Origin of the sequence: Natronoglycomyces albus (genome assembly GCF_016925535.1) — a bacterium.
Taxonomy (GTDB): domain Bacteria; phylum Actinomycetota; class Actinomycetes; order Mycobacteriales; family Micromonosporaceae; genus Natronoglycomyces; species Natronoglycomyces albus.
The window spans coordinates 1-55,579 of sequence record NZ_CP070498.1 but is presented as its reverse complement, the minus strand read 5'-3'; the positions used below and the strand labels follow the sequence as shown (position 1 = coordinate 55,579).

Annotated in this window: 61 protein-coding genes (1 of these 61 cut by a window edge); 27 read left to right on the top strand and 34 right to left on the bottom strand. The window is 59.2% G+C overall.

Annotated features, from left to right (window positions below):
• On the top strand, positions 1-440 hold the 3' portion of the coding sequence (locus JQS30_RS17185) for a hypothetical protein (RefSeq protein ID WP_213173169.1). Its footprint begins 172 nt before the window's first position; the window shows 440 of its 612 coding nt (coding positions 173-612); its start codon lies off the left edge, out of view; the stop codon is at positions 438-440.
• Between the two features lie 213 nt (positions 441-653).
• Here the strand turns inward: JQS30_RS17185 and JQS30_RS17180 are convergent, their stop codons facing one another.
• From JQS30_RS17180 to JQS30_RS17160, 5 genes are all read right to left on the bottom strand, one after another.
• A complete protein-coding gene (locus tag JQS30_RS17180; protein WP_213173168.1) occupies positions 654-887 on the bottom strand; it encodes a hypothetical protein in 234 nt (77 codons plus the stop codon).
• On the bottom strand, positions 887-1,147 hold the full coding sequence (locus JQS30_RS17175) for a hypothetical protein (RefSeq protein ID WP_213173167.1): 261 nt from the start codon (positions 1,145-1,147) through the stop codon (positions 887-889). Before JQS30_RS17175 ends, JQS30_RS17180 begins: the two co-directional genes overlap by 1 nt.
• 17 nt (positions 1,148-1,164) lie before the next feature.
• Entirely contained in the window at positions 1,165-1,329 is a 165-nt protein-coding gene (locus JQS30_RS17170; RefSeq protein WP_213173166.1) for a hypothetical protein, read from the bottom strand.
• Between the two features lie 77 nt (positions 1,330-1,406).
• Complete coding sequence (locus JQS30_RS17165) at positions 1,407-1,622, bottom strand: DUF397 domain-containing protein (RefSeq protein ID WP_213173165.1); 216 nt, start codon at positions 1,620-1,622, stop codon at positions 1,407-1,409.
• Positions 1,615-2,409, bottom strand: coding sequence for a DUF5753 domain-containing protein (locus tag JQS30_RS17160; RefSeq protein ID WP_213173164.1), 795 nt, complete (start codon positions 2,407-2,409; stop codon positions 1,615-1,617). The genes JQS30_RS17165 and JQS30_RS17160 overlap by 8 nt, the downstream gene beginning before the upstream one ends.
• 212 nt (positions 2,410-2,621) lie before the next feature.
• On the opposite strand from JQS30_RS17160, the gene JQS30_RS17155 reads away from it, so the two are divergent.
• The 4 genes from JQS30_RS17155 (at position 2,622) to JQS30_RS17140 (ending at position 4,655) form a co-directional block, all read left to right on the top strand.
• Complete coding sequence (locus JQS30_RS17155) at positions 2,622-3,053, top strand: hypothetical protein (protein WP_213173163.1); 432 nt, start codon at positions 2,622-2,624, stop codon at positions 3,051-3,053.
• Positions 3,054-3,413: 360 nt separating this feature from the next.
• Entirely contained in the window at positions 3,414-3,566 is a 153-nt protein-coding gene (locus tag JQS30_RS17150) for a hypothetical protein (protein WP_213173162.1), read from the top strand.
• An 85-nt stretch (positions 3,567-3,651) separates the two neighbouring features.
• The gene (locus JQS30_RS17145; protein WP_213173161.1) at positions 3,652-3,894 is read left to right on the top strand and encodes a hypothetical protein; all 243 of its coding nucleotides are present in this window, start codon (positions 3,652-3,654) and stop codon (positions 3,892-3,894) included.
• A 428-nt stretch (positions 3,895-4,322) separates the two neighbouring features.
• The gene (locus JQS30_RS17140; RefSeq protein ID WP_213173160.1) at positions 4,323-4,655 is read left to right on the top strand and encodes a hypothetical protein; all 333 of its coding nucleotides are present in this window, start codon (positions 4,323-4,325) and stop codon (positions 4,653-4,655) included.
• Between the two features lie 12 nt (positions 4,656-4,667).
• On the opposite strand, the gene mobF is transcribed toward JQS30_RS17140, so the two are convergent.
• Positions 4,668-9,164 (bottom strand): MobF family relaxase, encoded by a 4,497-nt coding sequence (gene mobF, locus JQS30_RS17135; protein WP_213173159.1) that lies wholly within the window; start codon positions 9,162-9,164, stop codon positions 4,668-4,670.
• A gap of 945 nt (positions 9,165-10,109) precedes the next feature.
• Here mobF and JQS30_RS17130 point away from each other — a divergent pair.
• Positions 10,110-10,484: a hypothetical protein gene (locus JQS30_RS17130; RefSeq protein ID WP_213173158.1), complete on the top strand. Its 375-nt coding sequence runs from the start codon at positions 10,110-10,112 to the stop codon at positions 10,482-10,484.
• Positions 10,485-10,571: 87 nt separating this feature from the next.
• Here the strand turns inward: JQS30_RS17130 and JQS30_RS17125 are convergent, their stop codons facing one another.
• The 6 genes from JQS30_RS17125 to JQS30_RS17100 form a co-directional block, all read right to left on the bottom strand.
• Positions 10,572-10,874: a hypothetical protein gene (locus tag JQS30_RS17125; protein ID WP_213173157.1), complete on the bottom strand. Its 303-nt coding sequence runs from the start codon at positions 10,872-10,874 to the stop codon at positions 10,572-10,574.
• A 124-nt stretch (positions 10,875-10,998) separates the two neighbouring features.
• Positions 10,999-11,601 (bottom strand): hypothetical protein, encoded by a 603-nt coding sequence (locus JQS30_RS17120; protein WP_213173156.1) that lies wholly within the window; start codon positions 11,599-11,601, stop codon positions 10,999-11,001.
• Between the two features lie 209 nt (positions 11,602-11,810).
• A complete protein-coding gene (locus JQS30_RS17115; protein ID WP_213173155.1) occupies positions 11,811-12,971 on the bottom strand; it encodes a coiled-coil domain-containing protein in 1,161 nt (386 codons plus the stop codon).
• A 148-nt stretch (positions 12,972-13,119) separates the two neighbouring features.
• Complete coding sequence (locus tag JQS30_RS17110; protein ID WP_213173154.1) at positions 13,120-13,464, bottom strand: hypothetical protein; 345 nt, start codon at positions 13,462-13,464, stop codon at positions 13,120-13,122.
• 88 nt (positions 13,465-13,552) lie between these two features.
• A complete protein-coding gene (locus JQS30_RS17105; protein WP_213173153.1) occupies positions 13,553-14,098 on the bottom strand; it encodes a hypothetical protein in 546 nt (181 codons plus the stop codon).
• 204 nt (positions 14,099-14,302) lie between these two features.
• Positions 14,303-14,713: a DUF3307 domain-containing protein gene (locus tag JQS30_RS17100; RefSeq protein WP_213173152.1), complete on the bottom strand. Its 411-nt coding sequence runs from the start codon at positions 14,711-14,713 to the stop codon at positions 14,303-14,305.
• 216 nt (positions 14,714-14,929) lie between these two features.
• Here JQS30_RS17100 and JQS30_RS17095 point away from each other — a divergent pair, with 216 nt between their 5' ends.
• Complete coding sequence (locus tag JQS30_RS17095) at positions 14,930-15,688, top strand: HAD family hydrolase (RefSeq protein ID WP_213173151.1); 759 nt, start codon at positions 14,930-14,932, stop codon at positions 15,686-15,688.
• Here JQS30_RS17095 and JQS30_RS17090 read toward each other — a convergent pair.
• The 4 genes from JQS30_RS17090 to JQS30_RS17075 all read right to left on the bottom strand — a co-directional run bounded on the left by JQS30_RS17090 (position 15,682) and on the right by JQS30_RS17075 (position 19,464).
• The gene (locus JQS30_RS17090) at positions 15,682-16,041 is read right to left on the bottom strand and encodes a hypothetical protein (RefSeq protein ID WP_213173150.1); all 360 of its coding nucleotides are present in this window, start codon (positions 16,039-16,041) and stop codon (positions 15,682-15,684) included. The genes JQS30_RS17095 and JQS30_RS17090 overlap by 7 nt on opposite strands.
• 77 nt (positions 16,042-16,118) lie before the next feature.
• Positions 16,119-16,985 (bottom strand): hypothetical protein, encoded by an 867-nt coding sequence (locus JQS30_RS17085; RefSeq protein WP_213173149.1) that lies wholly within the window; start codon positions 16,983-16,985, stop codon positions 16,119-16,121.
• Between the two features lie 18 nt (positions 16,986-17,003).
• Positions 17,004-18,479 (bottom strand): hypothetical protein, encoded by a 1,476-nt coding sequence (locus JQS30_RS17080; protein WP_213173148.1) that lies wholly within the window; start codon positions 18,477-18,479, stop codon positions 17,004-17,006.
• A 313-nt stretch (positions 18,480-18,792) separates the two neighbouring features.
• On the bottom strand, positions 18,793-19,464 hold the full coding sequence (locus tag JQS30_RS17075) for a SprT-like domain-containing protein (protein ID WP_246498174.1): 672 nt from the start codon (positions 19,462-19,464) through the stop codon (positions 18,793-18,795).
• Between the two features lie 494 nt (positions 19,465-19,958).
• On the opposite strand from JQS30_RS17075, the gene JQS30_RS17455 reads away from it, so the two are divergent.
• Complete coding sequence (locus tag JQS30_RS17455) at positions 19,959-20,417, top strand: nuclease-related domain-containing protein (protein WP_246498173.1); 459 nt, start codon at positions 19,959-19,961, stop codon at positions 20,415-20,417.
• Between the two features lie 161 nt (positions 20,418-20,578).
• Here the strand turns inward: JQS30_RS17455 and JQS30_RS17065 are convergent, their stop codons facing one another.
• On the bottom strand, positions 20,579-21,517 hold the full coding sequence (locus tag JQS30_RS17065; RefSeq protein ID WP_213173146.1) for a hypothetical protein: 939 nt from the start codon (positions 21,515-21,517) through the stop codon (positions 20,579-20,581).
• Positions 21,518-21,655: 138 nt separating this feature from the next.
• On the opposite strand from JQS30_RS17065, the gene JQS30_RS17060 reads away from it, so the two are divergent.
• Complete coding sequence (locus JQS30_RS17060) at positions 21,656-22,231, top strand: hypothetical protein (protein WP_213173145.1); 576 nt, start codon at positions 21,656-21,658, stop codon at positions 22,229-22,231.
• A gap of 539 nt (positions 22,232-22,770) precedes the next feature.
• Here the strand turns inward: JQS30_RS17060 and JQS30_RS17055 are convergent.
• The 6 genes from JQS30_RS17055 to JQS30_RS17030 all read right to left on the bottom strand — a co-directional run bounded on the left by JQS30_RS17055 (position 22,771) and on the right by JQS30_RS17030 (position 25,655).
• Positions 22,771-23,058, bottom strand: coding sequence for a hypothetical protein (locus tag JQS30_RS17055; protein ID WP_213173144.1), 288 nt, complete (start codon positions 23,056-23,058; stop codon positions 22,771-22,773).
• A gap of 61 nt (positions 23,059-23,119) precedes the next feature.
• On the bottom strand, positions 23,120-23,599 hold the full coding sequence (locus JQS30_RS17050; protein ID WP_213173143.1) for a hypothetical protein: 480 nt from the start codon (positions 23,597-23,599) through the stop codon (positions 23,120-23,122).
• 2 nt (positions 23,600-23,601) lie between these two features.
• Positions 23,602-24,195, bottom strand: a complete 594-nt coding sequence (locus JQS30_RS17045) for a hypothetical protein (RefSeq protein WP_213173142.1) — start codon at positions 24,193-24,195, stop codon at positions 23,602-23,604.
• A 30-nt stretch (positions 24,196-24,225) separates the two neighbouring features.
• Positions 24,226-24,828, bottom strand: coding sequence for a hypothetical protein (locus JQS30_RS17040; protein ID WP_213173141.1), 603 nt, complete (start codon positions 24,826-24,828; stop codon positions 24,226-24,228).
• Positions 24,829-24,846: 18 nt separating this feature from the next.
• The gene (locus JQS30_RS17035; RefSeq protein ID WP_213173140.1) at positions 24,847-25,014 is read right to left on the bottom strand and encodes a hypothetical protein; all 168 of its coding nucleotides are present in this window, start codon (positions 25,012-25,014) and stop codon (positions 24,847-24,849) included.
• A gap of 164 nt (positions 25,015-25,178) precedes the next feature.
• The gene (locus tag JQS30_RS17030; RefSeq protein ID WP_213173139.1) at positions 25,179-25,655 is read right to left on the bottom strand and encodes a hypothetical protein; all 477 of its coding nucleotides are present in this window, start codon (positions 25,653-25,655) and stop codon (positions 25,179-25,181) included.
• 111 nt (positions 25,656-25,766) lie between these two features.
• Here JQS30_RS17030 and JQS30_RS17025 point away from each other — a divergent pair, with 111 nt between their 5' ends.
• Positions 25,767-26,963, top strand: a complete 1,197-nt coding sequence (locus tag JQS30_RS17025) for a hypothetical protein (protein WP_213173200.1) — start codon at positions 25,767-25,769, stop codon at positions 26,961-26,963.
• A gap of 121 nt (positions 26,964-27,084) precedes the next feature.
• Positions 27,085-27,819 carry a hypothetical protein gene (locus JQS30_RS17020; RefSeq protein WP_213173199.1) on the top strand — a complete coding sequence of 245 codons (735 nt, stop codon included), beginning with the start codon at positions 27,085-27,087 and terminating at the stop codon, positions 27,817-27,819.
• Here JQS30_RS17020 and JQS30_RS17015 read toward each other — a convergent pair.
• Positions 27,809-27,982 carry a DUF4158 domain-containing protein gene (locus JQS30_RS17015; protein ID WP_213173198.1) on the bottom strand — a complete coding sequence of 58 codons (174 nt, stop codon included), beginning with the start codon at positions 27,980-27,982 and terminating at the stop codon, positions 27,809-27,811. The genes JQS30_RS17020 and JQS30_RS17015 overlap by 11 nt on opposite strands.
• Before the next feature lie 65 nt (positions 27,983-28,047).
• Here JQS30_RS17015 and JQS30_RS17010 point away from each other — a divergent pair, with 65 nt between their 5' ends.
• Positions 28,048-29,949: a UvrD-helicase domain-containing protein gene (locus tag JQS30_RS17010; protein ID WP_246498175.1), complete on the top strand. Its 1,902-nt coding sequence runs from the start codon at positions 28,048-28,050 to the stop codon at positions 29,947-29,949.
• Between the two features lie 107 nt (positions 29,950-30,056).
• Here JQS30_RS17010 and JQS30_RS17005 read toward each other — a convergent pair whose 3' ends face one another.
• Entirely contained in the window at positions 30,057-31,310 is a 1,254-nt protein-coding gene (locus JQS30_RS17005; protein WP_213173196.1) for a helix-turn-helix domain-containing protein, read from the bottom strand.
• A gap of 162 nt (positions 31,311-31,472) precedes the next feature.
• On the opposite strand from JQS30_RS17005, the gene JQS30_RS17000 reads away from it, so the two are divergent.
• The 3 genes from JQS30_RS17000 (at position 31,473) to JQS30_RS16990 (ending at position 33,811) form a co-directional block, all read left to right on the top strand.
• Complete coding sequence (locus JQS30_RS17000; RefSeq protein ID WP_213173195.1) at positions 31,473-31,721, top strand: hypothetical protein; 249 nt, start codon at positions 31,473-31,475, stop codon at positions 31,719-31,721.
• Between the two features lie 72 nt (positions 31,722-31,793).
• Positions 31,794-32,750 (top strand): ATP-grasp ribosomal peptide maturase, encoded by a 957-nt coding sequence (gene tgmB / locus JQS30_RS16995; RefSeq protein ID WP_213173194.1) that lies wholly within the window; start codon positions 31,794-31,796, stop codon positions 32,748-32,750.
• Positions 32,747-33,811 (top strand): methyltransferase domain-containing protein, encoded by a 1,065-nt coding sequence (locus JQS30_RS16990; RefSeq protein ID WP_213173193.1) that lies wholly within the window; start codon positions 32,747-32,749, stop codon positions 33,809-33,811. The genes tgmB and JQS30_RS16990 overlap by 4 nt, the downstream gene beginning before the upstream one ends.
• A 40-nt stretch (positions 33,812-33,851) precedes the next feature.
• On the opposite strand, the gene JQS30_RS16985 is transcribed toward JQS30_RS16990, so the two are convergent.
• From JQS30_RS16985 to JQS30_RS16955, 7 genes are all read right to left on the bottom strand, one after another.
• Positions 33,852-34,394 (bottom strand): hypothetical protein, encoded by a 543-nt coding sequence (locus tag JQS30_RS16985; RefSeq protein WP_213173192.1) that lies wholly within the window; start codon positions 34,392-34,394, stop codon positions 33,852-33,854.
• 115 nt (positions 34,395-34,509) lie between these two features.
• Positions 34,510-35,151: a recombinase family protein gene (locus tag JQS30_RS16980; protein WP_213173191.1), complete on the bottom strand. Its 642-nt coding sequence runs from the start codon at positions 35,149-35,151 to the stop codon at positions 34,510-34,512.
• A 112-nt stretch (positions 35,152-35,263) separates the two neighbouring features.
• Positions 35,264-35,566 (bottom strand): hypothetical protein, encoded by a 303-nt coding sequence (locus JQS30_RS16975; RefSeq protein WP_213173190.1) that lies wholly within the window; start codon positions 35,564-35,566, stop codon positions 35,264-35,266.
• The gene (locus tag JQS30_RS16970; RefSeq protein ID WP_213173189.1) at positions 35,526-36,002 is read right to left on the bottom strand and encodes a hypothetical protein; all 477 of its coding nucleotides are present in this window, start codon (positions 36,000-36,002) and stop codon (positions 35,526-35,528) included. Before JQS30_RS16970 ends, JQS30_RS16975 begins: the two co-directional genes overlap by 41 nt.
• Positions 36,002-36,433: a hypothetical protein gene (locus tag JQS30_RS16965; protein WP_213173188.1), complete on the bottom strand. Its 432-nt coding sequence runs from the start codon at positions 36,431-36,433 to the stop codon at positions 36,002-36,004. The genes JQS30_RS16970 and JQS30_RS16965 overlap by 1 nt, the downstream gene beginning before the upstream one ends.
• A gap of 61 nt (positions 36,434-36,494) precedes the next feature.
• On the bottom strand, positions 36,495-37,061 hold the full coding sequence (locus tag JQS30_RS16960) for a ribbon-helix-helix domain-containing protein (protein WP_213173187.1): 567 nt from the start codon (positions 37,059-37,061) through the stop codon (positions 36,495-36,497).
• 120 nt (positions 37,062-37,181) lie between these two features.
• Positions 37,182-37,415, bottom strand: a complete 234-nt coding sequence (locus JQS30_RS16955; protein ID WP_213173186.1) for a hypothetical protein — start codon at positions 37,413-37,415, stop codon at positions 37,182-37,184.
• A 139-nt stretch (positions 37,416-37,554) separates the two neighbouring features.
• Here JQS30_RS16955 and JQS30_RS16950 point away from each other — a divergent pair, with 139 nt between their 5' ends.
• The 12 genes from JQS30_RS16950 to JQS30_RS16895 all read left to right on the top strand — a co-directional run bounded on the left by JQS30_RS16950 (position 37,555) and on the right by JQS30_RS16895 (position 53,721).
• Complete coding sequence (locus tag JQS30_RS16950; protein WP_213173185.1) at positions 37,555-38,070, top strand: hypothetical protein; 516 nt, start codon at positions 37,555-37,557, stop codon at positions 38,068-38,070.
• Complete coding sequence (locus tag JQS30_RS16945) at positions 38,063-39,184, top strand: M23 family metallopeptidase (protein WP_213173184.1); 1,122 nt, start codon at positions 38,063-38,065, stop codon at positions 39,182-39,184. Before JQS30_RS16950 ends, JQS30_RS16945 begins: the two co-directional genes overlap by 8 nt.
• Before the next feature lie 217 nt (positions 39,185-39,401).
• Positions 39,402-39,941 (top strand): hypothetical protein, encoded by a 540-nt coding sequence (locus tag JQS30_RS16940; protein ID WP_213173183.1) that lies wholly within the window; start codon positions 39,402-39,404, stop codon positions 39,939-39,941.
• Entirely contained in the window at positions 39,934-40,149 is a 216-nt protein-coding gene (locus JQS30_RS16935; RefSeq protein ID WP_213173182.1) for a hypothetical protein, read from the top strand. The genes JQS30_RS16940 and JQS30_RS16935 overlap by 8 nt, the downstream gene beginning before the upstream one ends.
• 336 nt (positions 40,150-40,485) lie before the next feature.
• The gene (locus tag JQS30_RS16930; protein ID WP_213173181.1) at positions 40,486-41,232 is read left to right on the top strand and encodes a DUF8175 domain-containg protein; all 747 of its coding nucleotides are present in this window, start codon (positions 40,486-40,488) and stop codon (positions 41,230-41,232) included.
• Complete coding sequence (locus JQS30_RS16925; RefSeq protein WP_213173180.1) at positions 41,226-42,635, top strand: TrbL/VirB6 family protein; 1,410 nt, start codon at positions 41,226-41,228, stop codon at positions 42,633-42,635. The genes JQS30_RS16930 and JQS30_RS16925 overlap by 7 nt, the downstream gene beginning before the upstream one ends.
• Positions 42,635-44,098, top strand: a complete 1,464-nt coding sequence (locus JQS30_RS16920; RefSeq protein ID WP_213173179.1) for an SCO6880 family protein — start codon at positions 42,635-42,637, stop codon at positions 44,096-44,098. Before JQS30_RS16925 ends, JQS30_RS16920 begins: the two co-directional genes overlap by 1 nt.
• A 265-nt stretch (positions 44,099-44,363) precedes the next feature.
• The gene (locus JQS30_RS16915) at positions 44,364-45,587 is read left to right on the top strand and encodes an ATP/GTP-binding protein (RefSeq protein WP_343076238.1); all 1,224 of its coding nucleotides are present in this window, start codon (positions 44,364-44,366) and stop codon (positions 45,585-45,587) included.
• Positions 45,584-47,380, top strand: a complete 1,797-nt coding sequence (locus tag JQS30_RS16910) for a type IV secretory system conjugative DNA transfer family protein (RefSeq protein ID WP_213173177.1) — start codon at positions 45,584-45,586, stop codon at positions 47,378-47,380. The genes JQS30_RS16915 and JQS30_RS16910 overlap by 4 nt, the downstream gene beginning before the upstream one ends.
• A complete protein-coding gene (locus JQS30_RS16905; protein WP_213173176.1) occupies positions 47,377-47,784 on the top strand; it encodes a DUF4913 domain-containing protein in 408 nt (135 codons plus the stop codon). Before JQS30_RS16910 ends, JQS30_RS16905 begins: the two co-directional genes overlap by 4 nt.
• Before the next feature lie 163 nt (positions 47,785-47,947).
• On the top strand, positions 47,948-48,166 hold the full coding sequence (locus JQS30_RS16900; protein WP_213173175.1) for a hypothetical protein: 219 nt from the start codon (positions 47,948-47,950) through the stop codon (positions 48,164-48,166).
• Positions 48,167-48,321: 155 nt separating this feature from the next.
• On the top strand, positions 48,322-53,721 hold the full coding sequence (locus JQS30_RS16895) for an SNF2-related protein (protein ID WP_213173174.1): 5,400 nt from the start codon (positions 48,322-48,324) through the stop codon (positions 53,719-53,721).
• A gap of 378 nt (positions 53,722-54,099) precedes the next feature.
• Here the strand turns inward: JQS30_RS16895 and JQS30_RS16890 are convergent, their stop codons facing one another.
• Positions 54,100-54,639 carry a ribbon-helix-helix domain-containing protein gene (locus JQS30_RS16890; RefSeq protein WP_213173173.1) on the bottom strand — a complete coding sequence of 180 codons (540 nt, stop codon included), beginning with the start codon at positions 54,637-54,639 and terminating at the stop codon, positions 54,100-54,102.
• Between the two features lie 34 nt (positions 54,640-54,673).
• Complete coding sequence (locus JQS30_RS16885; protein ID WP_213173172.1) at positions 54,674-55,579, bottom strand: ParA family protein; 906 nt, start codon at positions 55,577-55,579, stop codon at positions 54,674-54,676.

The following is a 55,579-nucleotide window of genomic DNA, read 5'->3' as shown; positions in this document are numbered from 1 at the left end:
GCGAGGGAATGCAAGTTAGCCCGGAATCCTGGCTGGATGTCAGCATTGCGCGGGCTCCTAAATACATAGCCGAGGTGGTTGAATGGGCGCAAACAGTGGGGCCTCACCTGTCACCACCGCTGTTGCTTCAACCCTGTTGGATGCAACATTCCTCGGTCGTGCAGGCGATAGCCGATGCGCGGGCCATGTGGCGGTGGCTGTATCGCTCTGAACTTGCCCGGCCCTATGAAGCCATTGATTGGACACTGCGCCACTGGCCTGACCTGCATAAAAAGATCCTTTCCGCGATGGAAGGTTGCAAAACCAATGAGGCGCATCAAGAAAAAACATACCTCCATGTATCAAAGTGGACAATCGCAGATGTCAAGCCTGAAGCCTATGAAAGAGACGCTCAGGAATTCGCGGCACGGGGGAATCGACCTGCTAACGAGGATGAATAACCCCTGAACGTCAGTGGGGGGCCAGACCCAATTGGGTCTGGCCCCCCACGTGTGTCTGGGCGCTAGCTACGGGGTTGAGTAACCCCTGGTGCGATGGGGTGTTAAGCGTCGTCGTTCTCGGTAACCTTGTGGCGGTCGAAGACGCACCAGGGCCAGGACCAGCACGGGTCCTGGCCCTAGGAAAGAGAGGTAAGGCTGGTTGGCGGTGGTCGTCTACTGGTCGGTTTCTTTGTCAAATCTGTCGAGTTTGGTGAGCAGGTCGTCCATGTGGTCGCGGATGCGTTCGGCGTGGTCGCGCAGTGTCTGAAGTCGTGAGCCCGAGGAGAACTCCCTCAGGTCTTGGCCGAGTGTCGCGGTCATCGCCTCAAGCTCTTGGGCGACCTGGTCTTTGGTGGATTCAGCCTCGACGACGTAGATCGTCTCCCACGGGGGCTCGAATTCGGCCATCACAAGCCCAGCCGGTCGTACAGTCGGACAGCCATCAGTCGGGCGAACCGCCCGAGATCTTCGCCCTGGTAGGTCGCGGAAAGCACGTCGAGAAGGGAGGCCGCGACGAAGTCTTCGCGCCGGTCGAGGTCGGACCCGTGTCCCTCCTTAGCCGGGTCGGTGCTTTCCAACCACGAGTTCAGGAACGCCGCGTAGTCGTCACGGTCGATCGGCTGCTGGTCGGTGTCGGTAATGCCCGGTGTCGGGCCGACTTGGTTCATCGGATCGGTGCTCCTTCTTATTCCTGCCCAGGGGTGTCGGTGCTTGTGGCGGGGTCGGTCTGCCAGTTCGGGACAAGGATGGTCTCGTAGCCGTTGCAGATCTTGGTCATGATCCGCTCGGCGGTCAGGTCAGTGAGGGAAGCCAGCAACGGGCGGAGTTTCGCGCCGTCGTCGGCCAGCATGTAGCTGCGGACAGGTCAGGCTGAAGGCCGCACCGTTTACACAGGTGCGGCCTTCAGGGTTCCTTTTCCCAGCTAGATCATGCTAAAGCAAGATTTTTCTTAAGGGCATCAAAGTCTCCGGATGAGATCCACAGGGGATGGCCATCGTTGCCTTGTTTTGAGTCACGAACTCCAACATGGTTATTGGTGACCGCAACAAAAACGCAGGCCCCACCCTGGTCGTTAGATCGTCGTGATTTGCGCCAACGGTGCTTGTCGCCGAAATCCTGGACTGTTAGATCCTGATCACTCACAATAGTTCCTGTTCACGTCCTTGATCAGACGCACTGAGTCGATTTCGCTGAGTGCGGCATTGGTGAGGTGGCGGAACGCCCGCTCATGTTGGGTTACCTCATCGGGGTCGTCTAGGTAGCGTGCCCCGGTGAGGCTTTCTGTATAGATGATCCCAAGGGGATCTAGGAGGGTGTCAAACCGAATCCAGTGGAACGAGGTGTCCATTGAAACGTGAGCCCCCAACCGGTTAGGGATAACCACAATGGTCACATTTGGCCGTTGCGCCATCTCAACCAGGTGAAACAATTGTGCCCTCATGGTGTCCTTGTTACCAACCATGCGCCAGAGCGCGCCTTCGTGAATCACGGCCCAAAAGCGCAGGGGATTTGGCCCCTCAAGGACTTTCTTACGCTCCATGCGACTCTCAACGTAGTCATCAACGATTGACCCAACCAGGCCCTTCTCTAGCACGGTTCGTGCGTAGTCCTCGGTTTGGAGCAGACCGGGAATCATGGTGAGCGCTAGCTCAGCTATTTCTTCGGCTTCGCGTTCGAGCAGCAGAAACGTTTGGAACCAGGCAGGAACAATCTCATTGATCGGCCGGGTTCGTTTCCGGGATCGTTCGACGTGTTCCAGCAGCATCTCAATTTGTTCAGGGTCAACGCCGTAGTACTCGAACACCCTCCGCGCTTCGCCTGTTTTCATCGCTGACCGTCCGGACTGATACCGCTGAAGCGATGTTTTTCCCAGCTCACAGGCTTCCTCGACCGTTTCCAAGGTCAGCGATTTATCAGCCTCTTTACGCATTTTATGGAGTCGTTTTAGCGCGGACGCAACGACCCATTTTGAGGCTGACATTGGTTGGGCAGGGGGAGTGCTGCTCATGGTCGGGCTCACCCACAATCTTTGGTCTTGGTATCGCCTTTGTATACACCATCATGAAGTACACTCTAGTAAAATACGTTTTCGTAATTTACGATATAGCTATGTTGTGCCTCACTACGAGCGGAGTATCAACGATGAGCTTGGGTTACTTCCGGCTTGACCTGGCCGATGGCCATTACCTGATCGCGGTCACACAGTACAAGGACCGTAACTACCTGCGTCTAGATGTGGTGTTGACGCCTCAGCAAGTCAGTCCGCTAGCAATGGTGTGTCACCGCGACCTCGCCACCACCGTTGCCCCAGACGACGTTAAAACGGTGCTGGCTAAGGCATGGATTGCCATGTCTCCAGGTCGCACCCTTGACATTTCCCATATCTCACCGATAGCCACCGAGCTGAAAACTTGGGCGCTGCGGCTCTGGGAGGAATCGGTGAGCTCGCTGCACCACGGCCCGAACTCTCTGCGGCGGCCGCAATGCAGCATCCGGGGTGTCTTCAGCAGTGAAGAGCTGAAGGCACCCCGTCCTGCCCGAACACATCACAAAGTTACGGAGATCGCCGCATGACTCCCTATCAGCAACTTGAAACAGCCCGGGCCAACGTCGTCAATCACAAAGCGGTTTGCGATGGCTGTCAGTCAGGTAAGCGGCTCCGTCAATGTGTCGAGGGCCGAAAACTCAACCACGAAGAACAGATCGCCTGGTCCGCATACGCAACTTCGGTGAAGGGGCACGGATGAATCCCAAAGAAAAGCAAATTCAGATTGTGACGCAAGCGGTGATTGCGCATCATGAGGCCTGTGCGCGCTGTCAACACCCTGACCAGACCTACTGGTGTGTGTGGGAAAGCAGGCTCCATCGCGCCCCGATGATCCCGCGCCAACCTACCCAGTAACGGGCCAAGTACAAGACCAAGGAATGGACGACATGAATCACCCTCAAGACCCGATCGAAGTCGCGGCTAAGGCCGTGAAAAACCACGTTGACCATTGCCTGCGCTGCCAAAGTGATCGGCCTGCACAGTGGTGTAAATGGGGCACCAAGCTCAAAGAATCGCATCTGAAGGCGGTACGCAACTAAACCAAAAGAAAAGGCGGCTCCCGAAATTCGAAGCTCGGAGCCGCCCCAATCTCCCGAGATAGCAATCAATCGGAAGGAACACAGTATGACACCTACCGTCCAAACCGTCCTACAGGACATCCTCGACCATCCCCAACCGCCGGTAGTTCGTTCGTGCGCCTGCCAGTGTGCTACTTGGCATCCTGAACGCATGGGGTGCGATATTGCCACCGATGGCCCTGAAATTTGTGGCGTCTGTGCCGAGATCATCGACCAAGCCGCTGCCGCGTATCGGGAGCGCAAACCTGAGCTTTGGTTGTTGCCTGAGATCGGAGGTTTAGCGTGGTAGTTCGCGACGATGTTCACATCATTACGACCGCGTCAACTCGCCCCGGCCGTCTATGGCAGCGAGTTCAGGAGGGTTGGCCTCACCAGGTGGGTGATTGGTACAGCGAGATTGCCCGCCGTATTGGCAACGCCACCGAGCCGTTGGCGGTGGTGGTGTGTGCAGTGTGGGCGGTGCTGGGTACGCCCCTTATAGTCACTTCGGCGGTTTTGGCGTGGTTGGTGCATTCACCGGCTCGCTTGTTGGCTGGGTTGGTCCTAGCGGTCGTTCTCATAATTGCCTAGGGCTGTTGACCTGTAGATATCCCCCACGAGTCCAAGCTCGTGGGGGATTTTCTATTGCCGTTCTATCGGCGCTCGAGCGCGTCGTGGTTGTCTAGACCTCTACACTTGGTGGGGTCCTTGTGCCTGCGTGCCGAGTACAGTGGAGGTATGAATACCACCCGAGTGCATGAGGTCCGGCCACGCTCCGAGATTGAAGAAGACCGGCAAAAATGCCTGAACACAGTAGAACGTATTGGCCCCAGCCGTTACATGGATGGCGCAATAGCGGTTTACGACTGGATTTTGGGCTCCGCTGAGGCTCCGGTAGGGCCGATGGTTTCACCCACTGCTGAGGCGGTCGGCAACGTCGAGAAGTTGGTGTTGGCGGCCATTTACGGCAAACCCGCTGCACCTGACGTCATTTCACAAGATTGGGCTGTTGGCGTTGAACACGCCGCAATGTGGAGCCGTGGGCTGGCAGAGAGAGGCCCTGGCCGCTGATCTCAACGGCCGTTAACGTTCTAGGCCTTGGTCGACGGCGGCTTCGCGGGCGGTGCGTTCCATTTCTCGTCGGCGCCATTCCTGGTCGGCACTAGCCTGCTTGTCGATCTCTTGCTTGTTCTCGGCAGCGTTTTTAGCCGCGGCGATCCGTTCGCGGATTTGCTCGCGGGCTTTATCGGCCTCGGATACTGCCCGGTCGGCATTAATCTCTTTGACTTTGCGAGGGAACGCCTTTGCCACGGAGCTAAGTTCACGCTCAGTTTCATCGGTGGGCTCGTCGCGGGTTTGATCGCGGTCGGCCTCGGCAAGCTCCTTACCACGATCGTTCGGCTCAACCTCGGTGGTAGCTGACTCGTGTTCGGCGTCTCGTGTGACCTCAGGTTTTTGGTTGACCGAGCGGTCGGCTGCTTGCTCCTGGTCGCGCTCGGTGGTGACTTCTTCTTTCTGGCGGTTGCGTTCGGCTTCGCGTTCGCGGCGCTTCAGCTCGGCTTGGGCGGCGTTGGCGGCGGTTCGGGCGTCTTCGGTTTGAGTGTGCCAATCGTTTCTGGTGTCGTTGACGTAGTCGAGTTTGTCGCGGCGCTCTTCTATCACCGTGAGGTCTTCTTCGGCCATGTCGATCTCTTCGGCTAGCTGTTGGTGACGCTCATCGGTGGGTTCTATCTGGGATAGTTCGGCGCGCCGGTGATCGAGTTCGATCCTGCCTTGAATGGCCGCACTGCTGGCTTCACGTAGCTCATTAGCCACCGCAGGTGGTGCCCATTGTTTCTCGGCATTGTAGGCCTCGATGGTGCGCTGTAGTTGTGTCTGGCTCATCTGACGCTCATCGGCGATGGGATCGGGACGGCCGAGGGCTTGCCAGGCGGCGCGCCATTCATCGCGGCGCTCAGGCATGGCAACGGAGGGGACGCGGCCAATAACGTTGGCCTGCTCGGTGAGGCTGTAAGTTTCGCAGTAGGCCTCGACTGTCCCAGCTCGTTTGATCCATTCTGCGCGTTCTGCCGTGTGCTCTTCGTGCTCTACTGGCACTGGTCCTAGGTGTTCGATAGCCCATTGTGGGGGTCGTTCAGCCACAATGATTCCTAGTTCGGAGACGCGCTCATCGGCGCGTTGTGCCCAAGCCTGGGCGTATTTGTGAATGGCGCTATCTCCTGCGGGAAGGCGTTCGGCATAGCCCAACGCGACATCGCGTTCGGTGCTGTCTTTTTCCTCGTGTGGATCGGCGCTAAGGTCCACCTCCATCATGTCGGTGATCCGCCAGTGAATCACTTGTGCGACAGAATCCGCGCTTTCCAGTTCTCGCATTCCAATCGCCTCGGAAGCGACCTGCCGTGGGTCGTGTCCGGCTTGCTCGCAGGATTCGAGCAGCCTATATAGCTCCGGTGCGGCATCATCTCGGGCCAGTCTGACAGCGGTTCCCTCGTCCAGAAGCTCCGCAACCAAGCTCTTGTACTTGAGCTCGGATAGTCGTCGACGGGATTCATATAGGCGGTGCCCGATGACGCGCATCGATCCGGCGTCGGCGAGGTTATCGCGATGAGTTTGGGTGGCCGACCGTTGCGGCGTCCCAGATTCAATGACGCTGGCAAAAATGGTGGCTGCTGACCGCTGGTGCTCTTCTTTGGGCGCGGGCGCCGCAGTTTGATCGGCCATTTTCGGGTCGGTCTCATCAACTACAAAAAGTAGGTTGAGGTCGCGGCCACGTGTAGCCGCAACGTAGGCGGCGTCAGCTGACGTTGAGGATGTGATGATGCCGTAGCCATTGTCTCCGGTCGCACCTTGCACACCGTGTTGGGTCGTGGCGTAGGCCAGGCTCATTTGTGTTTGTGCATAGTCAGCAGGCACGTCGATGGAATGACCGAGCGTGCCATTATCACCCATTGGTTGGACGGTGAGTCCGCCACTCTCGTGGGTTTCGGTGACCAGATAGCGGCCCCGGTTAACCATGCAGTTACCGACCGCGTTGGTGATATTGCGGTTGTTCCGGCGTGCTTGGAGGATGTCGCCGACACCCGCTATCGCCCTCGTCTGGTCCTTGCCGATGGCCACACCTTGACCTTCTACAAGCCCGTAGGAGACTAGGCGGTCACGCACACGCACCGAGAGTTCGTTGGCGTTCTCGTTGGTGTCAGTGATGAGGTAGGCCTGTCGTCCAGCCACAATATCGGCGGTGTAGGCCTCAACGGCCTGCGTATAGGCATCTTCAAGGTTCTCGCAACCCTTAAGACGGCCGTGAGTGTCATACTCCCGGACAACCGAATCATCGCCATCACGTAGCCGTAGAGACGCTTCCTTCTCCCACGTGGATTTAAACCGGCGCACTTCTTCAAGTTGGTACGCGCGGTCGGCGGCTTGCTGTGCGAGCAAGAATCCACCACCGGCTCCTACGGCGTCGATCTGCTCATGGTCTCCCACTAGGAGAAGTTTCGCGCGAGCAGCTTCGGTACGTTGCTGGATTTCGGATAGCGCCACCGAATCGACCATTGAAGCTTCGTCAACAATCACCATGTCGCCGGGGCGCAATCGCCATTCTGCGACGCCCTCTGGCGTTACTTTCGAAGACTCGATATCGCGTTGGTTCATCAACCACGCAGTGATGTTGTCTGTGGCCGTCAATCCTTCATCCGCGAGAACCCCGGCGGCGTTTTGAGCTGTTGCGAGGCCAAATACGCGGCCGCCTATGCGTTTCTCCCATTGGTCAGCAAGCGTGCCCATGACGAATGACTTACCGGTACCTGCGGGTCCTACCAGCGTTTCGAGCGGTTTGCCGCTGGAGAGCACTCCAGCAACCACAGCGGCCTGATCAGCACCTAGCTTCGCTACCCCCTCAGGATCGGCCTGGCGTAGTTGATTGTTGACCTCCCAGACCGCTTCCATGGCGGCCTCAGACTCGATGCAAGAGACTAGTTCAGTGTCATGAGCGGCACGTTCAATGCGGGCTTCTGCTGTCAGAACACGACGGGTGGCAAACTGCTCCGACCCGTGTCGACGGAACGCACTCTCACCGTTCGTTAGCTGGAACACCTCAGGTGTATCGACGAAGTCCGGAACATCAAGTGGAAGTATCTCTCCATCGGTTCCAGCCCGCTCAGAATCGGCCTCAATGGCACGTCGTGAAAGTTCCGCGAGTATGCGGTCTTGGTATTCAGTATCAAGGCTTCCCAGCTCTGAGGGTAGGTGGCGATGAAGGTGCATGGCGAGGTCAGAGCGCGTCCAAGTAGTCTTCGTTTCCTGCACGCTCTCCACGGCACGGGCGATGACAGCGTCAACATCGAACACTCGATCCGCACTTGCTTCGTCGCGGGTATTAATGACTCCGTGGGCGATTTCGGATAGGTCAATCTCGACCGATTCTTGCGCCTGAGCAGTCCACTCGACTACCTTCTCTTCGAGGGTCTTGACGTCGTCCTTCGTCAGCTTTGCCTGCCGGGATTTCAACGTGGCGCGCTGCGCAAGCTCGCTGAGTTCTAGAGCACTTGGCTCGCGTCCCATACGATTCTCAAACGCTGCTACGTACTCCGGGAGCAGCGCATTTATGGCCGTACGACGCGACGAAAACGCCTCTCGAACACCTCGGCTAATTCCTACGATCTCGTGTGATTTGGACTTGGGATCGTAGGCAAAAGTCACGCCAAGTTCGCGCTGTAGGTGAGCCTGCATCACACGGTCAGCAACAGCTCCAGAAGCGGCACGTTCCTGATAGAGCGCCCTGCCGTCAAGCGTCCGCCATACGCCGTCTGCGCACTCAATCCGGTTGGCGATGAGGTTATGAACGTGCAGCTGTGGGTCTTCTCGTCCGTTGGTCGGACGGGAGGTGTGTTGCAGAAACGAGGCGACAATGAAACCTTTCCCGTCGATCCAACGGCCGGTGGTCTCGCCGCTCTTAAGCTTGCCGCCGTGGTAACCAGCTCGGGAGTAACCAGCTTCACGCTCCATACGCCGGATCATCGCCTCTGACGCCTGGACAACCGACTCCTCCACAGTCTCAGCCTTGGCTGCCCAGCGCGCGGATTCGACATCATCTCCGCGCTGCTTCGCAGCAACAGATTCAGCCATAAACGCTGTGTACAGCACACTAACGGACTTGGGAGGACTGTAGGTGGCATCGAAGAACGCCCGGGCTTCCCGGGTCTGCTTGCCAGCCTGGTGCCATAGCTCCTCGGCCCGTTCTTCTTCAATGCCAGCCGGGTTCACCTCGCGTGCAACTAGCTCACTAAAGATCTCCTCTTGGCTTCGGTACTTTGGTGGCTTGCGACCAAGCTTCGTGGCCTCATGCCACTTATCGCGCTGCTCAAACCGCTCATCCCGAGGATCAACGAAGTGACCGAACAGCGCCTCGAGCTGCGTATCGTTCGCCTTACCGGTCAGCCCCAGCTCGGCGGCGGCGCTTCCACGCCACACCCCGGCAGGCTCACCCGTAGCCACCGCAGCGCTGTAATAGTTTTCCGCTCCGGCCGCAACCTCGTTGGCCACATAAGCGAAAGAAGAGCCCGGTCGAATGCCAAGCGTCATCGACCTACCCCCTTCTCACCTGTCGCCCTAAACGGCCTGCTCAAGGCCCCAAAACCGCCTTCAACATTTTAATGCATAGGCGTGTAGGTTCAATTCTAGGTTACGGGGAGGGTGAGATTCGATCGAGCTAGGGGAGGATGAGTACTAGTCATCGGGGAAAACTGTGCGTTGATGCTGGTCAAAAGATCTAAATGGCGATCAGCTGAAATCTATGTAATAAACCTGGGAAACATTAGCAATGCATGACCTTCCGAAGCCAGATCAAAATTGGCCTAGAACAGCCTCAAACGCGCGTGAGCGCGCTGGCGGGCTTCGACGGTGGCACGGGGCACCCCTGGCGGAGAATTGCGAAAACTCGCGCGCTGGCGAGCTTCCCCCGTTGCCGGGGTCGGGGCCGTTAGGTTTTGGGGCGAGTCCGACCCAGCAATCCGGGCGAGTCCGACCCAGCAATCCGGGCGAGTCCGACCCAGCAATCCGGGCGAGTCCGACCCAGCAATCCGGGCGAGTCCGACCCAGCAATCCGGGCGAGTCCGACCCAGCAATCCGGGCGAGTCCGACCCAGCAATCCGGGCGAGTCCGACCCAGCAATCCGGGCGAGTCCGACCCAGCAATCCGGGCGAGTCCGACCCAGCAATCCGGGCGAGTCCGACCCAGCAATCCGGGCGAGTCCGACCCAGCAATCCGGGCGAGTCCGACCCAGCAATCCGGGCGAGTCCGACCCAGCAATCCGGGCGAGTCCGACCCAGCAATCCGGGCGAGTCCGACCCAGCAATCCGGGCGAGTCCGACCCAGCAATCCGGGCGAGTCCGACCCAGCAATCCGGGCGAGTCCGACCCAGCAATCCGGGCGAGTCCGACCCAGCAATCCGGGCGAGTCCGACCCTTCCTTATCTGCCCCTTATAGGGTATCGTTTGGGGCGCATTGATCTGATTGGAGACACGCATCATGGCGACACCAAAAAAGCGGACTAGCTACGGGCAGAAGGCCCTCGATCTTGCTGCCGCCCGGGCAGACGTTATTGATGAGGTAGGCAAAAAATCGGAGGTCATTGAACAACTCAAGAAGAAGCATGCCCGAGAACTTGAGACTGCCCAGAACGAATATGTTCAGGCGGTGGCTGATGCCACTGAAAAATGGTCAACACGTGAACTGCGTGAGGAGTTCGACATCGTTGTGACTAAGCCTGTCAAAGAAGAATTGAAGAGGCGTCGTGAGAACACAATTACCGCACCCGCTGATCACCAGCAGACCTCCGACTCAATACCAATGGAGACCCTGGATTCAGACCCCGCAAGTTCCGGCACCCAGAATGTCCAATAGCGCTTCTGTGCGGCCCGGGTGACGCCCGGGCCGCACAGAAATAGATATAAGGTACGCGGCCGTTTTTGGGGACTTCTCTATCTGTGTTTAGCCCGCTGGTGAGGTGCGTTCGTGGAGGGCCTCGGCGTGCTCCAACAGCGAGGCAATGCGAACCCGACGTCGCGATCGACCGTAGCGGCGCTGGGAACGCAACCAAGTTAGTGCGGCGCTGGCATGGGAGTGGGCGCGCGTCTGGTTGTTCACCGGGTCGATCACGAGCAGGGATTCACTGGCGCGCAGAGTATCGGCAGCTTCCCAGATATTGACGACGGTACGCAACCGGTAGGGGTCACGGGAGCGTCGCCACCGGGTGGCGAGAATGGACGCGCCCAGAAGAAGACCGATTAGCACTATAGGCGCAAAAAAACGAATAGCTAGTTCCATAACTGAGATGTCTTTTCCGTTCCGGTGGGAGATTGCCCGGTTGACATAGCACTTCGGGGAAGCGGCAATCCAGCGTGGCTGCGAATGAGTCCTATAGGTTGTCTAGGTCGGTTAGTGGTGGCTGAATAGCCTCCCAGCTCCCGGCGTGGTCAACGGCAGCAATCCGGGCGGCGATAGCGTCTCGGTCGTGGCCGATTGGTGAGGCACTGACTAGGGCAGTGGTGAGGGCCTGGTGGAGTGCGCGAGAGCGGTTGGCTTGGCCGCGCCGATCAGCGCGCGTGGGAATGGCTAGACCACCGCTCCCAATCCTGGTAGAACGATTCCTAGATTCCCGTTCGCTCACATTGGTGACGTTGTCGCCAGGGGCCAGGTGGTCACGTAGTGCCTCAGTAGTGAGGGGACAGCATAGCGGCTGATCACAACTGTGGAGCAGATGGATTTCCTCGGTCAGCACTTCGGCGGTAAGGGCAGCGTATGCGGCACGGTGGGCACGCCAGATACGGGTGCGATCAGCTCCGGCAATAGCCCCTTTCGCCACGTGCAACTGTCCGTACCCATCATCGCGGGGCGGCCCGGTCCATAGATGGCATCCGTTGGGGATGATGAGCACACGGCGGCTAAACCGCGCCCAGAATTTCGGGTCAACACCGGGGGGCGTGGGAACCGGTGCCCCAAGCGCGTCCAGGGCAGTCATGAAGCTTCCCTTCCTTTGGTGGGTTCGATGGGCGACTTCGGAGGGCGGCCACGCCGGTTCGGGACCACACGGTGTTCGACGATCCGCTCCAGCATCGGCGCGGGCTCGGCGCTGACGGCAACGAGACAAGCAGTCACAAAATCTTGCGTTGACTCCAGCGGCGGCCCCTAATGTCGGGGCCAGGCAGGTAGCCTCCTTTGACTAGGCGATTACTGTTCCCAGCGGCCTTTAGTGGCTTCTACCTCCTCGCGCTGTTCTTTGCTGAGCATGGACAACGCGGTGCCGAGTTTGGCCCACATGTTATCGGCGGCCTTACGGTATTCACTGGCCTTAACAGCTGTTTTGGTGATCTCGGTTTCCTGTTTACGAATACGGTCCCGTAGCCGGTCCCCTTCGGCCAAAACTTCTTTATGGGTAATTTCCATAAAACGGCGCAATTGGTCGGCCTCAGCTAGGCGGGCCTGAAAGTGTTCATCTGCGGCCGCAGCGGCGGCTTCGGCCCGGTCCAGTTGACGTTGTACGTCGTGCTGAGCGTGGACGGCCTGGTCGCACTCGGCCTCGGCGGTCGCAACGCGCTCTTCGGCGGCTTCGGCCCTAGCGGTGAGGGCTTCGTTTGCCGTCTCGGCCCGTTCCCGGGCCACATTGGCTTGACTCAGTTCTTCTTTTAGCCGGTCGTTTTCGACACTGAGGTCGGTGGCAGTCGCCTGAGCGCGGTCAGCGTCAGCCCGGGCAGCATCACGCTCATTGGCGTAGGTTTCGACTTCGGCCCGGATGGCCTCGCGGTCAGCGTCGATGGAATCGGCGCGCTGGGTTTCGGCTTCTAGCGCGGCAGTGAGGGTGCCAACTTCCGCGCGGGCCTCCTCGAACTGCGTTGTCACAGTTTCCAACTCCTCGGCCATATCCGCCGCTTCGGCCTCGGCTTGTTCCCGGGCGGTCTCGGCGTTCCTCTGCGCGGTGTTGGCGCGACTGACTTCGGCGCTGGCATGGGCTTTAGCCTCTGCCGCTTCGGCCTCGGCGGCTTCCACTTGAGCAGCGGCGGCCTCGACGTCTGTTGCTAGAGCGCGCTGCTCAGTGATTTGTTCGACCGTCTCTTTGAGGGCAGCAACCAAGGCTTCGGCGCGGCCAGTGGCGGTCTCGGCGGTGCGAACGGCCGTGGTCACGGGGGAGCGGGCGACTTCGGCTTCGGCGGCCGGATCGTTGCCCGATTCCGCGCGCACCCGAGCTCGGTGGGCTTTCAACGCGGTGTGGTCGGGATTCTCGCAGTAGGCAGGGGGTCGGCCCTGGCTATTAGCGGTAGCTGGCGGCTGATCGCATCCGGGGAAGCGACAGGTGCGTTGGTCATGGGCGGTGCTTGTTGCGCTGTCATTCATACTCACCATAGTATCATATCATTTCATTTCATTCATTTCATATCATTGCAGTTATGAAATTAAATGCGAATTGTTGATGGCCCGGGATTGTGGGCACGCAAAAACGGGAGCGGCCGCGCGGCCGCTCCCGTAGGTGTCTTGTGTGTATTTAATTGGTGGGGCACTCGCGGCATTGTGTGCACATCTTCGGGTTGTCTGGCCCTTCGTGCTCAATACCGCAGGTGGGGCATCGGTGGTCTACCCAGTTGATGGGTTTGAGATTGTCCAGACCGGTCACTTCGCCCTCGGCAACTTCACACAGGTGACTGTGGGTCGTGAGGTGAATTTCGTTTTCGCAGTAGCGGCACCAATAGTCGGGGGCGCTGACGGTTTTTATTTCGCCGTTGATTCGACATAGGTGTGATCCGACGTAGTCATACACGGTGTTCGTTGATACGTCGAACGGTTTCACGTTCGTGTTGGTGAATTCGCGGTGGAACTTCTCGTAGGTCATACTGGTGTCCTCTCTATTGATTCGTTCTCGGGAGTAAGGGGCGGCCCTGGCTCTACCCTGGGGCCGCCCTGTTGTGTGTGTCTTCTGTTTAGTTGTCGGCGGAAGCGTTGGCGCAACAGATACTGTGTTCGCATTCGGAGCAATTGTTGTCCCAACCGCTGTGCTCGGTTCCGCATCGATGACAGTCATGAGTGCCATCGAGGCTGGATGCGGCCATCATGTCGTCGTTGTGCTGATCGCTACCGGTGTACATTGCGGCGCGATCGGCGGCGTTGAGGAGCCATCCGCGCTTCCACTTGCGGGATCGGGCGACCTTGAGCTGGGTTTGCGCGGTGGATCGGGGCACATCCATTGCTAGCGCCCGTTGCCCGTGCGTCATGCCCTCATCGGCGGCACGAACGACAATTTCATTGTGCACTTCCTCGACGTAATCCGTGAGTTTTGAGGCCTGACCTACGTCGGTGGTGTCCATTGACTCTCCCGCTCTGCCTTTAGCGATCGCGATCAATGTCGAGTGGACAGCGTCGACGAGTTGCCAGTCCATCAGGTCTAGCTGCTCTGCGTGGTCGCGCCTTAGCGGCAGGATATAGGCGTAGGCCTCTTCGTGGGGTTTTAGTAGCGGGTTCATGTCCATTGCGCTCTCCGTTTTTCGTTTTCTGTATGGAACTTCGTACATCTATTACTGTACGGGATTCCATACAGTTTGGCAAGGGCGCAAGGGATCGGAGAAAAGAAATTTTCAATCTTTTTCATGCTGTTTGCCTGGTTGTGTTTGTGGGATATGTGCAGTGGATCCGCCTGCCGGCTTGGAGGTTTTCTCTAACTCGGGTCCTCATTTTTAGACACTGATGATGAGTGCGGCGATTGTAATCATGGTTAGGTGTGCGGTTTGGTCAGTCAGCAAACGGCCGGAGGGTGTGGACCAGAATTTGGAGCCGCGGGTGATGCGGGAAATCCAGGGGAGTACGGGGCCACGGTCAAGCGGGTAATGAGTCAGGATTGATAGTGCTAGCCCAACTACCAACGCGACAGGGTGAATATCAACGTCTGCGAGGGCGATCAGGGCGACCGTTACTGCGGTTTGGGTGAGTCCATAGCCGATGACGTGGGCAAGGCAGGCGCGTCGGCCTTCGCGGCCGGGGGCGGTTTTGTTCGCGGCTTGGTGGTCCGTTTGGGTGATCAGGTCGCCGATGATATGGCCGATGAATAGAGCGATAAAGACGTAACTGGTGGTTCCGGGGTCAATCATGGATAGCCTCTCGTTGTGCTGGTGTAGGACCATCGTCGGCGCGAATCGCCTCTAGTGCTGTCCACCGTTGGACAAGTTCGTGGCCTGGGTTTATTGACGTCAGTCACAACGGTGGTGCGGTAGGGGTTTTCGAGGGCAACCCGGCCGCGCAGCGGCCGGGGCGGCAGCCCCTTCTTAGGGTTTAGGGTGTTGAGGTCGAATGAGGGGGTTCTCGTGGTGGGTTTGGTAGCAATTGACTTGGACGACACGCTCATAGATGGTGAAGATGTGCTCTCACCTGCGACGGCCTCGGCATTGGGGGACTTGGAAGCGGCTGGGGTGGCTTGGTGTGTGGCCACGGGTAGGGCTGTCGGCCGGGTGGGTCACTTGGGCTTGGAACCGACGGCGGGGTGGATGTGCGCGCATGGCAGCCGGTCCTGGGCAGAATCCTGGGAGTACCTGGCAGCCTTGCGGGGGCCAAACTTGACTGAACTCCTGGCGCTCGTCGATGAGGCCCTTCCGGGGGCGAGGGTCGGCGGCGATATCGCGGACACGTTGATTGCCGGGCCAGGTTATCCACTGCCGCAATGGCCGGGCCGTAAAATTCAGGAAGTTACTGCCGGGCAGTTGGCAGAGTGTGAATTGGATATGGTGCGCCTCCATCATCCAAACGCACACTCACTGGTTGAGTTCGTCGCCTCGGCTGGGCTAGACGTCAACGTTTGGGAGATTGGCTCCAGCGGGTCCTATGCGGAAGCAACCGCAGCGGGGGCGACGAAAGCTATTGCCTTGGAGAAACTAGCCGCGCACCGGGGTCTCGACATGTCCGCAGTGGCCGCTATAGGTGATGGGCAGACAGACGCGCCCATGTTGGCGGCCGTGGGCCTGGGAGTGGCAATGCCTGATAGTCACCCGGAAACGTTGGCGGCCGCTGACGTGGTTGCCAGTCATGGTGTTGCGGCCGCCCTACGCGATATCGCTCGGGTCTCTCAATAAATTGCGACAGGAGAACAGCCACAGTCGGCTCGGGCGATGGTGTGGAGCGTATCGCCTGGCTGGGTGCGATGATTCCTGTTACAAGAAATGTTGTTGTCTCGTTCGTTTTCATAGGCGTGGATGACTAGCGCGAGTGCCTGACCGTCGGTAGCCTCGTTGAGGTCCATCGTGGTGTGTTCGATCCCAGCTAGTACCAGGCCCAGCATACTGGCCAGGTGCTCCTGGTCTGTCCCACCGCAATCCTCCCTCTCGCCTTCGAGACAGTCAGGAATCTTGCGGCCCAACGATCGCAGAACCGCGCGGACTTCTTCGGTGCGCTGCCGCCACTGATCCTGTACTTGTGATTGGCTCATTGTGTCTCCTCCTTGTGTTCTGTGCTCATTGAGAGCAATGGCGAATGGGTTAGAACTCGACTTCGTCGTGCGGGTTTTTAGCTCGTGGCTCCGTTGGGCCAATCCGCTGGGAGTTGGGGAACGTGGAAAGGTAGACCGGTGTAGTTAGTTACCCTGGCGGCGATGGTGTCGAGGAGTTCTTGCACTGAGTCGCGGCAGTTGGCCTGGGTACATTCCAGTAGTGTCCACCCAAAAATTTCCCAATTTATGAGCGGTTCAGTTTGGCCGGGGGCGGGTGTGGTGTTCTGTCGCCACCGGTTGGCCACAGAAGCGGCCCGAGAGTCTTTGGTAGCTAGCCGGTCGAGGTTGGTTTGGATTTCATCATGGGCCTGGTCGCGGGTGTCAACGGGCGGGTTGACCATCGGGTGTACGCCCTGTGGGCTGATCTGCTCCAGCATGATGCTGTGCCAGTGGGTTTGCGTTTCGGTATTCATGGTGTCCTCATTAGATTGATGCTCAGTAGCGGCGGGTAGATATATGGCGAGTTCACAACGGGTCTGGGCCACCCAATTTTTCAGCACCTGTGAGAGAAAATTCTCCAACACCTCGGGCGGGTTGATGTCGGCTCCGAGCGCGTCCGCGCTCCAGGTCAGCTGGGTGTCAAATAGTCGGTAGAGTTCGGCCGCGTAGTCCAGGGCGTGAGAAGGTCCAGTGAGGGCGTAGACAACGGCGCTAGTAGCTTCGGCATTGGTTCCAGTCAGGGCGGCGGCTAGGTGGAGCGCGTCGACCCGCGCAGTTAGCCCATGACCAGTTGGTCGAATTTCCATCCTGCCTGGGGCACTAGTTCCCTCGCGGACGGCCTTCACAGCAATCTGAGCTATTTCGCGGCGGACCTCTGGCATAGCGGCAGTTTCGGTCTGGGCGATAACGCCATCGACTTTGGCGCGGAATCCGGTGAGGTTCATCGTTGTCGCTCCAAGTTTTTACGTAGCGGTGTGGTGGCTGGTGGTGTTCAGGCGTGCTAGGTGAGTGTGCCAGTGGTGGCACCCTGAGCACACCTCCACATTGCCTCGGCCCAGAAGTGCCCGGTGGTCAACGTCGGGGCCTGAGTGTCCACAGAGAGCACATTGAGGGCCGGTTGGTTGTGGTGGTGCCCATTGGGCCGCAACGGGAGGAGTAGTGGCCACACGGGCGCGTCCGGCCACGGTTTGATCGAACATTTCGTTTTGGGTGGTGCGGTGGCCTCGGCGACGTCGCGGAACCTGGATACGAGCGCGGCGACGATCTCCCGCCGTGCGAACAACGGCGGGAGCGGCTGTCCTCCGGGCCGCTTGGCGGGCACGGGAAGCCTCAGCGGCTTCCTCGGCCACCACATGCGGTGGCCGCTGCACTGGGTAAATGTCGGCAACCTCGCCCAGCAGGCGTGATAGCCAGGCAATGGATTTATCCGGGTTGATCGGCGGGTCATAGTAGCCCCAGCGAGAGTTTCGCGCCTCCACGGCCCGCTGAACCGCTTTTACAACGTCGCTAGCGGTCCATCCGGCGTTGGCGCGGGCCGTTAGGGAGTTGACCAGGATAGGAAGTGGGGCGTTCTTGAGCTGTGGGAGTCGTGAATCATTGCGCAGACTACGGGCCAACTCCAGGGCCTGAGGGTTCATAGCTCGGCGTTTCGCCCGCCGCTGCCGTTTCTGCCCTTCCTTTGTCGCTGCTTCTTGCCACGTTCGGCCGTAGGCCGCCTTCGGGAGTGATGAGGGCGAACGGCTGGGGAGAGTAGAAGAGATAAACCTATAGATGGGGCAGCAATAAGAGTCTTTTTCCTGGTTGGCGCGCTCGCTCATGAGGCTGCGCCAAGCGGCCACCATGTGGCCGGTCACCTCGACCGTTTCGGCCGGGCCATCGTCAAGTGTCGCTAGAAGTTCGGCGACGGCCGCGAGGGCCGCGAGGGCGCGGTCTATATGGGATGCCTGAACATCCTCAGCGTAGATGCCCTCCGGGGCCGGGAGTGTCCATTCGGAGCGTTGAACGACGTGGTATTCCTCGCGTGGCTGTCGTTTGACCTCGTCGTGTGCGAGGTGTTGGCCTGTCGCGGTGCGCTCGATGAGCTCCAGGGCCTCCAGGCGTCGCCACAGTTTGCGCACATGATCGGCCGTGATGCCTAGCAGGGCGGCGCTGGTGTCGCGGCCGGGGCGGCTGCGACGGCCGGAACGCCAATCAGAGAGCACGGTCATGTAGGCCAGGAGCATCTCTAGGCGTTTACCTCGCCGTCGAGGTAGCTCAATGTCGAGCTTTGCAATGATGGCGGCTAGACGAATGATGGGCTGTGTGGTGCGGGTGAGAGCTTCCATTTGCCGGGCACGGGAGCGAGCGCGGCGTGCCCTGGTTTTGTGGTCAACCAGCCACGTTCCCGGCCCCGGATCAGGTGGTGCCACGGCCGGAGAAATAGCTACAGTGTCAGCCATCCGACAGATTCGAGATGGCGGCTCAAGCCGCTGTAGAGCGATGTTTTCGCTGCCTGGAGCGGGTGAGTTAGACGTCTGCGGGCTCTCCTGTCCCGTACCTACTCTGGTACGGTCTGAGCCTGCTACACTGGTGCGTAGCAAACAAGCTTCCCTTCGGGGATCTATAAGAAGAGCTGATAAGCGACCAAACTTCTGCAGCTCTTCGGTGGATATTTATTAGACGGCGGCCCGGTTATCCGGGCCGTTTCGTCGTTGTTTCTAAGTCTTTGCCTACCCTATCGCATAGTTGTTCCCGCGTGTGACCAAGGGATCATTACGTGCCCGCATCAGCCGTTTCATGCTGGAATTCCTGGCCACATGATCCACACACAATCGGGGCCTCTTCCAGCACACTGGGGGCAACCCGGATGCGCCTCGGGCAGCCACACAGCGCCGGTTGAACCGTGTTTGTCGCTCCCTTGGTGCCGGGTTGAGCGTGGATCTCAGCGCGGCGGTAAACGGTCAAGGCCTCATTAAGGCTTTGGAGGGTATCGGCGTAAACCGTGGCGGCGTCCTCAGCTAGCTGGCTAGGACTCCAACCAAGCTTGTCGTCCTTCGTCACGGTCAAGCCCAGCTCTTCAGCGAGGGCCTTGAATTTCTTGTTGTGCCAACGGCCCTGACGGCTCGTGTCCTGGATGCCGCGAACATTCGCGACCACATGGGCGGCTTCATGCAGTAGCGTTGCCAGCACTTCATCGCTGCCGCGCTCCAAACCCTCACCCCCGATGAAAACCTCTGAGAGATCGGTCGCGGTAGCGGCATGGTGCCACCGGTCGGCCGCGAAGTGGCCCAGTTTCAAACCACCCCGGTCTAGGGAACCGGCACCCAACGTGATGACAACAGGTGGAACGTCGTCATGGCGAGCCTGTATGGCATCCCACGCACCCTGCAAAGCAGTAATGAGGGGAACTGTGATGGCGGAGGGAGCGGCGGTGCTGTCATTCACGGGTACCTCCAGCTTTCGTGGTGTGCATGGTTCCCATACTACCATTTTTGACAATTAATTGTCAAAAACTTTTACCTGTTCATAGTAGGATTCTTTACCTAGTGAAGGGGATGTAAAGGCCGTTGTGTTTGTAGGATGTGTGCAATGGATCTGCGTGCCGGCTTAGAGGTTTTCGCTAGGGGTGGGGAACACCTGCTCCCGGTGAGGGTTGTTCGTTTGGGGCATGTCGATAGCCTTAGGTGATGTACGCTTCTCAATCGTCATCTACCGGTAGGCGCAGTTCTCGCTGGCAGCGGGGCCACGATGATCGAGGGAGTCGAGATTTGGCCAGCCAAGCCCCTGGCGAGGGGCTTTCTCGACGTGCCAAACAGCTTCAACCGGCGAACAGGTTTGTACGGCTAGTAGCGCGATTGGCCGGTGTGCGAACCCGGGACCGATCGTTTCGAGTCGGAGCTGCCGGGGAAGTAGCGGTAGGCCGCAAGCTTGACCATCTAGTGAAACGTAGTCGCGGTCGGTGGCGGGTTTTGCATGGGGTGGAACTGGGGTTTCGCTCCGGCGATATCGATCATTTGCTGATTGGCCCCTATGGTGTGTTCACGGTGAACACGAAACACCACCCGGGCAAGTTGGTAAGCCTCGGCCGGGGTGGTGTGTTTGTGCATGGACATCACCGGCCGTATCCAGTTAAAGCGCGTCGGGAAGCCGACCGGGTGGGTTCGGCACTTCGGGCCAAGGTCGGGCAACCGGTGTCAGTGATTCCTCTGGTGGTTATTCATGGCCATAAGAACCGGCTGCGGGGTTGGTGGTGGCGTCGGCCTTTGGGTGTGGCAGTGGTTCCATCTCGATGGATTCGACTATTTCTGTGGCTTCGCAGGCGTCCCATACTCTCTAGTGAAGAGGTCGACGAGGTCTATGCGATAGCACGTAAATCAACAACATGGGCCTATGCCTAACCACCACGGGCACTAACCGGTGGTTTCGAGTCGGGGGAGTGTGAGGGCCGCCGATTCGGCCCTCACAGACAGTGGGGCTGTAGGGCAGAAAGTTATCATCGCTCGCAACAAGTGGCGCGTCCTCTCATATGAGAGGACGCGCCACTTGTTTTGAATGTTGCCTAAGAGCTGTGGTGGGTGTATTCGCTGTTCAGGTGGGGTTGCATGGCTTGTTGCCACCGTTTGTGCGCGCGGCCTTGGGCTGGGGTCAGAATCAGTTTTGACCTGTTGCGGTGGTGGGTGAAGATTTTGTTGAGTTCTTCGAGTTTCCCGGTGGGTTCATGAGTGAGTATGGCGGCCAGACCAGGGATAACGCGAGCGGCATCTTCGAACAGGTTGTGCTGGACTGCGGTAAGGCAGCTTCGAGTGTGGTGGGAGACTCCACGAAACATCCAGTCCTCGGCCAGGGCGTCGGCTAGGTTGCGCACAGCGTCCGCATCGTCGGGATGAACCTCAATGCGCAGTAGCCCTTCCAGGTGGGTCTTGTTGTTGGCGGCCACCCATTGTGGTGCCCCGTAGTGGTTTTCGGCAGCGGTCAGAGCCTGCTCAACGTTTTTGACTGCGCGGAGAGCGGCTTTGATCGCCTCACAACGTGGGTTTACTGTCTGGCAGAGTTTCTGTACAGCCGCCAAACGGTGGCGCATTCCCTGGGCCGGAATTAGGCGGAAGCCGCTGTTGGGCAGGTAGGCGCGCAGGTCAGCTTGGTGACGTGCGCACGTCTCAGTGTGGCCTATTTCCCCCAGGTGAGGCGCTGTGCTGGGTCCCAGATCCTCAATGCACTGATCACAAGTGGTGCATTTCCAGCTGCACAGGCGCGAAGCGCGGTGAGGACAGACGTCCTCTGTGTAAGTGCGGGCTTGAAACCACTGCCACGCAGCCTCAGCGGTGGGCCGATCAATCAAGTTGTACCTGTTCATCAGCGGTGCTAGGTGGGACCAGGACAGGCCCCGTTCGCGGGCTTGGCGCACCGGAGTTTCGCACTTCTCACAGGGCAGCGGCTCGTCCAATCCCAAGTGGAAATAGTGCAAGTTGTTGGCTAGATTTTGTGTGTGGTACGTCATAGCGTTGCTCCTTCATCTGGGGGTGCCCTACACCCTCATCGTGTCTCAATATTGAGATTAGCTTAAAATTGAGAACAGTGCAACATTGAGATATGATATGTTTTGAGAAATGTAGGTTTTTCGAGGGAGGGTCTGGCTATGACTGGCAAGCGAGCAACCAGGGAAGACTTGAAGAAGAGCGAGGACTTCAGCAGGTTCTACGGGGATGTTGAACTTTTGAAGTGCCGTACCACAGATATCGCTGCGGCGGCGAGCCACCAACTGGACGCCATTAGGAATCAGAAAGGTTCGAAGGAGCGGCTGGAGGGCCTACGTGCGCTTCGCGAAGAGACAAATCGTCTCGAAAGCGCTGTGATCGCTGAGGCTCGTGCAGAAGGCCTGCCTTGGGGCGACATTGCGCCGTTGTTGGGCATGAATGAGAAAACTGTGCAGCGGCACCACCGGGACACCCTGCCCAAGGCCAGAATGGATCTGTTGCGTCACCCAGTCCGTACTCCCGAGACGTACATAAAGGACCTTGGTTTGGAGAATTCATCACGCATCGAGGTTGAAGAAGCGCTGAGCTGGCGCAGTGAGGCTCTGGCAACCTGGGAGAGAACGTTCGCCATTGAGGGTGATGGCAATGAGGATGAGCGGCAGCGCTTGGAGGCGGCTCGGCATAGCCACGAACAGCTTTTGGATGAGGTAGCCCAAGTTTACAATGACGAACACTAGCTCACGCCCATAAGGAACTCTGGAAATGCGCAGATAGGCCTCGAGATCGGGTAGGGACCAGAGAAACACTGGTCCCTACCCGATTATTAGATCAGTGTTATCCCGGCGGCAATGGCCGCGAGGATTCCGGCAGCCGCGAGGAGCCTTAGGGCTCCTCGCAACAGCCGAAATTTAAGGTCGTAGACCTCTTCAATCACCCGGACTTCGCTCGCCAGATCGGCGGCATTCTTGCCGCAGCACGGTTGCGACCGCTGTGGGAATGACCAACTCTGACAGGGAGGCAATTGTCAGTCAGAGCTGGTATCCTCTGCTCCGAAGTTCGGGCGTGGAGATCTACTAGAGAACCCATCCCGTTTATGACCCTGTGAGGGTTCAGAATCCTAACGCTCTGCTGTTTCAGCAGATGAGGATGAATTCCTGCTCATAGCCCTATGAGGGTATGGTTGATTGTAGGAACCCTACTAGCTGGCAGCGTGCCGGCGGCAGTGAAACCTACAAAGACAAGCCCCCGCCAGTGATGGCGGGGGCTCTTCGTCGCATCAACGAGCCATTTGCCACTGTCCATCGTGTTCAGTGAGAGTGCCGATCTCAGTGTGCATGTCCAGTGTCATGATCACGATCATGCGCAAATGGTCGAGATCCATTCCCGCCTGTGCGGCTTCTGCTTTATAGACACCAACGCGAGTACAAATCGTCTCGAAATCCAGTGGCGTGCCTGCGGCTTTCAGTTCCCGGTAGATTACCGGTGAGAGGCGAGATTTCAGCCCAGAGTCCTCCTCGGTCGCGGCGTATTTTGCCTTGTGTCGCAACGTCTCGATGTTGGTCATTTTAACCCTTTCGCTGGTTCTTGCCCCGCCATCACTGGCGGGGCTCTTCGTCGTTCGTCGTCTACCAGTCGTCGGGGTCTTCGGCGCGCTCAATCATCGCCTGAAGCTGGGCCGCGTCCGCTTGCGCTTTGCGCTGGTCGATGTCGACCAGCGGCTCTGGTGCGGGCCTCCCCAGGATCGGGTAGACCACGCTGGCCTCAGCGTCCGTGAGGCCCGGTGCCCAGATTTGACGTTCAAGATCTACCCCCGCCGCTGTCAGCGCCGCGTCGAAGGTGTCCCGGTCCGCGCCGGGCGCGATGCCCATCGTGGCGTGGCCACGGATCGCCGCCCGCGCCCAATCGCCTGCGTTTTCCCTGGTAGCTGGAGAAAACAGCACCAGGAATTTAGCTAGGTAGCGCTCCGCACTTTGGACGTGGCCAACGTATTCCGGTACAACCTCCAGCGGCATCGTGCGCGCCTCGTGGACGGCCTGCCGACCATCGCTGATGAGCATGTCGACATACTTGAGCTGTTTCTCTTCGAGCGTGTTGGTGTAGGTCATGACTAGCCCTCTCGGCTAAGGTCGTCGCGGAGCTCCCGCAGGCATTGGGAGAGTCCGGGGGCGACGACGTGGCCGCACTCAAACGCATCGACTAGCCCGGTCGTGATTTCGCTGGCAATCTCGTCAATTCGAGCATTTGAGGTGTCGGGGGTGATGCCGAATTCCTCGACCTCCGAGCCATTGGTGACCGCCTCTAGGTCAGCTTCATAGACGAGGTCGCGGCCGCTGAAATTCTCTGACGTACACAGATTGTGGATCTCCTCGCGTGCCGCTATGGCGTCGGGCCCCAGTTCGGCGACCAGGTCCGATTGTGGCTTGATTGTCGTCCAGTCTGATACCATGCGCGCCGCGTAGGGACGCAGCGTCTCCATGAGGTCGTTGGCTGCCTGGGCGGTCAGTAGCGGAATGCCCCAAACCTGCACAAACCGGTTGTACTCGTCCTCGGTCTGGCGAGGGCTCAAGTGGGCATCCACAATGGCCCACATCTGGCCGTCCCGCAGGTCCAGTTTCAGGTAGACCGGCTGGATGGTGCCGCTGGGCTGGGTCATGTACAGCTCGGCTGGATCTGTGCATTCAATAATCGTGATGGCGCTCATGGTTTGCCTTTCGTGTCGTGTGTACGGCTTTTAGTAGGTGATGCGTCCCATACTGGTCAATAGAGCTGGCAGGGTGCGAGTGAGCGCTAGGCCGCGTTCCCACACCGCGTTGCGGCGGTCGGCTAGGCGGTGGTCAAAATGCACGCTGGTAGGCTCTGGCAACTCCGTGTGAATAGCGCCTAGGTCGTGGCTGAGCCCTAGCAGTGTTACGGCGGCGAAAACTCCGAGCGGGCAGGGGATGCCGAGGTCGTGGCGCTCAGCTCGCGGGATCGCAACGTCAAAAACCCGCACCAGGTCTTTCCATTGCTCTAGTGTGGAGTCCAGCCGGTCTTCGCCCAGGTCTAGGTGCATGTGGACGTGAGCGGGGAGCTGGGAGTCAGCCGCACGCTCGTCGGCAGCGGTGGCCGCGTCCATGAGCTCGTCCATGTAGACCGGTTCGGGCGGCTCATTGCGGACAAGCGCATTGATGCGCATCCGGTTTTTTATTCCGAGCGCATCTGCAATGCGGGTTTGGGGCATTCCTGCGGCAACGGCATCGGTGATGACCTGGTCGCGGCGGCGCTTGGCGGTTTCGACGGCGTCGTCTGCGGCCGTGAGTCGGTCGGACCATTCGGCGTAAACGTTCGTGGACATGATGCTCCTTGGTGAGTTTTAGTGCTTGATGATGTGGCCGCGCCGCCCGCGAGTTTCGGTGACGGTCTCACGGGTGACGGTCCCGGTCGTGATGGAGGCGGGGGCGAAGAGGCGCGCGCAGCGGGCTGATGCCTCACGATAGGCGCGGTAGGTCTGGCTGGTCTGGGTCCACGTGTTGTATCGCATGCCCGCCTCCTCGGTGGTGTATCTTCATCATACACTATTGTATGAACGGCATACAACCCCTATCTCGTCCAGGGCCCCGCTACGGCGGGGCTTTTCTCATGCGCGCACAAAAGAGCGGCCCCCACGGTCAGTGAGGGCCGCTTCCTGCTGCGGCTTCGTTGTTTCTACTGGGCGGTTTTCTGAGCGCTCAGCGCCTCGACGACGGCCGCGTAGGTGGTCCAGTAGGTTCGCTCCCCGTCCGGGCTAGCTAGGGACTCACCGTCTGGGCCGGTGCCGTCGTGGGTGCCGGTGTAGATCACTACCGCCATGTCGGCGTCGTCGATGTTGCGGTGCGAGAAGTAGTTGATCAGCTCTTGCGCTGAGTCGCATGCGGAGTACCCGCTCTCGCCCTTGATGTGGCCTTCGCCGTCGCAGGTTGGGCAAGAGCCGTAGAAATCGATGTCGCCTTCGCCGTCGCATTGGAAACATTTGGCGGCGCTACCGTCGGCGGTGTAGTTGTCGAGGCCCCATTGGATGGACCAGGCGTGGTCGGTGCAGAAGCAGGGGGCGTCGGGGTTGTCGTGCACGCGCCAGTAGAGGTCTTCGTCGATGAGGAGGGGCTTGATTTGGTCTGCGGTGAGGGTAGTGTTGGTGGTGGTCATTGGGGTGTCTCCCTTTGGTCCGTGCCTCCGGGAGCTGCAACTCCGTGGGGGCTTTTCTCTGCCTACCTATAACATCATAGAATACTTAATTAAGTTTGATACGATAGGGTCATGGAATTGACCGTATCACCATTTCAACGCGCCGGGGCCTGGTCCATCACCTACATGACCAACAAACCCCACCCCCGAACCCTCACCAGAGACGACCTCAACACCGCGATCACCCGCATCGGCGCCGACGCCACCACCGCCAAACACGCCACCAAAGACAATCCCGGCTGGGCGTGGCGATGCGCCCTCCAAGCGGGGTTCCCCAACTCCCCAGCCACCCACGCCACCAGCAAACGCGACCCTGCCACACTGCTCCACGAACGCCTCGGCCCCGACATCGGCACCGACGAAACCTGGCCCTGCCACCTATGTGGCACTGCCGCCAGCCACCGTTGGGACAAATCCATGTTGCCACTAGGGCCAGCAGCAGCACACGTGAACGACACCCCGGACAACCAGCCAGGAATGCCAACCTGCCAGGAATGCCGTGTGGCAATGTGGGCGATGCCCTACACCTCTGCCTGGGATCGAGGCAAACTGTGGACCCCAGACCCAATCCGAGATGAGGAAGAAGAACCGCTCCTGCGGGCGTTCTGGGACCGCACCCAGACTGCGCTTGAAGAAGGCGCGCCTTCCTGGTCAGACACGCCCAACCCGCTCGACCTGGCGTGGGACTCCATCGCCACCGAACCCCGGTATGTGCGGCTAGTCCAGTGGGACAGCCCCAACCGGGGCCACGCCTACCTGCGACAGGTAGATATTCTCCCGGCCGTCGCTGCGTGGATCAGCGCCGCCGAGGAGCGCGGCTACCGGCCGTGGCTGGACGCTCTCACCAAGGTCGGCAAGCCCTTGCACCGTCTCCTCCTTGTCAGCAGTGTCAACCAGGTGATCCACAGGGCGGCGGTATTCGGCCGAGAACACCCCCTCCGCCGAGTCACAATCCCCACCAACCGCCTCGCGCTCAGCCGCCCATACGCCGAATTCGACGTAGACGAGGCATTGGCTGCCCTACCTCCAGTGCCCAAAGGGTGCCCGCTGCCGCCGTCCCAACCCGGCCCGAACCCGCCAGGACAACACATCGGCCCTCCTACCCTGCGCACTATCACCGCGTGGGGAGACCGCAAGACCTTCAAGGCTTGGGCCGTTGATGCCCGGTGCGTGGTATCAGAGCAGACACTACGACAGCGCATCCGCACAGGCTGGACACCAGAAAAAGCAATCTCGACACCCGGTCAGCGCGGCCCCTCGAAACAGTAGCGACATCGCAGTCCCCGACCGTCTGAACAGGAGCGTCCCAGCCGAGGAGTCGAATCGGCCGGGACGCCGAACACCAATCCCGACCAGCAAAGGTCAAGATCAGCAACAGAAGGGTAGCTCCGTGAACGGCACCGACAATCACCCTGCCGACATCGTCCGCAAGGACCTGACCGATGAACAGCTCGCCGCCCGGCACCGTGCCCTGGACGAGCTCGACGCCCTCTGCGCCAAGCACCCCGGTCCTGCCGCCGACACCCTCGCGGCCCTGAACGCGAACTACCGCGCCGGACTCCCCGCACCCGCCGACGGGCAGCCCGAGCAGTCCCCCGGAGGTAACCTCGACGAGATCGACCGCCACAAGATCAAGGTCGAGTATGCGCCGCCTCAGGAAGACCTGGAGATCGAGCAGGTCATTGTCCTGTGCGCCTGCGGCGAGGAGTGGACGACCTACCTGCCGTTCGGCGCCTTCGAGACCTACCGCAGCGCCGAAGCCGACCTCGAAGCGCCGTTCCTGACCCGGTGGCGCGACCACGCCCACGCCGCCTGCGGCCTAGACGTGCCCGATCAGCCGGTCGGTGTGCTCCAGATGGCACTGGAGTCGATCGAGCACCTCGTCGACGAGCGCGGCGAGCTCATCGCCGAACGCGACGCTGCCCTCGCCCGGCTCGACTCGATGGAGATCCATGAGGGCTGCACGGCCGACCTCGAGGCGCAGAAGGACCTCACACAGGAGGCCTGGGCAACGCACGACGCCGCGTCTGCGGCCGCCAAGGCGTTCAAGCGCCAGCGGAACCTCGTCATCGCCTGCGCTGCGGTCATCATCATCGCGCTGACGCTGGCCTACTTCACCAGCTGACCTGTGCGAACACCACCGCGCCGGGCGCGGTGGCCACGTCCTGAGGCACGAACCCGAGCCAAGGCAGCGTGGACAGCTGAAGCGACACACCGAATCTGACCTGCTCGCGCCGGTACTGGCGCAGGAACGTCCAGTCTTGTACTACGGCGCAAGCATTACTCAACGGCGAGGTTGGACCACCGCAGGTAGTCGATGTTTGACTTGGATTTTTTTGTTACTATACCTGATGTGACTAAAAAAATAGATACTCATGCCACTGTTGCCGCTGGTGCTCCCGGGTTTCGTGATTGCGAGCAATGTGGCCAGTCATTCAAAGTTAGGTTGCAGGCGTCGGGTCGTCAGCAGCGATATTGCTCATCCCGGTGCCGTCAGCGGACCCACCGCGCCAAGGGCGTTGATCCGGTTGCGCGGCGGCGCGACCTTGAAGCCCGCTGGAAAGTTGTTGCTGCTTTTTCGTTCCAGCGCTATCTGGAAACGATCGATGATCAGGAACTGGCTCAGGTCGCCCGCCTAGTGTCCTCGGCTGAGAATCTGTTTGGGCTCGGAGTCGATCCAGTGGCGATTGACCCCGTCCTGCCAAAGCCGGCTGCTGGTGTTGATGGCCTCAAGAGTGCGCCTGTCGCAGCGCGGCCGGAGAAGCAACAGGCTGTGCGGGCCAGTGATTTCGGCGAAGTTGCTGGGTTGCGTCCAACCCAGGAGCAAGCGGCGATCATTGAAGCGTTCTCCAGTGGCGAGAACTTGATCATTGAGGCTGGGGCGGGCACCGGTAAAACTTCTACGCTGAAGATGGCTGCCACACTGCAACCAGACAAGCGCGGTCTCTACCTGGCGTTTAACAAGGCGATTGCTACTGATGCGAGGAAAAGTTTCCCGAAAACTGTTGAGTGCCGCACTGCTCATTCGATGGCCTACGCTGCTGTCGGCGTTACCTACAAACACCGGCTGGGGGGTCGACGCCTACCCGCCAACCAAGTCGCCGAGCGGCTTGGACTCAGTACGTTCGTAGCTGGCGAGATTCGACTGGACGCGCGCGCTGTCGCTCGGCTGGTTTCGGACACTGTTTTGCGTTACTGCCGATCAGTGGACAAAAACCTGCACGCGGGGCATGTCCCCTATGTGCCCGGTATCGACGCTCCGGCGGCCCAGGCTGCTCTCGCGGCGGCTGTGGTCCCTGCTGCCGAGTTCATGTGGGCCGACATTCGCAACATCGATGGTGTCTTTTGGTTCAGTCACGATCACTATTTGAAGATGTGGGCATTGTCCCGGCCGCAACTCGATTTTGATTTCCTATTGTTCGATGAGGCCCAGGACGCTGATCCCCTGTTGGCCTCAATCGTCCAGGATCAAAAAGGCCAGTTGGTTGCCGTAGGCGATGCTTGCCAGGCTATCTACCATTGGAGAGGCGCGGTCGATGCCATGTCCACGTGGCCTGCCAAGCACCGCCTCTACCTGACCGAGTCCTTCCGTTTTGGCCCGGCAATCGCCGATGAGGCTAACCTCTGGTTGTCCGAACTTGACTCGCCTTTGCGCTTGACTGGTGCCGGTGGCCCCAGCACCATCGACACCACGGCGAATCCCAATGCGATTCTGTGTCGCACCAACGGTAAAGCCCTATCCGAAGCCATCCGCGCTATGGACTCCGGCACACGTGTCGCCCTCGTCGGTGGTGCCGCCTCGATCAAACGTCTGGCCGAGGCATCCCTAGACCTCCAATCTGGGCGGGCCACCTCGCACCCGGAATTGGTGGCTTTTAACTCCTGGGAGGAAGTCCAGGAGTACGCGGAGCACAACGCCGAGGCATCCGACCTCGCCACTCTGGTCAAACTAATCGACAATGTTGGTTCCCGCGAGATCATTTCCGCTGCCACAGCCCTCACCGATGAGCGCCACGCTTCCCTGGTCATCTCTACCGCGCACAAAGCGAAGGGGCGCGAATGGGGCTCGGTTGGGATCGCGCACGACTTCACCGAACCTAAAGTCGGCGACGATGGTAGCCCTGGCGCGATTCGTCGCGCTGATGCGATGCTCGCCTACGTCGCCGTTACCCGCGCCAAACGTCAACTCGATCCCGGTGGTCTCGCCTGGATACACGGTCGCGGATCAGGCAAATGGCACAACCCTGAATGGTAAAGCGTGACAACATCAACTACAACAAAAAATTCGGCCGTGATGTCCCTTATGGAAACGACCTTCAACGACCAGTGGCCAGTTCGCCCCGCACCCGCGCTGAGCGAATTCTAGTCAGAACGGGCTACTTTCTGCCGAGACTTAATCGCGCGGATCGAGGTGGATCTGCCTCCGGTGGTGGTGTGGAGGATGTCTTCGACGAGTTGGTGTGCCCAGGGTCGGTCGAGTAGCTGCTGGGAAGCCACTTCATTGAGCTGTTCAAGGGCGTGGATGGTGGTGGGCACGTCGGCCTTATTCCACGATGCTAGGGCTATGTCCTGCCAGTATCGCCCCTGAGCGTGTTGGGTGGGAATAGTGGCGGGGTCGATTGCGCGGGCATGGGCGAGAGTGGCCCCGTAGTCTCCAGCGGCACGGGCAATGGAGATGCGGTAGACGGCTAGGTCGGCAGTACTCATGGCTGCCGCAGGTTGGTGGGCTGCGGCAGCCACACGGAAGTATTCCCACGCGCTGTTGTAGTCGTCCTGAGAAGCGGCAGTGTAGGCGGCGGTACACAAGATGTTTGCGTAAGTGGCCGATGGTGCCGGAGCGGCCAGGCCAGTGTGTTCGATGAGTGAGTCAGCCGTGCGGGTCAAGACTTCAATGGCAGTCGGGTCGGCCAGGCGGCGAAGCACGATGCCGACGATTCGTCCGGCCTCGGCGGCGGTGACTGGATCGTGGCCTTCGCTGGCGTAACGCACTGCGCGGTCAGCTGCCACGGCAGCCGACGCATCCTTTGAGGAGCGGTAAAGAACCTGTGCGGCAACAATATAAGTGCGGGCCAGGAGCTCTGCGGCTTCGGCGGCGGTGGTGGTCGATGCGGACTTGTAGGCCGCGTGGGCGGTGGGGAGAAGCTGGGCAAGGGCGCGTTGAAGTAGTGGCACATGCATGGCCCTCAGCTGCTCCTCAGCGGCTTGGATACGGACAGCGAGGTTGGGCAATCTGGGGGCCTCGACCTTGGGCATTTGGTGCAATATCTGGTCAACCGGTGTCGCAGGGATCAGCGCAGCACCAAGAAATGCCGCTGATCTATATAGGAGGACTCGCCGTCTCATCGTGTCATCATGCCCCACTTTCTCAGGAGATGTCACTGCCTCGCCCAAGCCATCCTCGTCGACGAGACCAACTTCGCAGGCTGGGACGCCCAGTCGGTCTACAACAATGCGCAGATCGGCTACCGTCCAAAACTGAAGTCCGCGTTCCAAACGGGACAAAACCGAGGCGCTGAAACCGCATTTCGCTCCAGCCGCGTCAAGGGTGAGGTTGGCCCGAGAACGAGCAACGCGCACCGCCCGACCGATGTGCTCATTAATCTGACGAGCGCTCATGTCTACCATGCACCCACATTTCGCGGATCTTGCGGATTCCGCAATCGGATTGCTGACACTGCCAGGTCACTTGAAGTGGCGGTTCAACCGCGATGTGCTGGAGCAGCGGCGAGCGTTTCCCAGCCGCAATTCAAATTCACGTTCCCTTGTAGGAGGATCATCATGTTTGAGAAGTCGGCCTTCGCCGCTACGGCTCCCGGAGTCGGTGTTAGCTCGGCCCTAGCCGCGCCGATGTCGTTCGGTGCTCTGCAGTCAACCTCGATTTCTATGGCCGAAGGGCTCGCTGGGGTCTACGACCCCACCCAGCAGGTGACCATTCTGGATGGTGCCCCGTTGGCGCTGTCGACCTCTGAGCGCACCCCGTGGGAAACCCGCGAAGATTCCCAGACCTGGCCCGACCGCGAGGCATAAGAAATCTAAACGTTGTGGTGCCCGATCTCTGGATTGTTCGGGCACCATGTTTCTCCCACTTGGAGGTTTTCCGTGACCGTACTTGTCTTGACCCATCACAGCGATATCACTGCTGACCTTGTCGTCGTGGCCCTGGATCAGCTTGACGTTCCTGTGTTTCGCGTTGACCCCGCCGATATTGGCTCTGGCACTGACCTCGACGCTTCATTTACCGGCACCGTATGGGAGGGCTACTTGCGAGTCGGCTCCCGCACAGTGGACCTAGCCGACATCCGCTCGGTGTACTACCGCAGGCCAACTGCCTGGACAGGCCCCGAAGGGATGGAACCGGCCGAGGTGGCATGGGCTGCCGAGGAAGTTCGTGCCGGGTTCGGAGGGGTACTCATGAGTCTGGACCGGTTGTGGATCAACCACCCGCGTTTGGCGATGTGGGCCTCTAACAAGCCCGTGCAACTGGCTACCGCCGCTGCGTGCGGGTTCGATGTCCCCACCACTCTGGTCACCAACGTTCCTGACTCGGCTATTGAGTTCGCGTCTACCGCTGAGACGATCATCTACAAGACGTTGTCGGGCTCCCCGCGCGTCCAGGGCGCTGCCATCTACACGACGCGCCTAGACCAGGCCGCGGTCACTGAAAAAGCCGAGTCGATCACCTACACTCTCCATCAGTTCCAGCATGAGATCCCGAAAGCGTTCGAGGTTCGGCTGACCGTGGTTGGCACCGAGTTGTTCGCTGCCCGGATCGATGCTGGGAGTGAGGAGACCAGGTTGGACTGGAGGGTTGACTATGATGCCCTGTCCTGGAGCCGTATCGAGGTCCCCGCTCAGATCACCGCCGCAGTTCGAACATTCATGAACAGATTTGAGCTGGAGTTTTCAACGTTCGACTTCGCCGTGAGTCCTTCAAATGCCTGGTTCTTGTTTGAAGCCAATATCAACGGGCAATGGGGATTCGTCGAACAGCACACAAAAGCACCAATCGCGGCGGCTATCGCTCGCCGCCTGGCCGAAGGGAAACCGACCGCATGACCCCTCAACACCTCGCCACAATCCTCCGTGACTCCGGCGCGATCAGCTCCGAGAGCGTCTATGCTGCATTCGCAGCTATCCGCAGGGAGGCCTTCGCCCCTAAGTTCTGGGTTCGCGCCGCTGACGGCGTACGTTCCTGCCTGACTCATTCGGATGACCATGATGCGAACGAGGCATGGTTGAAGGCAGTGTACGAAGACAACTCCCTGGTCACCCACCTCGATAAACACGGTGTCGCGGTCTCCTCGTCGTCCCAACCGACCGTCATGGCCCGGATGCTCGACGCCATAGATGCCGCGCCCGGACATCAGGTGCTGGAGATTGGCACTGGCACCGGCTACAACGCCGCTTTGCTATGCCATCTGGTCGGCGACACGAATGTATTCAGTGTGGACATTGACCCTGAGGTGGTAGAAACTGCCCGAGAACGACTCAAGAGCGAGGGTTACCAGCCGCGCCTAGCAGCAGGCGACGGCCGTACCGCGCAGATTGGTGGCCCCTGGGACCGTCTCATTGCCACCTGCGGGGTCCGTACCGTCCCACCTGAGTGGATCAGACAGTGCAAGCCCGGAGCAATCATGGTCCTCAACATCGGCTACGCCCTCGCCCGTCTCGAAGTATCTAGTGACAGGACTGCGACCGGGCACTTCGTCGCGGGGTACTCTGCGTTCATGTTCGCCCGTGACGCGGCCAATGCGGCCGACCCCGGCCTACGTATTGACACCACCGCTCTCACCTCTCTCCGCAGCTACACCGAGCAGATCCCCACACAGATCCACTCTGAGGCATTCCAGGTCATCCTTAGCCTGTTGGCACCCAACCTGACCCACCTACGCCTTGGCCCCAATCGGTCAGCCTTTGCTCATGTGGATGGCACCAGGTTGCTAGCCGAGCACGATCTCCTGCGCGGTGACCTCAACGTGTGGGATGAGGTCATAGCGGCCTACCACCGTTGGAGCAATTGGGGCTTCCCTAACCTCCACGACATGACTGTCGCCCTCACTACCGAAGGCCACCTCGACCTACAACCACGCCAGGCCGCTGAACCTAAGCCCGTATAGGCCCTTTCCTTTGTGAGACATCCTGGTTTGGTTGTCGTGGTTAGTCGAAGATGAGTTCGCCGGTTTCAGGGTCGAATAGTTCTAGGCGCATGGTGATGGTTGCTCGGGTGCCTTGTTGGATCATGGCCATTGCACGGTGGCGGCCTCCGATGTAGAAGAGGTCTCCGTGTTTTAGTTCGGCAAGTCCACCGATGTTGATAGGTTCATCGGTGGATAGAAGGCTGGTAACGGATTCGCTCAACCACCCTGAGAGTTGCCGGTATTCCAGGAGATCTTCGACTTCGTCGGGGTCCGGGATACTTATCGGCTTGAGGGTTTCGCCGCTGAAGACTCGAATCTCATTTTCTGTTTGGCCAGAGGCAATCTTGATAATTTCGATGGCATGGCCGAAGGCTTCTTGCCAGGAGCCGCCGTGGTACCAGCAACAATCACGTGGTTGGGGTCGTGGGCGTATTTGTCGCCAGGTGCGGCCAAAGCCGGTGATGCCGCGAGCGATGCATGGTGGGGCGTCGAGTTCAGTGGGGTAGGGCAGATCGTTGACGGCGGTGATGTCATACATCCATTGCTCGATGTATTCGGCCACGGGGGGTGCTCCTTGAATTGGTTTCTCAGTGATCGGGGTATCCGTAAACTCGGTGCCATGAGTGACTATCTGGGGTGCCGGTAAGAAACATACTGTGGGCCGCAAGGTAGTGCGTTTATGCTGGTCCGTCTGTTGTGGTGGCTTCCTTCCTTGCGGCCACGCCGCCGATACGCACCGCTAGGGTCTCGCGGTCATCGATGACCTTGTAAATGGTGGGGCGGGAGACCTTGTAGTGCCGGGCGAGGGCCGAGATGTTCCAGACTGGTTTCCCGGCGTCGTCGCGCTCATCGATCTTGGCGCAGATCTCGGCGACCTGCCGCAGACTCAGCTTCGCTGGCCTGCCACCACCTCGGCCACGTTTGTCGGTGGCGTCCAAGCCCTCGCGGGTGTTCTCGCTTATGAGTTCACGCTGGAATTGGTCGAAGGCGCCGACTATGTTGAACATGAGCCGCCCGGCCGAGGTGGTGGTGTCGATCGGTTGCTGGGTGACGACAAGGTCGACGCCACGGTCTTCAAGTTCTTCGACCGTCGCGATGAGGTCTTTGAGTGATCGGAACAGGCGTGACAGGCGGGTGATGACAAGGACATCGCCGCGCCGGACGAAGGCGAGGGCCTTGTCCAGTTCGGGCCGGTGGGCTTCCTTGCCGGAGACGCCGTGGTCGATGAAGATTTCCTCACATCCGGCCGCTTCGAGCAACTGGCGTTGACTCTCAAGGTTCTGCTCGCGGGTGGAGACCCGCGCATATCCTACTCGCATACCTGAGAGTGTAGGGAATCTGGCTGACAATTCGAGGTTCCTTGACAGTTGGATTTCCTACACGTCTATATTGACAGTCCGACGTGGAGATCTGTCGGAGTTCTTTGCGGTGTCAAGCATCGGGAATCTTGACCGTCATTGATTGACAGATTTCAGCATGAGGGGATGTGTGAGCGGCAGTGATAACCTCCTCCCACAATGGTGGTGCGGTAGGGGTTTTCGAGGGCAACCCGGCCGCGAAGCGGCTGGGGCGGCAGCAACAAAGTTGCACACTGGATCTCGATTCTGATTCCTCACCGACCGACCAGTAGCTGGAGCCGGGCTCGGCGGCGACCAAGACCCGGGAGGCCATGTCGGTAATCTGCACGAGTTCGTCAACGAGACGTTCTTCGGCGTTGTTGAGGTGGTCGGTCACTGGGGGCTCCTTCTCGTTGTTGGCGTTCGGTGTCGAGGCTGAGACCGGCCTCATCAGCGCATTGCATGACGTGGTTGACCCAGCTCGGCCGCAACTGCGACTTTTCGTATCTGGTGATCCCTGCGGCACTCCACACGTTTGCGGGGAGAAACTGGGCTAGAAAGCCGCCCTGGGCGACTTGGCGTTCCAACGCGGTGAACTGCCGCTGTACTTCGCCTTGCATATCGGCGTACCGTTGTTCGCAACTGGCGACGTTGCGCTTATGTTCGGTGTGCAGACGCTCAATCTCGGCCTCGGCCTTGGCAATTCGCGGTGCAGCGATGGCCTCAGCACGGTCCTGGATGTAGGCTTCCAGGTTCGCACTGATCTCCCGCAGGTTGGCGGCCAGCCGCTCCAACTCAGGCGCGTCCACGCGCGGACTTTCATCGTCTAGCATTATTCGTCCTCCAGGTCAGCCAGTAGGGCGCGCACCGTGGTGAAGGCCTCGGCCAGGGCCTTGCCCTCGTCAACGTCGACGTCGACGAGGGCGTATAGGTTTTCTTCGGCTTCTGTCCAGGCTGGGGCGTATTGCGGGGAAAGTCCGGCGCGCACCGTAGCGACCGCCGCCGCGACTGCTTCGGCATCTCCATCGTCCAGGGCTGCGCGCACTGCGTCCAGGCCCTCGGCGGTGGCCTCGTATTCTGCGTAATCAATGGCCGAGCCCAAGTAGCGATAAGCCTTAGCGCGGCCCTCCTGGGTGATCAGGCGGTTCAACAGGTCATCACCGGTTGAGTTCAGCGGATGTACCGCAATGAGCGCGGCCAGTTCGACCGGGTCCGTAGGGATCGTCTTTGGCAACTGGGCCGACTGACTAGTCTGAGTGTTCACAATGTTGCTCCAATTCGATGTTGTGTATGGGGCGGCGCGCACACGCCGCCCCGTCTCTTGTCTAGGTCTGGTCTGCGGCTTCGGTCGCAGCGGTATAGCTAATGGTGCCGAGCGGGATGATCCGCTGGTGGGCTAGCTGTTCGACAATGTCCTCATCAATGCAGTCCATCCACATTGTCTCGCCCAGCTGGGGCTGCCACATCGTGGAGGCATCAATGACAGCTCGGCGGTATAGCTGCACGGCTTCTTCTCGCGAGGCGGTGAGGGTGTAGGGCTGGGTGCCAGGTTGTTCACTCCAGTAGGCCCACCGTCCGCGCAGCTGGCAGGTGCCGTGTGCCCAGACCAGACCGTTGTAGCAGTACTCTCCGGAGAGGTCCATTTTGGCTTCAGCCTCGACCAGATCCCACAGGTTTTCTGTATCTGCCTCAGGAAACAGTGCGTACAAATCCTCGTCGGTAGGCGACTGATTACTGGCTAGACCCGCTGTCAGTAGGGCGCGGATGGCCTCGGATACAGAAAGGCCCTGGGCGGCCGCGTAAGTATCAATGGCCGCGCTGAGTTCTGGGGACACTTTGGCTTGAATGCGCGGGCCGATGGTGGGGCGTCCTGGTCCAACCCTAGGGCTCATAATCTCTCACCTCGTAATATTTTCGTACTCCGTTATTAAGTCCAGCGTATCGCAGGTTTACGCCATTATCAATAAATGAGTACGAAAATATGTGCAGCTTATAGAGTTTCTGGTCAGTGGCTATCCGCGTGCGTCGAGATCTGCCTCAGCTGCGGCCCCAACGGCTACCAACACAGCGGCGGTGACCGCCTGGTCGGCATGGATCGGCTCGACCCGGAGGGCACTAGCTAGGCGGCTCAACGCGGCCGCGCGGTCTGCCCTGGCCTCAACGCGGCCCCGGTCAATGTCAGCGGTGGCCGCCAGGACCTCAGCGGCCGCACAGGCGGCCGCACTTCGTGTGGGTGTGGATGCCATGAACTCATCCTCGCGCCTCTAGTGGCTGCTAGGGGCGCATGACACGCATTCTGGGTGGTTCGCTTGGCCTCATTCAGATGCCCAAATTGGACGGTTACCGGTTCGCGGTTTGAGCATGGCGGCAGTAGAGTGTCGCTTCATGATCACTGTACGAAGTTGTTTCGCGTTGTTGGTCGTTGTGGTTCTCAGTGGATGTTCGTCGGGCTCGTTTGATTCTGATGTCCGGGAAGTTCCGACCGCATCGGCGACGTCTGAGGGTCCTAGCCTGCATGGGGATCACGATCATGACCATTCCGATCCCAGTACTGAGGAGGCCCCACCGATAGATGAAGGGGCTGGTGTTGTTGAGGCGTTTGCTGCCGCTCTTGGGGCTGGTGACCGAGACGCGGGATCGTGGCATGAGGATGTCAGCCAGTGGTGTACGGAGTATCTAGCGGATCTGTATTCACACACTGATCCGGCCCTTATCCCGTTTGACAGTGTCGAAGGGGATGCGAAGCTGACCGATCCTCCTGCTGGGCAGGAGGCAGGCGAGGCACGGCAGTGGTGGTCAGTCGCGACGAATGAGAAGTTGCTTGTTGTTGAGCTGGTGGCCGTTGATGGCCGTTGGTTGGTGCATGGCACCAATCTGGGTGATTGGCGGTTCCATGACTAGTGAGCAGGCTAATTATCGTTTGCCCGTGATTTTGGCCGTGGTTATGACTGTCTTGGCGGGGTTGGGCGTGGCCGTTGTGGTGCCATTGATGTTTTTCCTCTCCAGTACGGATGTTTGCCAGATTCGGCCGGGCGCGGATCGGGATCGGGAGTCAGTGGTGGGGCCGTGGGGTCCGCACCAGGTCGATCACGCTGAGACCATCATTTTCCAGGGCATTGAGCAGGGGATGACCCCGTTTGCGTGGCAAATTGCGTTGGCGACGGCTTTGCAGGAATCGCGGCTGGAGATGTATGCGAATGAGGATGTTCCTGAGTCGTTGGATTTGCCGCATGATCGGGTGGGTTCAGATCATGACTCGGTGGGGTTGTTTCAGCAACGTCCCAGTATGGGTTGGGGTTCAGTTGCCGAATTGATGGACGCGGCAACCTCGGCGCAGAAGTTTTACACGGCTCTGTTGGATGTCGAGGGCTGGGAGTCGATGTCAGTTGCCGAAGCGGCGCAGGCGGTTCAGGTGTCTGCCTATCCCGATGCGTATGAGCATTGGGCCGAAGAGGCTGACATTCTGATCGCGGAGCTGACTGGGCTGGAGTCCTGGGCGATGTGTGCCTATGAGTACTCGCCGCCTTCAGTGGGAGCCTCCGGTTGGGTTGCCCCGGTTGATGCCCCACTATGGGATGGTTTCGGCACCCGGGGCGGCCAGCATTTTGGGGTCGACTTGGGCGCGGAACGCCACATCCCGATCGTCGCAGCAGCTACGGGTGTGGTGCGCACTTCTGAATGCAACACGCCCCAAGGGTGTGGTGAAGGCAGTCGTGAGTTTTCAGGGTGTGGCTGGATGGTGGTGATTGACCATGATCACTACCTCATCCCTGAGGACGCGGTCTGGGATGGCATGGCAACGCGCTATTGCCATATGCAGTCGCAGCCGCTGGTCTCTGAGGGCGAGTGGGTAACGGCTGGCCAGGTCATTGGCTATGTCGGTAACTCCGGAGATTCCTCGGCCCCACACCTGCATTATGAGGTTCACCAGAATGTGTCGCCTTCTGGCCGCGTCGCAAATGCCACTGCGATCGACCCGGTGGCGTGGCATGAGGATGTTGGCGCTCCACTCTAAATCATCATCCGAAAGTATGAGTACTACTCATACTTTCGGATGTTTTCTATAGCCAATCAGCGACGGGCATTATGTGGCATTTAGTCCAGTTTGAGGAACTAAAGCCGCTGATCACAAGATGTTCCGTAGTGGGAACTTAACGTGTTCACCATCGCTATCCGTGTTGCAGTCATGACGTATCAGTGTTGTCGTATACCCGACAAAGAAAGGTTTTCACGTGACTGCAACTCCCCCACCGTTGCCGTCAATGCCTGAGAACCATGACAAAAATCAGCTGCTTCGCGCTGCCACTGAACCGGTGCGTGACGTGTGGTGGCTGGGCTGTCATGGTGGTTCCGGCGTGACGACGCTTGCAACGCTGACAGGCATCGGCCGCGATTGCGGCACCCACATTGGACATCTGGATTGGGCGGAAGCTCAGCCGGGTTTGGTGTTGGTATGTCGGTCTCATTCCTCTGGCACGGCAAGTGCTGCCCGTGTGATTGGCCAGAGCCAAGATCCTGCCTATGGCGCGCCACCTGTGTTGGGTGTGGCAGTGGTCGCCGATTGCGGCCGTAAACCTCCGCGCATCGTGGCCGACCGTATCCAGGTTTGGTCTCAATCTATGCGGGTGTGGCAACTGCCGTGGGTTGATGCGTTGCGCGCTGATGTGGACGCGATTGATGTTCCACCTCCGGCCTACACCGCGCTTGCCGATGAACTATCCACGTTGGTGCCTTCCCCGGCTGCCCTTGGCAACATGAGTGCATATGCCTGAAGAGTTCGCCTCTGAGGTCAATACGTTGTTGTCGTGGCTGGCCTGGGTAGCAATTGTCTGTGCCTTGTTGGGGCTGTTGGCCACGGTAGGACGTATCGCTACGGCACACCGCCAGGATGCGCAGGTCAATCTGCGTGAACTAGGGATTATCGCCTTCGGCTGCGTGTTGATCGGTTCGGCCGGAGCAGTCGTTGCCGCTGTGGTTTAGCGCCACGTTCCTCTTTTTACTTCTTCTTACCTCGATTCTTTTCACGAAAGGTCCCCTCATGATGGTGGATTTCCTTGCCCAAATACCTGATCCCGGTGCGGGTACGGCCCCTCCGGGCGCTGACCGATTTCTCCTCATTACCGAGTGGGGGGCATGGATTCTCACCGGGTTGCTGTTCATCGGTTTGCTCGTCCATGTAGCACGAATCGTGATGTCACGCCAGCAGGGGCAGGGCGTGGACCTGGGCGGTCTGGGTTGGTGGGTCGCTGGCTGCATAATTTTTGGTAGTGCGGCGACCTTCATCAGCGTCTTGACTGGGTCGTGATGAACGTGAACGTGCGTGAGTCAAATGATGGTCAAACCTCCGGCGCGCCTCGGGTGTGGGCGCAGAAGTCGTTCATCGCCTCAGCGCTGGTGGTAGCTATAGCGCTCATTGGGGGCGTGTTCGTGGTCGTTGGGTCCGGTGGTGAGGAAGATCCACCGGCGGGTTCTGCGGAAGTACCTGTTGAGGGTTATTTGCCCGGTAATGAGGATGCTGTTGCCGTGGAGGGTGAGCCGCTTCTTGAAGGTCCGCAAGAGATTGATTGGCAGCTGGTCGGCAGCATCACGCTGCCGTTCTCCTCTGTGTATGGGCCTGCTGTGGATGACGGATTTACTGCTTCTCAGTTCGAGCGAAGCCCTGAGGGCGCGCTGATGGCGGCGGTGCATCTGTCGTCGCGAGCTGGTGGATATGGGCCAGAGGAAATGTGGCGAGCCACTATCGAGCACCAGTTCATAGACAGCCCTGAGCGGGACGCATTGCTGGAATTGATGGAGGAGCAGGCGGTTGATGTTGAGTTGACCGCTGGAGATCTTGCGGCCCTGGCCGGATTTGTTTACCGCTCCTACTCCCCTGATGAAGCGGTCATCGAGGTTGTCCTCGATAACCGCAGCGGTGGCTGGTATTCGGTTCTTACCACGGTGCGCTGGATCGAGGGAGACTGGCGGATGGAGGCTCCACCGCGCGGTGACTGGACGGCAATGATGCGGCAAGTTCCCACCGCTGACCAGGATGCGGTGGTGCCGTGGGGGCCATCATGGTGAACGCACCTGACCAGCAACGGCTAGAAGAGGTTGCGGCTCAGTGGGAAAGCGTTCGCCGCTGGCGGTGTGTGGGTCCGTGGATCATTTTGTGTGTAGCGGCTGCGGGAGCAGGCGGATGGGTTCTGGGCGCGAATACAGAAGTCGGTGAGTTCTTCCGCAACTTGGGTCTCTCGCTTGGGGATTCAATGGCAAACCTTGTCGCCGAAACCATCACGTGGTGGATGGATGCCACCGAGATGTCCGTATCGGACTGTCGCAACCCCAGTGATGAGGCTTGTGTAACCGCTAGCGGTGCAATTGGTCAGCTCCAGCAACACACGTTGTGGCTGGTGGGAACGGTAGCGGTTGGCTCACTGTTGTTCGTCGGCATTCGGATGGTTTTGAGCCGTGACAGCAAAAGTTTCGCCGACACCGCAAAAGGGTTCATGGTGTTCGTGCTGGTTATGGCTGTAGGCGTAGGAGTGGTAGAGCTGCTTTTGCGTCTGGGCGATGGCTATGCGAGCTGGATTATTGACCAAACGTCTGTCAACGATGGCGGTGACGATGACGACGAGGATGATCTGGGCCAGCGATTGGGACAAAACGTTGTCGACACCACCGAATCGGTGATGGATGACGATGACGATTCCGAGCATGGTGGCTGGACAGTTCTAGCGGTTTTTGTGCTGTTTTTTGGACTGCTGGCCTCGTTGTTTCAATTCGTGATCATGGCGGCTAGGGCAGCGGCGTTGGTACTCATCGTTGGCCTGTTGCCGGTGGCCGCTGCCGCAGGTCTGACAGAAGGTGGCCGCGCGATGCGGCAAAAATACTTTGCGTGGCTGATCGCGTTGGTGTTGTACAAACCAACGGCGGCAACCATTTGGGCTGCCGCGTTTTTCCTGCTAGATGATGACGAACTTGAAGGCATCTTCGGGTTGATGACCTTGGTGTCAATGATGATTCTGGCTCTGGTTGCGCTTCCTGCGTTGATGCGTCTGGTCACCCCGGCGGTGGCTGCGGCGTCATCCTCTGGTGGTGGCTCAGGCGGCGGTGTGGCCGCTGCCGGAATGTTGGCTACCGGCGCAATCCAAGCCGGGGCGATGCGTGGCGGTGGCGCGGCTGCTCGCGGAGCATCGGCCAGTGGCTCCTCCGGTGGTGTTTCGGGGAAGGGCAGTTCTGCAAGTGGGTCGCGAACGACGCAATCGGCATCGGCTCGAACCGGTGCAACTGGAAGCGACGGTTCTAAAGGTGCCGCGTCGGCGACGAAGGCTCCCCATAGGCCTGGTGGTTCCGGTTCCGCCTCTGGCGCGGCCACACAGGCAAGTGCTGCTATCGGGTCAGCTCAATCAGCTCACAGGGCAATCAACCAGGTGGTCGACGACGCGCCGTCGGGAGCCGATGAGAGTAAGGGAGGTGAACGCTAGTGGCATCGAAACAACAAGGTCTTGCAACGGTTGATCAACGCACCTATGGCCAGTGGCGTGCGGGCAAGAAGGCCGGGCTTTTTGGGCTGGGACCGGTCACCTCGGGTATCGGATTCGCTGTGGTGGCGGCCGCGCTCCTGGCAATGATGTTTTCGCGCCTGGCTGCGCTGATCCTGCTGTTGCTGGGGGTGGCGGTGCTGGCTCCGCTGGCGATTCGTATTCGCGGCCGCACCGGAGCACACGCGGTGGCCGCGCGATTGGCATGGTGGCGTCAGAAACGACGTCGCCGCCATATCTATATAGCTGGCATTGCCTCTCGGGTAGTGGGCACCTACCGGCTACCAGGGACACTGGCTACATCCCACATCATCACAGCTGAAGATGGGCGGGGCTCTGATGTGGGAATCGTGGCCATCCCCAGCACCCGCGATTACTCCATCACTTTTGCGGCCCATTCTGAGGGCACTGACCTGGTCGATACCGACGTCATTGACTCACGGGTGAGTCGCATGGCTGCCTGGTTGTCATCTCTGACTCGTCAGTTTTGGCTAGTCCAGGCGCAAGTGACTATTGAGACCGCGCCAGATCCGGGTACAAAGTTGCGTTCAGAGATTTTCTCCACGCTCAAACCTGAAGCTCCTAGCCTGGCTCAAGAGGTGATGGAGCAAATTGCTGATACCTACTCGGCTGGGGCGGCACAGGTGAAGTTTTTCGTGACGCTGACGTTTCGCCCACCGTTGGGTAGGCGCTGGAATGATGATGCTGTGGCAACAGAACTCATGGCCCGGTTGCCGCATATGCAGGCAGCGTTGGTCGGCACCGGTGCTGTTGGTATTCAGCCGATGTCGGCCGCCGAGATCATGTACCAGCTGCGATCGTCCCTTGACCCGGTATCTGAGGTGCAGCCTCCCCAAAAGGGTTGGGCGTGGGATGACATCGGGCCTGTCTCAGCTATAGAGCACTGGGATTCTTACCAGCATGATCGGGCCTGGTCTCGTTCGTGGGGCATGGTTGAAGCGCCAAGAGGCAACGTTTTTGCTACCACGTTTGCCCGGTTGGCTGATCCAGATCCTGACCTGTTGCGTAAGCGCGTCTCGTTGGTGTACCACCCCTACAGCCCTGGCCAAGCTGCGCGGCTTGTCGAGGCGGATAAACGGGACGCTCAGTTCAACATCAATAAGAAAGCACGGCCGTCCTCTCGTGACCTGCGCGATCTAGCTGCAGCCGAGCAATCAGCAGCCGAAGAAGCCGCTGGTGCGGGCATCACCTCGTTTAGCATCTTGGCCACGGCCACCACCGCTACACAGGCCGAACTAGAGGACGCTACGACCACGATGGCAGCGCGATCTGGCGAAGCGCGTGTTGATCTGAGAGTCATGACTGGCTCCCAGGCGACGTCTTTTTACGCGACTTTGCCGGTGGGGATCGTTCTGCCTGATCACGCCACAGTTCCCTCACTGTAAGGAGTTCTCTATGTCGCTTTCACGTTCGAAAAAGCCTGGCCGGTACGGGTATCCCGCTGTTGGCGGCGGTCAGGTCGGATGGGTGGAGACACCGGCGAGATGGAGAGGGACCACTCAACAGGTGTGTGGTCTGTGGCCGTGGGCGGTGGGCACTTCTACCCCAACGGTGGGAGTGCCCATCGGCCACCATATTTACTCAGGTGACTCGGTGTGTTTCGATCCGATTTCGTGGTACACCCGGACTTCACTGATTAACTCTCCCAGCGTGTTCATTCTGGGTGAGCCGGGTATGGGGAAGTCCTCTATTGTGCGCCGCATGGTGTTGGGTCTGACCGGGCGCGGCGTGACACCGCTGATTCTGGGTGACCTCAAACCAGACTATGCGGCGTTGGTGCGCGCGCTGGGCGGGCAAGTCATTTCGGTGGGTCCCGGGCGTGACCGGATCAATCCGCTCGATGTCGGCCCGTGGACGCAATTGCACGCACAAGTTAGTGGCAAAACCGCCCAACAAGTTCGCTCCTCCGTGGTTGACCGGCGTACACACATGGTGACCGCGCTGATCAGTCTGGTGAGGAAAGGGCGAACCACAGCCGATGAGGACACAGTCATTGCTGCCGCGCTGCGGCACTTGGCCGCTGAGGAAGCCCAGCATGGGAATCAACCGGTCCTATCGGAAGTGTTGCGCACTATCCAAAATGCGCCCGATGCTGTCCGTGAGGTGACGCTGTTTGCTGGCGCAGGCCAAGAACCGCGTTATCAGGAAGCCACGGGTCCGTTGCAAGCGGCGCTGTTGGCGCTACTCAACGGGGCTCTGGGCGACACGTTCAATGGGCCGACCACCTCACCTATTGACCTGGATACACCTGCGGTGTGTGTTGACATCTCAGGTATTGATGAGAATGACCACCTCAGAACAGCCGCAACATTGCTCTCGACGTGGTCATACGGGTTTGGGTCTATTGACGCGGCACACCTGCTGGCCGATGAAGGGGTAGCGCCGAAACGCACCTTCTTTACAGTCCTCGATGAGATGTGGCGTGTTCTGCGTGTGGGCTCGGGTCTCATTGACCGCGCTGACGCTCTGACCCGGCTGAACAGGCAAAAAGGCACCGGGATTGCCTACATCACGCACGGACTGGCCGACCTGGAGGCCCTGCCAACCGAGGAAGATCGGGCTAAAGCTCGCGGCTTCGCCGACCGGTCAGCAGTACTCATGGCTGCCGCATCTACTGAAGCGGAACTGTCGGCGATATCGAAAGTGCGGCCGTTGTCTGACGCTGAAGCCTCCGAGGTCTTGTCATGGACGGCCCCAGAGTCATGGTCGGGAACAGCTGCGGAAGCCTCGGCCGGGTTGGGCAACTTCTTGATCAAAGTGGGCTCTCGGCCTGGTATCCCAGTTCACCTATCGTTGACAGAACCTGAGCTGCGGCTGGGGAACACCGATGCACGCTGGGACATTGAAACTGCCCGGCAAGGGGCAGCCGCATGAGCCGCCACATGTCACAACCAGGGGTCCTAGTAGGACTAGGGAGCATCATTCTCCTGGCCGCAGCGGCTGTGGTTTTGCTGGTGGTGCGGCTACTGGACCTGCCAGGATACGACGGTAGCCTCAACCCGTTCGTTGTGATCACCGCCGTAGCCACCGGCACAATCATTTGGACGACCTCAGCCAGTGTTGTCCTGGCATCGCTCGTCGCCGCCTTGATAGCCGTACCTGCAGCAATTCTGTGGTGGCGAATGTACCGAGGCGGTCCTCGCCGTCGCTCTGACGCGGCTTCGCGTCACATGGCGGGGAGGTCAGAACTAAAGCGTTTCTCCGCTCGCGGGGTTGCTGCCTCGGCAAAGAAACTGCGGCCAGGACTAGAGAGCAAAGAATCCGATGAGCACGGTGTGTTCGTGGCCTACCGTGTCCCCGATGGGATGAAGCTGTTTCAGTCCTGGGAAGACATGGCCGTCGACATCTGGGGTCCACGCAAAGGAAAAACCACCGCCCGTGCGATCCCGGCGGCGGTGGCCGCGCCAGGGCCGCTGCTGGTGACCTCACGTAAAGGCGACATCGTGGATGCCACACGCGGTCCACGTGAGGAGAAAGGCCGAGTGTGGGTTTTCGACCCGATGGCCATGCTCGACCAAGAGCAAGCTTTCTGGTGGAACCCGCTGGCCCCTATTAGCAGCGTTACTGATGCGCGCCGCCTAGCGGCGGCTTTCACATTCTCCGGAGATGGCACACGTGATGAATACTTCGCGTCCAAATCCGATGACCTAGTCGCCAACTTCATCCTCGCGGCCGCCGTTGGCGGCAAGACGTTGGTGGATGTGTTCGCCTGGACAACGCGGCCGCGCGACGATGAACCGGCCCAACTTCTCGAATCGGCTGGATACATTGACCCGGCCCGCGCAGTACGCGGCGCGATTGGCCTACCCGATAAAACACGTGGTGGCGTCTATGGCGGGGCCGAGAAGGCAATGGCGATTTTGACCGAGACAGCGACCTCAGCCTGGATCACGCCCACCTCCGGAGTTCCCCAGTTCGACCCGGAAGCATTCGTATCTAGTACCGACACACTGTATTTGCTGTCAGAAGATGGTCCAGGTGCTCCCGCTCCGCTGGTGGCGGCGTTTGTGGATTCGATCTATCGGGCCGGGGAGGTGGCTGCTCGCCGTTCTCCAGGGCGTCGTCTCAACCCGCCACTGCTATCGGTACTGGATGAGGCAGCCAACATCTGCAAAATCAAGAACCTGCCCAACCTGTATTCATTCTACGGATCGGCCGGGATGCCCATCATCACTATTTTGCAATCGTTTGTGCAGGGTGTGGGCGTGTGGGGCCGTGAAGGGATGCAAGCGTTGTGGTCGGCGGCGAACATCCGCGTGCTCGGCGGTGGTGTGTCTGATGCCGAATTCCTGGAAAACCAATCGAAACTCATCGGCGAGTTCGACGAGGCCACCCATTCCCACTCCTCAAGTACAGGCTCCTCGTCGCGCTCGACCTCCATGCGCCGTCGACGAATTTTGGAGCCCTCAGACCTAACGGCGCTGCCCGATGGCCGCGTCGTCGTCCTGCCCTCCGGTGCTCGCCCAGTGCTGGCACGCACCCGCGCTTGGTGGGATTCACCGTGGGCCGAGGCTATCGAGCGGTCACAACAAAAATGGGACCCACTTGGCACTTCGACGCCCTCGGACAGCTGGGATAACGGCCAGCATGAGAACTCCCATGCGGCTTCGGTGGATCGTGCCTGGGAGGCCAACCTGGCCGCGACGAAAGGATCGGCCATTCGATGAGTGAGGACAACGCTCCCGCGTATGCGTGTCTGGAGGACTGGGTGAGCCAGTGGCTGTCCCCCACGATTAACCACCGATTGGGCGACCAGTCACAACCAGGCGAGTGCTGGTGTGAGCAGTGGTGGGATCACGCCGAGGCGCTGAATCGGATCTATGCCCTATGGCAGGAATGGGAAGTTGCCCGAGCAACTTCCCAGATGTCCACGTGGTGGATCTACCATTTCGAGTCCCACTGGAGAGCGTTGACCGGCGAAGATGGCCCTTTTCGGGAGTGCCACCCCGCCCTACATGGTGAGAGCAGCAAACATATTCCCGATAAAGCCCTGCCCTGCCAGCCGATGCCACCAGAAACGATGGCGGCACTTCCTGAGGGAATACCACCACACCAAGACAATCCATTGTAGACACTTCTCATGTATGCTGTGAGTTAGGACCACGCTATGGCGCGACGTAGGAAAGCCCAACCAGGTAAAGGGCAGCTGATGCTGCCGTTGTTCGAGGACCCTGAAGCGTGGTCCGCCGAAGTAACACAGGAAGCACAGGAAGAAAAAGAGAAGGAGCACAACGATGAACGAAACCGACCGGCGCGACCTGCACCCGATGTGGGAGTCACACGTGCACAGGGGCGAGGAGATCGCGAATCGGGCCGAGGAGATAGCGCGGCAGGAAGGGGAACCCCAGGGGGGCTTCCTGGCGAGGGCTCAGTGGTTGAACGTAGCGCAGAAGATGGCAGAGGAGGAGATCCTGGCCGAGGAGAACGCCCAGAACCAGGACCAGGAGGAGTAGCTGAACCCTCCAGCGAGGTTCGGTCAGCAACGGCTGAGAACGTAGCGGAGGTTGAACCTGACTCGCGGAGGCGGATAGATGACGCGCGGCCCGTAGGGGCGACGTTTAGGCCACAGACTCAGTCACAGTTGGGGTCTGGGGGTGCGGCTACTCGTGTGCAGAACAATCTCGAAGCTCTGCGTGTCCTGCGGCGGGTTCAAGCCGAGGATCGTACGGCTGATTCCTCTGAGCAAGAGGTGTTGGCGCGCTGGTCTGGCTGGGGAGCAGTTCCTCAAGTGTTCGATCCCCGTCGTGAAGAATTCGCGCAGGCACGTCAAGAGCTAGAACAGCTGCTCTCCCGTGCCCAGATGCGGCAGGCATCGGCAACAACGCTCAACGCTCACTACACTGATGTGGCCTATACGAAGGTCATCTGGCAGGCTGTTCAAGATCTCGGTTTTACCTCCGGGGAGGTCTTGGAGCCCGGTTGCGGGTCGGGCAATTTCATCGGCAGCGCCCCAGAGGGGGCGCATCTGACCGGTGTGGAGCTAGATGAGACAACCGCAGGTATTGCCCAAGCGCTGTATCCGCAAGCCTCGATCTTGGCCTCTGGGTTTGAAGATATCCGCGCACGCGATAGCTTTGACGTCACGGTCGGGAATGTGCCCTTCCATGACTCAACGATTTTTGATCCGGTGTACAACCCCAATGATCTCTCCACACACAACTACTTCATCCTCAAGTCGCTCCAGTTGACCCGCCCCGGTGGCATTGTCGCCGTAGTTACCAGCGCTTTTACATCCGATGCGACTAATCCTGCGGCACGTCGGGAAATCGGCCAATGGGGGGATCTGCTGGGCGCGGTACGCCTGCCAAACCGGGCTCATTGGACGGCAGCGGGAACCGATGTAATGACAGATGTGTTGCTGCTGCGGCGTCGAGAGATGGATACCGATCCCTCCGAACTGACGCGGCTGTGGGAGCAAACGAGCGCGGCTGAGGAGGGCCAGCCGGCACGGATCAATGACGTTTTCGTGCAGCGGCCCGATTGGGTGATCGGCCAAGTCCGTGTGGAAAAGAATCGCTTTGGCACGATGGGCATCAGCGTCGTTGGAGATACCCAACCTGACGCAGTTGCGGCGCAACTGCGCGGGGCACTGAACGGCATCACCCAGTCCGCCCGTGAGATGGGGATGGGATTCTCTCCGGAGACTGAGCGTATGGAAATCCCAGCGGCCAGTGTCAGCTACATGGACGATCCACCGGAGCGGTTCATTCGTGAAAACACCGCGACCGAGCAGGCTGATCATTTCCAGATGTGGTCGCTAGGTGCGTGGCGGGACATGACCGTCCCTAAAACACAGCGTGCTGAGTTGCGGGCGCTGCTGGGCATCAGAGACACAGTGGTCTCACTAGTAGATGCCGAGGCAAACAATCTCGATGAGACTGTCGAGATCCGGCAACTACGTGAACAGCTCAATGAGCGCTATGACGCCTACTTCAGCACCTGGGGTCCAATTAACCGGGTCAAACTCATTCCACGGTGGTCGACCGATCCTGAGACCGGACAGAAAGTCCCGCTGCTGGATAAGAACACCGGGGAACAGAAAGTCACTCGTCGCTTCCCTCCTCAGGGGGGATTCCGTGGCGACGCCCACGCTTTCCTGGTCAAGGCTTTGGAAAACTATGAGCCCATCAGCGGCGTAGCAACCAAAGAGGATATTTTCACCCACCGTGTTCTACGACGGCGCACCGAAGTACTCGGGGCTGAAACCGCTGCCGATGCCCTTGCTATCAGTCTGGACCGCACCAACCGCGTCGACCTGGACCTCATCGCTCAGTTGCTGGGCGTGGAGGCAGACAAGGCTCGCCAACAGCTCGACTCCCTGGTTTTTGACGACCCTGTCTCAGGTGAGCTAGTTACAAAGTCCGAATACTGCTCAGGTGACGTCCAATCCAAGTTGGATGCCGCGCGCGCTGCTGCGCAGACCGATCCGGCCATGTATGCCAACGTCGATGCGCTCAAAAAAGTCCTCCCTACCCCTTTGACCAGTCAGGACATTAAGGCGTCGCTGGGGTCAGCATGGATTCCCGCCGCCGATGTGCAAGCGTTTCTACGAGAAATTCTCCATGACCGAAATCTGCGGGTCGAACACGCTGGAGGATCGTTCTGGGCAATCTCAGGAGCAAGGAACGATGGCCCCATCGCCACAGGGGAATGGGGAACACCTCGCCTGCCAGCTCCAGCGATTGCCGAGCATTTGCTGACTGCCAAGCCTATTAAGCTCACACGTCAGATCGACACTCCTGACGGCGGCAAAAAAAGTGTGGCTGACCTCTTTGCAACCCGTGTGGCACAGGCCAAAGCCGATGCGATGAACGAAAAGTTTGTCTCGTGGCTCTGGTCAGACGCACAGCGGGCACAACGGTTGTTGGAGTTCTATAACCGCACCTTCAACTCAGAAGTTCCACGAGTCTATGACGGTCAGCATTTGACGCTGCCGGGTTTGTCTGATTTCTACACGCTATATGACCATCAGCGGGCTGCGGTTCACCGAATGATGTGCCAACCCTCCATAGGGCTGTTTCATGGCGTCGGGGCAGGGAAAACGCTGGAGATGGCCGTGGGCATCATGGAGATGAAGCGGCTAAAAATGGTCAATAAGCCCGTTGTTGCCGTTCCCAATCACATGCTCGAACAATTCAACCGTGAATGGCTGCTGGCATACCCACAAGCAAAACTGTTGGCAGCGTCTACCGAAGATCTTTCGAAAGATCGTCGACGTGAGTTCATCTCCCGCATCGCCACAGGTGATTGGGATGCTGTCATCATTACCCATTCAGCATTCGAGAAGATCGCCCTCTCAGCTGAGAGCCAAAAAGCCTATTACGACGCAGAGCGCGACAAACTTCACCGGATGAAATCCTTCGCTGTGGGCGATGACCAGCGTCGAACAGTTAAACAAATTGAAGGATACATCAAGCGCATCAACACACGCGAGGCGAAGGCGCTCGACCGTATTGAGCGGAATCGGGATACCGATCTGACGTTCGAACAGACTGGTATTGACTATGTCACTGTCGATGAAGCACATTTGTACAAAAATAGGTTTCGTGCCTCCAATATCGACTCGATGGCGATAATCGGTAGTAATCGGTCGACTGATCTGGACATGAAACTTGGGTATCTACGCTCCACGGGGAAAAAGCGTGTTACCTGCTTGGCTACGGCAACCCCCTTTCCCAACTCACTGGGTGAAGTACACACCATGTTGCAATTTTTGGCCCCTGAGCGTCTTGAGGAGCTGGGATACGATATTTACGATTGCTGGGCAACCACACACTGCGAAATTGTTACAGCGATAGAAGTATCCCCTGAAGGCGGCATTAGGACTACGACCCGGTTTGCTCGGTTTGGAAATGTCCCAGAGCTCCAGCGTGTGATCTTTGGCGTCGCTGACATTAAACTGTCCGAAGACTTGAACCTAGTAGTTCCTGACATTGTGGCTCGCGCCAGTGATGGTGAACGTCTGCCCGAAATCGTCGCTATTCCTCGCAGTAGCGCTTTGAGTGACTACATGGGGGAAATTGGAAAACGAGCCTCCGACGTCCGATCTGGGGTTGTGCCTGACACCGTGGACAACATGCTGAAGATTTCCGGTGATGGGCGCGCAGTGTCCGCTGACGTGCGGCTACGGGGCATCGAGACAGACGAGCCACAGAAAGTCGATGTTGCCGCCGATAGGATCGCACAGATCTGGCAAACCTATCGCGATACGGTCTATACGGACCGATACGGCCAAGACCAGCCACTGACTGGAGGGCTTCAGCTAGTTTTTTGCGACTTGGGAACCCCCAGCGATAAATGGAATGTCTATGACCAACTACGCGAGAATCTAGTAGAGCGTGGAATGGAACGTCGACGGGTGCGGTTCATCCACGAGGCGCGCAACGACATCGAGAAAGGGCAACTGTTTGAAGCGGCCCGTACGGGCAATATTGATGTGCTAATCGGTTCAACAGCGAAGATGGGTGTGGGCACCAACGTCCAAGCGCGCGTAGTAGCGATGCATCACCTGGATTGTCCGTGGCGACCCGCTGACGTGACTCAGCGCGAAGGGCGCGGAATTCGTCAGGGAAACCAAAACGACGAGATACAGGTGCTGCGCTATGTGGTCGAAGAAAGCTTTGATCCCTACGTATGGCAAACTGTAGCGCGCAAAGCAGTCGCCAATAACCAGGTCATGCGTACCGATTTCGCTGTGCGAGAGATTGAAGATATCGACGAGGTGACGTTGAGCTTCAACGAGATCAAGGCGATCGCATCGGGCAATCCGCTACTGCTTGAGCTGGCCGAGGCCGAAGCGACTGTGGCGAAACTTGAAGGCATCAGGCGTGGCCACCAGGCGATGCTGCATTCATTGCGTGAGACGATCAGCGGCAATCAGTCGCGTATCGATGGTCTCGAAGGAGTCAACGAAGCCTTGGCCGTGGCTATCCCGCAAGTGCGTGACACACGCGGGGAGAAGTTCCACGCCGTCATCCGGGGCGAGGAATTCAATGAATTCACCGCCGCATCGGACGCGCTCCGAGAGCAGCTTCAAAAGTTTATCTCAGCGGGTGTTCCTACCGGAGGATCGCGCGCACTTGGGCAGTTCGCCGGCTTCGGACTCAAAGCGGTGGCCGGGATTAACAATACGGTCAGCGTGGAGTTGGACCAGGTACCTCTAGTAGCGGCCAAAGTGAACTCCGCGACACTTTCTACCGCGCAACCATTGACCAAGTTGCGTAACGACCTGGCAAAACTTCCAGACATGATTCAGCAAAACGTTGCAACTATGGCTAGTTTGCGCGCAGACATTATTGCTGCGGAAGAACGACTTGATACACCGTTCGCCCAGGAGGCTGAACTCGCCACAGCTCGGGCTCGGTTTGAAGAGATTGATGCCGAGATGAAGAAGGCATCTAAACCGGAATCCAACGCGGTGTTGGATGTCGTTCTCGAAGCTGACTCAGAAACGAGTAAGATGCGCATCACTGGCGTGTTTCCGCAGGCGATGTCAGAGGATAACTACATTCATGTCGTCGAGGTGCTGGAGAACAGCGGTTTTGAACAGCAAGATGAAGGCGATTGGGCGCGAAAAGGACAATTCCCTAGTAGGCCGGGGTTTCTCGCAGAGTATGCTCCACTGTTCGAAAAACGGTTGGGCATCCCCATTACGTTGACCGATCAAGGCACCGTCATCTATCAAGGCCAGGGAGTTGAGGTCAAACGTGAAGTCAAAGAGCTGACCTCGGCCACTGCGGCCCAATCCAGTGCTGCATCGGCGTTCCCACGGCCAGTCTCGGCGGGTTCTCACCGCGCAACCGACCCTGAAAGAGACAAACGGGTACAGCAAGAGGTGCAGCAACGATCAGGGATGACGCAGAAGGGTGATGAACAGACGCGGTTAGCGTTCTGCGGCTGGCGCGGGTGTCGCCACCGGGCTGGCTGGCAGTTTCGGTGGCGCAGAGGTGAGCATAGCTTTTTGACGCATGACGACCACATTGCTGGTTGGCGCGGTCATAGCCGTTGAAGCCGAAGCGGCCGCTACTGACCTAGTACCGGCCGTAGCGTCCTTAGCGACTGTGGCATTGTTCAAGACCGGGGCCTTAGAGGTGGTCTCAGGCTGGTCTTGGTCGAGGTCAGATTTAGGAACCTGGTCAACCACACGATGAGTTAGGCGTTCCTCGTTCCCGTAGTCCCCCACCTGGTTGTTCTGGTTCTCACGTGCAGCGCGCCGTGACGCAAGAGCTGACGTAACCTGAGTGAACGCTTGTATCGCTGCGACCGTTTTTGCCTGAACCTCACGCTCTCCATCACCGATATCATCCTCAGACATGGCCACGCCCCTTTCCAATAGACCACTCTAACGTGCCACGTTCCTACTCTCAGAGATTGTTGTGCGGCTCCTTCAGCTCAGGTAGGACTCAAGGGCCACCGAGATCAGTTCAGAACGGCTCAGCGCTCCGTTGCTCTCTACCAGATCATCGATGACCGCAATTTCTGCTGGTGTGGCGCGGATTGTCCACATTTCACGGTTGACGCCTTCGGGGCGTTTTTGGCTTCGTTGGCTGGTCCGGGACGGAAATAGGCTACTGGTGCGAGAACCGGTGTGCCTGGCTCTGATGAGACTTTCAAGCCGTGGGAGTTCGGCTTCAATAGCGGCGAACGCCACGTCAGCATTGGTTTCATTGTTGGCTCGTTTGCGCTGGGCAGCTCGTTTTTTGACTGCTGGCAACAGGAATGTGTTGATCTGGCGCGCGGCGGCGGCTGATTGAGCGTTGTCGGGTTCCGGTGCGACGGTTGGTCGCTCGTCCTGGGGCGTTTCAGTAGGAGCTTGTTCGACAGGCGTGGGCGCGGGTTGTCGTTTTGGGGACCGTTCAGGGAGTATGCCTCCGAGTTTGCTACGGCCCGTGGGTCCGAAGGCGTCGCCAAGGTTCTCGGTGGTCATTGTGGTCTCCTGACGTTGATCTGTTGTTGGGTGTTTAGTTGGCAGGTTCGGCGGCGGCCATGATTTGCAAAATCTCAGCCCCAATCTCGGCGTAATCTTCTGAAACTTTCCCGGTTGTCGGGGACATGCTTGATGGTTTCTTGCCTTGCCGCAAGGCTTCCCATCGTGGCGGAAGCGCCTTGACATCCTCTTCGAGCTCGTGAGCGAGTCGGCCGGTTTTGCGCATATCGCGGGCCACGCGCTCGGCGTAGCGAACGCTGGCCGTCAACATGGGAGATTCTTGCCCTCCGAAGGCTTTTTGGATATCGGCATGGACCTCGCGGCGGATGGCTGAGGCGTTGGAGGCGGTGCCAAATAGCACTATGCCTAGTAGTTGTAGGTGGGGGTTGACTTCGCGGGCGCGGACAAATCGGCTCGCTACCAGACCCATGCCGACAAGCCCTCCGGGGTCGGAACGGGTGGGCATGATGATCCAGCGTGCGGCGCAAAGTGCCAGGTTGGACAGGTTTTTTGCCTCTGGTGGTGAGTCGATAATGACAATGTCGTATTGGTCGGCGATGGGGGCCAGGGAGTCGCGCAGCGTGGTGCGGCCGTTATCGGAGTCGCTGCGGCCTGCGAGTACGGCGGTGAGGTCGTCAATGTGAATGCCGCCAGGGACGACGTCGAGGTTGGGGCGGATTCCCTGAACTGGTTTCAGGGGGGTGCCTGCGGTAAGGGCCTGGAAGAGGCCTAGACCTTTGTCGTCAATAGCGGGGTTATCGCGATAGGCCAGGTCATCGGCAACGTTTGCTTGTTTGTTGAGGTCGATGAGGAGAACTTTGTATCCAGCAGCGGCATATTGACCGGCCAAGTTATCGGCCAAACTGGTTTTTCCGACACCGCCTTTATCGTTGAGGAACGCGATGGTGCGACTTAGATTGTCGTCAAGTTCGTGTTGCAT

Coding starts and splice junctions, on each gene's coding strand:
- JQS30_RS17040 (WP_213173141.1), bottom strand. CDS start 24,828: ATGTCCACGAACGTTTACGCCGAATGGTCCGACCGACTCACGGCCGCA.
- JQS30_RS17105 (WP_213173153.1), bottom strand. CDS start 14,098: ATGGACATGAACCCGCTACTAAAACCCCACGAAGAGGCCTACGCCTAT.
- JQS30_RS16980 (WP_213173191.1), bottom strand. CDS start 35,151: ATGCGAGTAGGATATGCGCGGGTCTCCACCCGCGAGCAGAACCTTGAG.
- JQS30_RS17115 (WP_213173155.1), bottom strand. CDS start 12,971: ATGAATGACAGCGCAACAAGCACCGCCCATGACCAACGCACCTGTCGC.
- JQS30_RS17110 (WP_213173154.1), bottom strand. CDS start 13,464: ATGACCTACGAGAAGTTCCACCGCGAATTCACCAACACGAACGTGAAA.
- JQS30_RS17170 (WP_213173166.1), bottom strand. CDS start 1,329: ATGCTGGCCGACGACGGCGCGAAACTCCGCCCGTTGCTGGCTTCCCTC.
- JQS30_RS17090 (WP_213173150.1), bottom strand. CDS start 16,041: ATGAGCCAATCACAAGTACAGGATCAGTGGCGGCAGCGCACCGAAGAA.
- JQS30_RS16950 (WP_213173185.1), top strand. CDS start 37,555: ATGATCACTGTACGAAGTTGTTTCGCGTTGTTGGTCGTTGTGGTTCTC.
- JQS30_RS17160 (WP_213173164.1), bottom strand. CDS start 2,409: ATGCGTAAAGAGGCTGATAAATCGCTGACCTTGGAAACGGTCGAGGAA.
- JQS30_RS17035 (WP_213173140.1), bottom strand. CDS start 25,014: ATGCGATACAACACGTGGACCCAGACCAGCCAGACCTACCGCGCCTAT.
- JQS30_RS17060 (WP_213173145.1), top strand. CDS start 21,656: ATGACTGGCAAGCGAGCAACCAGGGAAGACTTGAAGAAGAGCGAGGAC.
- JQS30_RS16925 (WP_213173180.1), top strand. CDS start 41,226: ATGGTGAACGCACCTGACCAGCAACGGCTAGAAGAGGTTGCGGCTCAG.
- JQS30_RS17045 (WP_213173142.1), bottom strand. CDS start 24,195: ATGAGCGCCATCACGATTATTGAATGCACAGATCCAGCCGAGCTGTAC.
- JQS30_RS17005 (WP_213173196.1), bottom strand. CDS start 31,310: ATGAGCGCTCGTCAGATTAATGAGCACATCGGTCGGGCGGTGCGCGTT.
- JQS30_RS16935 (WP_213173182.1), top strand. CDS start 39,934: ATGCCTGAAGAGTTCGCCTCTGAGGTCAATACGTTGTTGTCGTGGCTG.
- JQS30_RS17100 (WP_213173152.1), bottom strand. CDS start 14,713: ATGATTGACCCCGGAACCACCAGTTACGTCTTTATCGCTCTATTCATC.
- JQS30_RS17130 (WP_213173158.1), top strand. CDS start 10,110: ATGGCGACACCAAAAAAGCGGACTAGCTACGGGCAGAAGGCCCTCGAT.
- JQS30_RS17150 (WP_213173162.1), top strand. CDS start 3,414: ATGAATCACCCTCAAGACCCGATCGAAGTCGCGGCTAAGGCCGTGAAA.
- JQS30_RS17155 (WP_213173163.1), top strand. CDS start 2,622: ATGAGCTTGGGTTACTTCCGGCTTGACCTGGCCGATGGCCATTACCTG.
- JQS30_RS16960 (WP_213173187.1), bottom strand. CDS start 37,061: ATGAGCCCTAGGGTTGGACCAGGACGCCCCACCATCGGCCCGCGCATT.
- JQS30_RS16900 (WP_213173175.1), top strand. CDS start 47,948: ATGAACGAAACCGACCGGCGCGACCTGCACCCGATGTGGGAGTCACAC.
- JQS30_RS17065 (WP_213173146.1), bottom strand. CDS start 21,517: ATGACGTACCACACACAAAATCTAGCCAACAACTTGCACTATTTCCAC.
- JQS30_RS17175 (WP_213173167.1), bottom strand. CDS start 1,147: ATGAACCAAGTCGGCCCGACACCGGGCATTACCGACACCGACCAGCAG.
- JQS30_RS17085 (WP_213173149.1), bottom strand. CDS start 16,985: ATGAACCTCACCGGATTCCGCGCCAAAGTCGATGGCGTTATCGCCCAG.
- JQS30_RS17025 (WP_213173200.1), top strand. CDS start 25,767: ATGGAATTGACCGTATCACCATTTCAACGCGCCGGGGCCTGGTCCATC.
- mobF (WP_213173159.1), bottom strand. CDS start 9,164: ATGACGCTTGGCATTCGACCGGGCTCTTCTTTCGCTTATGTGGCCAAC.
- JQS30_RS16905 (WP_213173176.1), top strand. CDS start 47,377: ATGAGTGAGGACAACGCTCCCGCGTATGCGTGTCTGGAGGACTGGGTG.
- JQS30_RS17055 (WP_213173144.1), bottom strand. CDS start 23,058: ATGACCAACATCGAGACGTTGCGACACAAGGCAAAATACGCCGCGACC.
- JQS30_RS16910 (WP_213173177.1), top strand. CDS start 45,584: ATGAGCCGCCACATGTCACAACCAGGGGTCCTAGTAGGACTAGGGAGC.
- JQS30_RS17000 (WP_213173195.1), top strand. CDS start 31,473: ATGTTTGAGAAGTCGGCCTTCGCCGCTACGGCTCCCGGAGTCGGTGTT.
- JQS30_RS17030 (WP_213173139.1), bottom strand. CDS start 25,655: ATGACCACCACCAACACTACCCTCACCGCAGACCAAATCAAGCCCCTC.
- JQS30_RS16885 (WP_213173172.1), bottom strand. CDS start 55,579: ATGCAACACGAACTTGACGACAATCTAAGTCGCACCATCGCGTTCCTC.
- JQS30_RS17140 (WP_213173160.1), top strand. CDS start 4,323: ATGAATACCACCCGAGTGCATGAGGTCCGGCCACGCTCCGAGATTGAA.
- JQS30_RS16955 (WP_213173186.1), bottom strand. CDS start 37,415: ATGGCATCCACACCCACACGAAGTGCGGCCGCCTGTGCGGCCGCTGAG.
- JQS30_RS16945 (WP_213173184.1), top strand. CDS start 38,063: ATGACTAGTGAGCAGGCTAATTATCGTTTGCCCGTGATTTTGGCCGTG.
- JQS30_RS17050 (WP_213173143.1), bottom strand. CDS start 23,599: ATGACCTACACCAACACGCTCGAAGAGAAACAGCTCAAGTATGTCGAC.
- JQS30_RS17180 (WP_213173168.1), bottom strand. CDS start 887: ATGGCCGAATTCGAGCCCCCGTGGGAGACGATCTACGTCGTCGAGGCT.
- JQS30_RS16970 (WP_213173189.1), bottom strand. CDS start 36,002: ATGCTAGACGATGAAAGTCCGCGCGTGGACGCGCCTGAGTTGGAGCGG.
- JQS30_RS17080 (WP_213173148.1), bottom strand. CDS start 18,479: ATGGCTGACACTGTAGCTATTTCTCCGGCCGTGGCACCACCTGATCCG.
- JQS30_RS16890 (WP_213173173.1), bottom strand. CDS start 54,639: ATGACCACCGAGAACCTTGGCGACGCCTTCGGACCCACGGGCCGTAGC.
- JQS30_RS17145 (WP_213173161.1), top strand. CDS start 3,652: ATGACACCTACCGTCCAAACCGTCCTACAGGACATCCTCGACCATCCC.
- JQS30_RS16990 (WP_213173193.1), top strand. CDS start 32,747: ATGACCCCTCAACACCTCGCCACAATCCTCCGTGACTCCGGCGCGATC.
- JQS30_RS17120 (WP_213173156.1), bottom strand. CDS start 11,601: ATGACTGCCCTGGACGCGCTTGGGGCACCGGTTCCCACGCCCCCCGGT.